The sequence below is a fragment of the Acinetobacter tjernbergiae DSM 14971 = CIP 107465 genome (assembly GCF_000374425.1).
Taxonomy (GTDB): domain Bacteria; phylum Pseudomonadota; class Gammaproteobacteria; order Pseudomonadales; family Moraxellaceae; genus Acinetobacter; species Acinetobacter tjernbergiae.
This window is the reverse complement of record NZ_KB894371.1, coordinates 1-57,671: the sequence shown is the minus strand read 5'-3', so window position 1 is coordinate 57,671 and position 57,671 is coordinate 1. Positions and strand designations below refer to the sequence as shown.

Annotated in this window: 52 protein-coding genes and 1 riboswitch (1 of these 53 running past the window's edge); of the genes, 17 read left to right on the top strand and 35 right to left on the bottom strand. The window is 40.0% G+C overall.

The features are described 5' to 3' along the window. Positions 1 to 603, bottom strand: the 5' portion of a protein-coding gene (locus C502_RS0113800; protein ID WP_018679411.1) for a DUF475 domain-containing protein. The gene continues 480 nt to the left of window position 1, outside the view; 603 of the gene's 1,083 nt are visible here — the first part of the coding sequence; its start codon is at positions 601 to 603; its stop codon lies off the left edge, out of view. A 174-nt stretch (positions 604 to 777) separates the two neighbouring features. On the opposite strand from C502_RS0113800, the gene tenA reads away from it, so the two are divergent. Next, positions 778 to 1,452 carry a thiaminase II gene (gene tenA, locus C502_RS0113795; protein WP_018679410.1) on the top strand — a complete coding sequence of 225 codons (675 nt, stop codon included), beginning with the start codon at positions 778 to 780 and terminating at the stop codon, positions 1,450 to 1,452. 155 nt (positions 1,453 to 1,607) lie between these two features. Here the strand turns inward: tenA and C502_RS0113790 are convergent, their stop codons facing one another. The 3 genes from C502_RS0113790 to C502_RS0113780 form a co-directional block, all read right to left on the bottom strand. Further along, positions 1,608 to 1,961, bottom strand: a complete 354-nt coding sequence (locus C502_RS0113790) for a DUF1304 domain-containing protein (RefSeq protein WP_018679409.1) — start codon at positions 1,959 to 1,961, stop codon at positions 1,608 to 1,610. A 71-nt stretch (positions 1,962 to 2,032) separates the two neighbouring features. Beyond that, positions 2,033 to 3,010, bottom strand: a complete 978-nt coding sequence (locus C502_RS0113785; protein ID WP_018679408.1) for a zinc-binding dehydrogenase — start codon at positions 3,008 to 3,010, stop codon at positions 2,033 to 2,035. A 3-nt stretch (positions 3,011 to 3,013) separates the two neighbouring features. Then, entirely contained in the window at positions 3,014 to 3,616 is a 603-nt protein-coding gene (locus tag C502_RS0113780) for a TetR/AcrR family transcriptional regulator (protein WP_018679407.1), read from the bottom strand. Between the two features lie 370 nt (positions 3,617 to 3,986). On the opposite strand from C502_RS0113780, the gene uvrA reads away from it, so the two are divergent. After that, positions 3,987 to 6,818, top strand: a complete 2,832-nt coding sequence (gene uvrA / locus C502_RS0113775; RefSeq protein ID WP_018679406.1) for an excinuclease ABC subunit UvrA — start codon at positions 3,987 to 3,989, stop codon at positions 6,816 to 6,818. On the opposite strand, the gene C502_RS0113770 is transcribed toward uvrA, so the two are convergent. Both C502_RS0113770 and C502_RS0113765 read right to left on the bottom strand, forming a co-directional pair. Next, positions 6,798 to 7,505 carry a hypothetical protein gene (locus tag C502_RS0113770; RefSeq protein ID WP_018679405.1) on the bottom strand — a complete coding sequence of 236 codons (708 nt, stop codon included), beginning with the start codon at positions 7,503 to 7,505 and terminating at the stop codon, positions 6,798 to 6,800. The two genes, uvrA and C502_RS0113770, sit on opposite strands and share 21 nt — an antisense overlap. A gap of 338 nt (positions 7,506 to 7,843) precedes the next feature. After that, positions 7,844 to 9,502, bottom strand: a complete 1,659-nt coding sequence (locus tag C502_RS0113765; protein WP_018679404.1) for a GGDEF domain-containing protein — start codon at positions 9,500 to 9,502, stop codon at positions 7,844 to 7,846. Positions 9,503 to 10,910: 1,408 nt separating this feature from the next. Between C502_RS0113765 and omp33-36 the strand changes: the two genes are divergently transcribed. Further along, positions 10,911 to 11,828: a porin Omp33-36 gene (gene omp33-36, locus C502_RS0113760; RefSeq protein ID WP_018679403.1), complete on the top strand. Its 918-nt coding sequence runs from the start codon at positions 10,911 to 10,913 to the stop codon at positions 11,826 to 11,828. 123 nt (positions 11,829 to 11,951) lie between these two features. On the opposite strand, the gene C502_RS0113755 is transcribed toward omp33-36, so the two are convergent. After that, positions 11,952 to 12,602: a response regulator gene (locus tag C502_RS0113755; RefSeq protein ID WP_018679402.1), complete on the bottom strand. Its 651-nt coding sequence runs from the start codon at positions 12,600 to 12,602 to the stop codon at positions 11,952 to 11,954. Between the two features lie 352 nt (positions 12,603 to 12,954). On the opposite strand from C502_RS0113755, the gene msuE reads away from it, so the two are divergent. Together msuE and sfnG are read left to right on the top strand one after the other, a co-directional pair. Continuing rightward, the gene (gene msuE, locus C502_RS0113750; RefSeq protein WP_018679401.1) at positions 12,955 to 13,695 is read left to right on the top strand and encodes an FMN reductase; all 741 of its coding nucleotides are present in this window, start codon (positions 12,955 to 12,957) and stop codon (positions 13,693 to 13,695) included. A gap of 27 nt (positions 13,696 to 13,722) precedes the next feature. Beyond that, on the top strand, positions 13,723 to 14,829 hold the full coding sequence (gene sfnG / locus C502_RS0113745) for a dimethylsulfone monooxygenase SfnG (protein WP_018679400.1): 1,107 nt from the start codon (positions 13,723 to 13,725) through the stop codon (positions 14,827 to 14,829). Positions 14,830 to 14,905: 76 nt separating this feature from the next. On the opposite strand, the gene C502_RS0113740 is transcribed toward sfnG, so the two are convergent. Beyond that, positions 14,906 to 15,319 carry an Lrp/AsnC family transcriptional regulator gene (locus C502_RS0113740; protein ID WP_018679399.1) on the bottom strand — a complete coding sequence of 138 codons (414 nt, stop codon included), beginning with the start codon at positions 15,317 to 15,319 and terminating at the stop codon, positions 14,906 to 14,908. A 104-nt stretch (positions 15,320 to 15,423) separates the two neighbouring features. Here C502_RS0113740 and C502_RS0113735 point away from each other — a divergent pair, with 104 nt between their 5' ends. After that, complete coding sequence (locus tag C502_RS0113735) at positions 15,424 to 15,966, top strand: cysteine hydrolase family protein (protein ID WP_018679398.1); 543 nt, start codon at positions 15,424 to 15,426, stop codon at positions 15,964 to 15,966. Between the two features lie 59 nt (positions 15,967 to 16,025). Here the strand turns inward: C502_RS0113735 and acs are convergent, their stop codons facing one another. Then, the gene (acs, locus tag C502_RS0113730; RefSeq protein ID WP_018679397.1) at positions 16,026 to 17,969 is read right to left on the bottom strand and encodes an acetate--CoA ligase; all 1,944 of its coding nucleotides are present in this window, start codon (positions 17,967 to 17,969) and stop codon (positions 16,026 to 16,028) included. A gap of 283 nt (positions 17,970 to 18,252) precedes the next feature. Between acs and C502_RS0113720 the strand changes: the two genes are divergently transcribed. Both C502_RS0113720 and C502_RS0113715 read left to right on the top strand, forming a co-directional pair. After that, positions 18,253 to 18,822, top strand: coding sequence for a DUF805 domain-containing protein (locus C502_RS0113720; RefSeq protein WP_018679395.1), 570 nt, complete (start codon positions 18,253 to 18,255; stop codon positions 18,820 to 18,822). A gap of 134 nt (positions 18,823 to 18,956) precedes the next feature. Beyond that, positions 18,957 to 19,925, top strand: coding sequence for a mechanosensitive ion channel family protein (locus C502_RS0113715; RefSeq protein WP_018679394.1), 969 nt, complete (start codon positions 18,957 to 18,959; stop codon positions 19,923 to 19,925). Here C502_RS0113715 and C502_RS0113710 read toward each other — a convergent pair. Together C502_RS0113710 and C502_RS0113705 are read right to left on the bottom strand one after the other, a co-directional pair. Further along, complete coding sequence (locus tag C502_RS0113710) at positions 19,914 to 20,627, bottom strand: 16S rRNA (uracil(1498)-N(3))-methyltransferase (protein ID WP_018679393.1); 714 nt, start codon at positions 20,625 to 20,627, stop codon at positions 19,914 to 19,916. The genes C502_RS0113715 and C502_RS0113710 overlap by 12 nt on opposite strands. Beyond that, positions 20,624 to 21,940 (bottom strand): 3-deoxy-D-manno-octulosonic acid transferase, encoded by a 1,317-nt coding sequence (locus C502_RS0113705; protein ID WP_018679392.1) that lies wholly within the window; start codon positions 21,938 to 21,940, stop codon positions 20,624 to 20,626. Before C502_RS0113705 ends, C502_RS0113710 begins: the two co-directional genes overlap by 4 nt. Before the next feature lie 154 nt (positions 21,941 to 22,094). On the opposite strand from C502_RS0113705, the gene C502_RS0113700 reads away from it, so the two are divergent. Further along, positions 22,095 to 23,111, top strand: coding sequence for an SRPBCC family protein (locus tag C502_RS0113700; RefSeq protein ID WP_018679391.1), 1,017 nt, complete (start codon positions 22,095 to 22,097; stop codon positions 23,109 to 23,111). Positions 23,112 to 23,164: 53 nt separating this feature from the next. On the opposite strand, the gene C502_RS0113695 is transcribed toward C502_RS0113700, so the two are convergent. The 3 genes from C502_RS0113695 to prfB form a co-directional block, all read right to left on the bottom strand. Further along, the gene (locus C502_RS0113695) at positions 23,165 to 24,229 is read right to left on the bottom strand and encodes an alkene reductase (protein WP_018679390.1); all 1,065 of its coding nucleotides are present in this window, start codon (positions 24,227 to 24,229) and stop codon (positions 23,165 to 23,167) included. 46 nt (positions 24,230 to 24,275) lie between these two features. After that, positions 24,276 to 24,578, bottom strand: coding sequence for an ArsR/SmtB family transcription factor (locus C502_RS0113690; protein WP_018679389.1), 303 nt, complete (start codon positions 24,576 to 24,578; stop codon positions 24,276 to 24,278). A 162-nt stretch (positions 24,579 to 24,740) separates the two neighbouring features. Then, positions 24,741 to 25,836 (bottom strand): peptide chain release factor 2 gene (prfB, locus tag C502_RS0113685; RefSeq protein ID WP_154650425.1). Its coding sequence is split into 2 segments (ribosomal slippage): positions 24,741 to 25,763 and positions 25,765 to 25,836, totalling 1,095 coding nucleotides; the frame shifts between segments, so codons are not numbered across the junction. 389 nt (positions 25,837 to 26,225) lie between these two features. On the opposite strand from prfB, the gene C502_RS0113680 reads away from it, so the two are divergent. After that, on the top strand, positions 26,226 to 26,993 hold the full coding sequence (locus C502_RS0113680) for a putative porin (RefSeq protein ID WP_018679387.1): 768 nt from the start codon (positions 26,226 to 26,228) through the stop codon (positions 26,991 to 26,993). 217 nt (positions 26,994 to 27,210) lie between these two features. Beyond that, positions 27,211 to 28,122 (top strand): putative porin, encoded by a 912-nt coding sequence (locus tag C502_RS0113675; protein WP_018679386.1) that lies wholly within the window; start codon positions 27,211 to 27,213, stop codon positions 28,120 to 28,122. Positions 28,123 to 28,169: 47 nt separating this feature from the next. Here C502_RS0113675 and recJ read toward each other — a convergent pair whose 3' ends face one another. The 9 genes from recJ to aceE all read right to left on the bottom strand — a co-directional run bounded on the left by recJ (position 28,170) and on the right by aceE (position 40,669). Next, positions 28,170 to 29,870 carry a single-stranded-DNA-specific exonuclease RecJ gene (gene recJ / locus C502_RS0113670; protein WP_018679385.1) on the bottom strand — a complete coding sequence of 567 codons (1,701 nt, stop codon included), beginning with the start codon at positions 29,868 to 29,870 and terminating at the stop codon, positions 28,170 to 28,172. Beyond that, entirely contained in the window at positions 29,871 to 30,527 is a 657-nt protein-coding gene (gene pdxH / locus C502_RS0113665; RefSeq protein ID WP_018679384.1) for a pyridoxamine 5'-phosphate oxidase, read from the bottom strand. Between the two features lie 12 nt (positions 30,528 to 30,539). Continuing rightward, on the bottom strand, positions 30,540 to 31,877 hold the full coding sequence (gene glmM / locus C502_RS0113660; protein WP_018679383.1) for a phosphoglucosamine mutase: 1,338 nt from the start codon (positions 31,875 to 31,877) through the stop codon (positions 30,540 to 30,542). Positions 31,878 to 32,002: 125 nt separating this feature from the next. Next, complete coding sequence (gene guaB / locus C502_RS0113655; protein WP_018679382.1) at positions 32,003 to 33,469, bottom strand: IMP dehydrogenase; 1,467 nt, start codon at positions 33,467 to 33,469, stop codon at positions 32,003 to 32,005. A 321-nt stretch (positions 33,470 to 33,790) separates the two neighbouring features. Next, positions 33,791 to 34,588 carry an oxygen-binding di-iron domain-containing protein gene (locus tag C502_RS0113650; RefSeq protein WP_018679381.1) on the bottom strand — a complete coding sequence of 266 codons (798 nt, stop codon included), beginning with the start codon at positions 34,586 to 34,588 and terminating at the stop codon, positions 33,791 to 33,793. 166 nt (positions 34,589 to 34,754) lie between these two features. Beyond that, a complete protein-coding gene (locus tag C502_RS0113645; protein WP_018679380.1) occupies positions 34,755 to 35,330 on the bottom strand; it encodes a TMEM165/GDT1 family protein in 576 nt (191 codons plus the stop codon). A gap of 83 nt (positions 35,331 to 35,413) precedes the next feature. Next, positions 35,414 to 35,555: riboswitch (yybP-ykoY riboswitch) on the bottom strand. Positions 35,556 to 35,589: 34 nt separating this feature from the next. Further along, the gene (locus C502_RS0113640) at positions 35,590 to 35,877 is read right to left on the bottom strand and encodes a hypothetical protein (RefSeq protein ID WP_018679379.1); all 288 of its coding nucleotides are present in this window, start codon (positions 35,875 to 35,877) and stop codon (positions 35,590 to 35,592) included. Positions 35,878 to 36,017: 140 nt separating this feature from the next. Next, positions 36,018 to 37,949, bottom strand: coding sequence for a 2-oxo acid dehydrogenase subunit E2 (locus C502_RS0113635; RefSeq protein ID WP_018679378.1), 1,932 nt, complete (start codon positions 37,947 to 37,949; stop codon positions 36,018 to 36,020). A 2-nt stretch (positions 37,950 to 37,951) separates the two neighbouring features. Further along, a complete protein-coding gene (gene aceE, locus C502_RS0113630; protein WP_018679377.1) occupies positions 37,952 to 40,669 on the bottom strand; it encodes a pyruvate dehydrogenase (acetyl-transferring), homodimeric type in 2,718 nt (905 codons plus the stop codon). 246 nt (positions 40,670 to 40,915) lie between these two features. Here aceE and C502_RS18640 point away from each other — a divergent pair, with 246 nt between their 5' ends. Then, entirely contained in the window at positions 40,916 to 41,395 is a 480-nt protein-coding gene (locus tag C502_RS18640; RefSeq protein WP_018679376.1) for an Lcl C-terminal domain-containing protein, read from the top strand. Between the two features lie 79 nt (positions 41,396 to 41,474). On the opposite strand, the gene C502_RS0113615 is transcribed toward C502_RS18640, so the two are convergent. Continuing rightward, positions 41,475 to 42,173, bottom strand: a complete 699-nt coding sequence (locus tag C502_RS0113615; RefSeq protein ID WP_018679375.1) for a M23 family metallopeptidase — start codon at positions 42,171 to 42,173, stop codon at positions 41,475 to 41,477. Positions 42,174 to 42,279: 106 nt separating this feature from the next. Here C502_RS0113615 and C502_RS0113610 point away from each other — a divergent pair, with 106 nt between their 5' ends. Then, positions 42,280 to 42,720: a hypothetical protein gene (locus C502_RS0113610; RefSeq protein WP_018679374.1), complete on the top strand. Its 441-nt coding sequence runs from the start codon at positions 42,280 to 42,282 to the stop codon at positions 42,718 to 42,720. Positions 42,721 to 42,818: 98 nt separating this feature from the next. On the opposite strand, the gene lpxC is transcribed toward C502_RS0113610, so the two are convergent. The 9 genes from lpxC to C502_RS0113565 form a co-directional block, all read right to left on the bottom strand. Beyond that, positions 42,819 to 43,721: a UDP-3-O-acyl-N-acetylglucosamine deacetylase gene (lpxC, locus tag C502_RS0113605; protein WP_018679373.1), complete on the bottom strand. Its 903-nt coding sequence runs from the start codon at positions 43,719 to 43,721 to the stop codon at positions 42,819 to 42,821. A 111-nt stretch (positions 43,722 to 43,832) separates the two neighbouring features. After that, entirely contained in the window at positions 43,833 to 45,011 is a 1,179-nt protein-coding gene (gene ftsZ, locus C502_RS0113600; protein ID WP_018679372.1) for a cell division protein FtsZ, read from the bottom strand. A gap of 167 nt (positions 45,012 to 45,178) precedes the next feature. Then, the gene (gene ftsA / locus C502_RS0113595; protein ID WP_018679371.1) at positions 45,179 to 46,441 is read right to left on the bottom strand and encodes a cell division protein FtsA; all 1,263 of its coding nucleotides are present in this window, start codon (positions 46,439 to 46,441) and stop codon (positions 45,179 to 45,181) included. A 64-nt stretch (positions 46,442 to 46,505) separates the two neighbouring features. Continuing rightward, entirely contained in the window at positions 46,506 to 47,363 is an 858-nt protein-coding gene (locus C502_RS0113590; protein ID WP_018679370.1) for a cell division protein FtsQ/DivIB, read from the bottom strand. A 6-nt stretch (positions 47,364 to 47,369) separates the two neighbouring features. Continuing rightward, entirely contained in the window at positions 47,370 to 48,296 is a 927-nt protein-coding gene (locus C502_RS0113585) for a D-alanine--D-alanine ligase (protein WP_018679369.1), read from the bottom strand. 91 nt (positions 48,297 to 48,387) lie between these two features. After that, on the bottom strand, positions 48,388 to 49,839 hold the full coding sequence (murC, locus tag C502_RS0113580; RefSeq protein WP_018679368.1) for a UDP-N-acetylmuramate--L-alanine ligase: 1,452 nt from the start codon (positions 49,837 to 49,839) through the stop codon (positions 48,388 to 48,390). A 13-nt stretch (positions 49,840 to 49,852) separates the two neighbouring features. Further along, positions 49,853 to 50,950: an undecaprenyldiphospho-muramoylpentapeptide beta-N-acetylglucosaminyltransferase gene (gene murG / locus C502_RS0113575; protein ID WP_018679367.1), complete on the bottom strand. Its 1,098-nt coding sequence runs from the start codon at positions 50,948 to 50,950 to the stop codon at positions 49,853 to 49,855. 224 nt (positions 50,951 to 51,174) lie between these two features. Then, the gene (gshB, locus tag C502_RS0113570) at positions 51,175 to 52,119 is read right to left on the bottom strand and encodes a glutathione synthase (protein WP_018679366.1); all 945 of its coding nucleotides are present in this window, start codon (positions 52,117 to 52,119) and stop codon (positions 51,175 to 51,177) included. A gap of 222 nt (positions 52,120 to 52,341) precedes the next feature. Continuing rightward, a complete protein-coding gene (locus tag C502_RS0113565; protein WP_018679365.1) occupies positions 52,342 to 52,824 on the bottom strand; it encodes a glutathione peroxidase in 483 nt (160 codons plus the stop codon). A gap of 179 nt (positions 52,825 to 53,003) precedes the next feature. On the opposite strand from C502_RS0113565, the gene C502_RS0113560 reads away from it, so the two are divergent. Then, a complete protein-coding gene (locus C502_RS0113560) occupies positions 53,004 to 53,456 on the top strand; it encodes a MarR family winged helix-turn-helix transcriptional regulator (protein ID WP_018679364.1) in 453 nt (150 codons plus the stop codon). Next, positions 53,457 to 53,645: a DUF3565 domain-containing protein gene (locus C502_RS0113555; RefSeq protein WP_018679363.1), complete on the top strand. Its 189-nt coding sequence runs from the start codon at positions 53,457 to 53,459 to the stop codon at positions 53,643 to 53,645. Positions 53,646 to 53,682: 37 nt separating this feature from the next. Here C502_RS0113555 and C502_RS0113550 read toward each other — a convergent pair whose 3' ends face one another. Further along, positions 53,683 to 54,183 (bottom strand): GNAT family N-acetyltransferase, encoded by a 501-nt coding sequence (locus C502_RS0113550; RefSeq protein WP_018679362.1) that lies wholly within the window; start codon positions 54,181 to 54,183, stop codon positions 53,683 to 53,685. A gap of 254 nt (positions 54,184 to 54,437) precedes the next feature. Between C502_RS0113550 and C502_RS0113545 the strand changes: the two genes are divergently transcribed. Then, on the top strand, positions 54,438 to 55,157 hold the full coding sequence (locus C502_RS0113545; RefSeq protein WP_018679361.1) for an SDR family oxidoreductase: 720 nt from the start codon (positions 54,438 to 54,440) through the stop codon (positions 55,155 to 55,157). 331 nt (positions 55,158 to 55,488) lie between these two features. Next, positions 55,489 to 57,426 (top strand): acyltransferase family protein, encoded by a 1,938-nt coding sequence (locus C502_RS0113540; protein ID WP_018679360.1) that lies wholly within the window; start codon positions 55,489 to 55,491, stop codon positions 57,424 to 57,426. On the opposite strand, the gene C502_RS18360 is transcribed toward C502_RS0113540, so the two are convergent. Then, positions 57,407 to 57,671, bottom strand: a 265-nt coding sequence (locus C502_RS18360; protein ID WP_018677050.1) for a transposase, incomplete at its 5' end; no start/stop codon positions are given. The genes C502_RS0113540 and C502_RS18360 overlap by 20 nt on opposite strands.

Sequence of the window (57,671 nt, the reverse complement as noted above, 5' to 3'; positions counted from 1 at the left end):
GCCCCAAATACCTGCCATCGTCACCGCTAAGCGAATAGATTCTTCAACATTAGCTGCCATAATAATCATGGCAATCAAGGCAAGAAAAACTGACATCGCTGGTACACTGGCTAAATTTGCCAATTTTGCTTCTAACCACTTAAACCAATGCGTTTCTTTACCATCATCGAAGAAGAAATTTAAGAACACCAATAATAAGAATGTGCCACCAAATGCTGAAATTTCAGCATGATGTGCCATTAAGCGTTCTGAATAGCTCTTTGGATCGTTCAATGCCATTTTAGCGACTTCGACCATCCCCATATCTGCTGTAACTGCAACGATGACCACAGGAAAAATCAAACGCATACCAAATACGGCAATCAGAATACCCACCGTTAAGAAAATCATTTTCCAGAAATGATCCCAACCACGTAGTACTGATGCGTTGACAACAGCATTATCAAAAGAAAGTGATACCTCCATCACTGCTAAAATCGCAGTAATTGTCAATGCTTTAAGCATCGTCGCTACGCCTGCTTCAGGACCATGCGTATAGCCCCAGTAGGCAGATAGTGCCAAACACACTACCGTAAAAAATATTGAAAAACGAAAATGCTTCATGAACAGCCTTTTATGCGAAATCGTTGGATGATAAAAATGTGCCTATTGTAGGTGAGTTTGCGCTAGAAAATAAAAAAGATTGTTAGACTTATTTTGAGAAAAGGCGATCGAGATAAAGACTCTGCTATAGTTTTATCATTCTTCAATTTATAAGCTGTTCATAGGTTCAAATACATGACTTTTTCCCAAGATGTTTGGCAACGTAATCAAGATTTATATCAAAAAATATTAGCACTGCCATTTAATCAAGAACTGGCTTCTGGCACGTTAAAGCGTGAGGTATTCTGCCATTATGTTATTCAAGATGCGCATTATTTACTGGCTTATGGACGTGCATTGGCTGTGGCTGCTGCAAAAGCTTATGAAGCCGATGATGTGATTCAGTTTTCTGAAGCAGCAAAAATTGCCATTATTGTGGAGCGTAGTTTGCACGCTGACTTTATGCAGGAGTTTGAAATTAGCAAAGCTGAGTTTGAAAATACGCCATTAACACTCGCCTGCCATCATTATACGTCGTTCTTAACTGCTACAGCTTGGTCGGAAAGCTATCCTGTGATCTTGGCAGCATTGCTTCCCTGTTTTTGGATTTATGCTGAGGTTGGTAAAGACATCGTAAACCAATCAGTTCCTAATAATCCATATCAAGCATGGATTGATACCTATGCAGGTGAAGAGTTTAATACAGCAGTTCGAAATGTGATTACAACTGTAGATAAAGTAGCGGCACGTTGTGATGAAGACACTTTAGCAAAAATGCATGCGGCTTATCGCATGGGCGCGAAATTGGAATGGCTCTTTTGGGATAGCGCTTACCAACAACGTCAATGGTTGGGTTTAGACCAAGCTTAATCGCCTATCTAATCGTCATTTACATTTTTCATAGACATAAAAAAGCCCCTCATGGGGGCTTAGTCGTATATCGTATTGTCCGATATACTGTATGAGGCTCATCTCAAACTGGCTGCATTAAAACATAAACTCGCTCAAGTGAATACCTTTATTGCTTAAAAAAAGTGAACCGCGATTAAAGCAATCAATGCAGGTACAGCTTGGATATAAATAATTTTCTTACTGGCAGTCAATCCCCCATAAATTCCTGCAACCAACACACAGCCTAAAAAGAAATTCGCCAAAGCAACCGCATAGGTTTCAGGTGCAATTAATGCCCAAAACAAACCTGCTGCAAGAAAACCATTATACAAACCTTGGTTCTGCGCTAAAACTTTAGTAAGTTGGGCTTTTTCCAAGCTATTACCAAAAGCCTTTAAACCATAAGGTTTGTCCCATAGGAACATTTCCAGCACTAAAATATAAACATGTAATACAGCAATCAATCCTACAAGCAGTTGTCCAATCATATAATTTTCCTTTTTATTTGATAGGCAAATTTAAGTAGACCAGCCTCACGACTGGTCATCTGTTCTCCAAATTAAGGCTTTAACAACACTTTGCCCTGACGCGCACCCTGAGTTGCTTTGAGTGCAGCCGTTTTAATATCATCAAAACTAAAAACACCTTCCACAGGTAAAACTAATTTCTTTTGTTTCGCAAGCGTTAATAACTCAACAAATAATGCCTTTTTACGCTCTGCTGGCATTTCTTTATTGACTACACTTGCCCAAAACCCTTTCACCGTTGCCTGTTTGAAAATCAAATCGCCCGATGAAATCTGCATAGTTTCGCCCGTCATACTGCCAAATGAAACCAATACACTATTCTCACTCAGTAAATTCAGCATTTCACCACTGGCCGTTCCACCAATTGAATCCACGCCTGCAATCAAGGGCTGATCAGCATGAATCGCTTTGACTTGTTGCTTCCAATCCGCTTGATCAGTGGCAACTACATGTTGAATGCCTAAAGCCTGCATTTCGGCAATTGCATCGGTACGACGCACAAGATTAATCACTTGCAAACCACGCGCCTGAGCAATCATCGCTACGGTTTTACCCACAGCACCATTGGCTGTGTTTTGAATCAACCATTGCCCTGCTTGAACATTCACAAAGTCGAGTAACATCAAAGCACTTATCGGCATCCCGATCAATTGAGCTGCTGTTTCATCATCAATCGCATCATTTAAAGGAATAATACTTTGCGCAGGCGCAATAAAATATTCTGCCCAACTACCATGTACACCAGCAACCGCAATACGTTGTCCTAACTTACTTGCATCAACATCCTCACCCACAGCATCGACAATACCTACCGCTTCACTGCCGCCAATTGCAGGTAAAGTTGGCTTATAGCCATAACTACCACGTACTGTCCAAACATCGTGATTATGCATAGGAGACATAATGGTCTTGATACGCACTTCACCCGCTTTAGGCTCAGGTATCGGCATATCACCTAATGCTAAAACATCTACAGGTTCGCCAAATTGGTGGTGGATAATACTTTGCATAATCTATTCCTGTATCGGTTGTAACAGCTGTTTTGTGGTTTCTAAAGCCAAATGTAGCGGAGCTTTGTCTTGTGCTAATTTGGTCATCAAAGCTGCACCCAACCAGAGCTGATACATCACTTGAGCTGTTTTTAAAGGGTCTAAATGGGTTGGAATCGAACCTTGCTGTTGCCCTTCTTTGAGCAATAAAGCCACACTTTGTGTCAGTCGATGTACACCTAAGTTGAGAATCTGACGCATGTCTTCTGATAAATCAGAAACCTCTGCCGCAAGTTTCACAATTAAGCAATTCTCTGCCCAACTGCCATAAATCGGGTCGTCAATCCATGCCTGCCACAAAGCGATTAAACGTGCATAAGCACTTTGTTCACTTTGCTGCCAAAGATGTTCAACACGTACTTTGTAATCCGCCATGTACTGTTCTAATAAGGCACAACCAAATGCCTCTTTAGACGCAAAGTAGTGATAGAACGAACCTTTCGGCACGTCACAGGCTTTTAAAATCTCTTGTAAGCCAACGCCCACAAAACCTTTACGCAATACCAATTCAAAACTGGTATCCAAAATGTGTTGTCGAGTTGCTTCACTCTTTATTGATCGTTTCATAGGCACACTATAAATTAATATTAGACTAGTCGTCTAGTAAAATTATGTATTTCTTCTCATCGAGAGTTTTGCAGTGGAAATCTGCAACAATGAATGATAAAAATACAACTCGGTTAAGTCGAGATAAATACTGATCTTATCGTTGAACCGTCACAATTTGTCGTTTTAAATATTTTTATACCACTTGAACAATTTTAAGACGCTATCATATATAAGACCTGTTCAACAGTAAGATGCTGCCCAGAAATTATTTTAAATTGATGTGTACTGAATCTTTTCACCATTACATTGAAATTAAATAATTGATGATGGATTGCACCCATGTTCAACCTGTTTTGACCTTCTATTTGCATACTACTGAGATGTTTTCATGAGCCAAAGTCATATCCGTATTCGAGGCGCACGTACCCATAATTTAAAAAATGTGTCACTCGATATTCCACGTGACAAATTTGTGGTGATTACAGGGCTTTCAGGTTCAGGAAAATCATCGCTCGCATTTGATACCTTATATGCCGAAGGTCAACGCCGTTATGTCGAATCACTTTCAGCCTACGCACGTCAATTCCTTTCACAAATGGAAAAGCCTGAAGTTGATTCAATCGAAGGTTTATCTCCTGCGATTGCAATTGAGCAAAAATCAACCAGCCACAATCCACGTTCAACCGTCGGTACAATTACCGAAATCTACGACTATTTACGTTTGCTCTATGCTCGTGTTGGTACACCCTATTGCCCTGAACATGATTTACCGATGGTGGCACAAACCATTTCAGAAATGGTTGATGCGGTAAAAGGACTGGAAGAAGGCACTGCACTGATGCTACTTGCACCTGTGGTGCGCGAGCGTAAGGGTGAATACACCCAACTATTTGAACAACTCCAAGGACAAGGTTTTGTCCGCGCCCGTGTCGATGGTGAAATCATTGATATTGATACCCCACCTGAACTGGATAAAAAGAAAAAACACACCATTGAAGTGGTGGTCGATCGCTTTAAAGTGCGTGATGATTTGGGCAATCGTATTGCAGAATCCTTCGAAACCGCATTACGTTTAGGCAGTGATATTGCAGTGTTGTCGTGGATGAATAGCGAACATCCTGAACGTGTGTTCTCTGCAAAACATTCATGTCCTGAATGTGATCGTGCTGTGGCTGAACTTGAACCACGTTTGTTCTCATTCAATAACCCATTCGGTGCTTGCCCTGTCTGTGATGGTTTGGGAACGCGTAGTCATTTCAGCGCAGAAAAGCTGATCCCAAATCCAGAAGTTTCGATCAGCCAAGGGGCGATTCGTGGTTGGGACAGACAACGTCCGTATTACTACACCATGCTGCAAAAAGTAGCGGATCATTTCAGTATTGATCTCGATCAGCCTTGGAATACACTCGATAAAGACACCCAAAAGAAATTTTTACAAGGGACAGGCAAAGAGAAAATCGACCTCAGTTATATTGATGAACGTGGTCGTAAACACAGTCGTGTACAAGCCTTTGAAGGAATCTTGCCGCATTTAGAACGTCGCTACCGCGAAACAGAATCGAATTATGTGCGTGATGATCTAGCACAATATTTGTCTAATGCAGCCTGTGATGCCTGTGACGGTTCACGTCTGAATGAAATTTCACGCCACGTTCGGGTGAAAGACAAGACCATCGCACAAATTACCAAGATGTCGATTGGTGATGCTGAAAACTACTATCAGGACCTCAATCTTGAAGGTGCCAAAGGTGAAATCGCCGATAAAATCTTTAAAGAGATTCGTGAGCGTTTACATTTCTTGGTGAGTGTTGGGCTAAATTATTTAAGTCTCGCTCGTTCAGCCGAAACATTATCAGGTGGTGAAGCACAACGTATTCGCCTTGCATCACAAATTGGCGCAGGCTTAATGGGCGTGATGTATGTACTGGATGAGCCATCCATTGGTCTCCATCAACGTGATAATGATCGCCTATTACAAACCTTGATTCGCTTACGCGATCTCGGCAATACCGTGCTTGTAGTTGAGCATGATGAAGATGCGATTCGTGCCGCGGATCATATTATTGATATCGGTCCTGGTGCAGGGATTCACGGTGGTGCAATTATTGCTGAAGGAACTTATGATGAGTTGGCAAACCATGCTGATTCCCTTACAGGTCAATACCTCTCAGGCAAATTGAAGATTGAAGTACCGAAACAGCGTACTCAATCCCCTCGTCCAGATGAAGTCATTAAATTGTCTGGCGCAAGCGGACACAACTTACAGAATGTCGATTTAACCATTCCTCTCGGCATTATGACCTGTGTGACTGGGGTTTCAGGTTCAGGCAAATCAACGCTGATTAACCGTACCTTATTGCCTTTGGCTGCGACTCAACTGAATGGTGCAACCACACTGACCGCAGAAAAGTTTGATTCGATTGATGGTTTACAGCACTTAGATAAAGTGGTTGATATTGACCAAAGTCCGATTGGTCGTACCCCACGTTCAAATCCTGCCACGTATACAGGCTTATTTACGCCGATTCGTGAATTATTTGCGCAAACGCCTGAAGCCAAAGCGCGTGGTTATAGCGCAGGTCGTTTCTCGTTTAACGTGAAAGGCGGACGTTGTGAAGCTTGTGAAGGCGATGGCATGATCAAGGTCGCGATGCACTTCCTGCCTGATATGTATGTGCCTTGTGATGCTTGTCATGGCAAGCGTTATAATCGTGAAACTTTAGAAGTGGGTTATAAAGGCAAGAACATTTCAGACGTGTTAGAAATGACTGTTGAAGATGCGGCTGAATTCTTTAGTGCCATTCCTGTGATTCACCGCCGTTTAGATACGTTAATGCAAGTGGGGCTGGGTTATATTCGTTTAGGTCAAGCCGCAACGACTCTATCAGGTGGTGAGGCACAACGGGTGAAATTAGCGCGTGAGTTAGCAAAACGAGATACAGGTAAAACCTTATATATCTTAGATGAGCCAACTACAGGCTTACATTTCCATGATATTGCGAAGTTACTCGATATTTTGTATGAGCTACGCAATAAGGGTAATACCATTGTGGTAATTGAGCATAATTTGGATGTGATCAAAACTGCCGATTGGGTAATTGACCTCGGCCCTGAAGGCGGTTCGGGTGGTGGTCAAATTATTGCTGAAGGCACACCTGAACAAGTCGCTGAAGTTGAAATTTCACATACAGGGCGTTTCTTAAAGCCGATGTTGAAATAAATCAAGCTGATTTTCTAATACTGGCGTGAATTTAGACAGTTTTATTTTATCCAATTTAAATTTACGCCAGCTTCCTAAATCTTCAACTCTTGGTAACTCAAGCCTATCAAATAAAGAAGGTTGAATTTTTTGAAGCTTTTCTGCACGTTTTAAACACCGTCTCAGCCATGAGTAAGACATTTTTAAATATGCGGCAATATTCAAATAAGTATACTTCAACAATATAGGTTTTAAGCTTTCAAATAATTGGACATAAGCTAAAATCATGGAAAAACTATTTTCTTTAATTTGCTGTGCTTGTTTCTTTTGTTGTAAGTGTCGATCGACTTGATCAAGCATCCGTTGCAATGGCTCAGTGGATACTGGTGATGATATTCCTAGAAGGATTGGATTAATTGCTTCATCTGGATCATTTCTAGAACTTTGATCAAAACTTGAAGCATATTTAAATATCCGATCAGCACCATGAACAAAGTGATTCCACATTTTATGTTCTAGTTCATTCCAATGCTCTAGACTTGATAAATCAAATTCCCCTACCCATTTCTCTATTACAAATAGAAAAGCTTCTTGAGGAACATCGCTTGCTTCACATTGTTTAGATGCCCTAGCGATCTTTTGCCATTCTTTATAATGATCTAGTGAATAGATAAGCTCAAATAACTTATTTTGGTCTTTTGGCAACACAGACAAGACTCTATTTTAATATGTTTCGTAGGCTAACAATCGCAAATTTAAATTTGATGACTAGATTCTCATCTTAATGAGCAAAATACTTACCAATCTAGCCCTTCAGAGGGTAACAAGTGAACAGAAGGTATTTTGGCTCTTATCGCAAGGAGTATGAATTATTTAATAAAACAGCATCTAAAGAAAAACCTACTCATCGTCAAAGGCGCAAATCACTACGATTTATATAATTAAAGAAGAATATGTGAATCAGGCGTTAAGGGAACTTATTTCTTTCCTAAAAAATATATCTAAACATAGACAAAATAGGGGCTTGTCGATTAAACATCCTATTTCTAACTCTCTACAATATTCTTCCCTTTAGCTTTAGCCCTTAACATTGACTGATCTGCTTTTTCTAGCAGCTCTAACCAACTCTCCGCCCCAATCGCCACCCCAATACTGACTGAAACCTGAATCAACTCACCAACACTAGAAATAATAATATTCTGTTTTAAGATGCCTGAACGAATACTTTCAGCAATTGCTTTTGCGGCATTCATTTCAATACTTTCAATGACCACCAAAAATTCATCACCACCATAACGTACGATCAAATCAGATGCTCTTACATTATGTCTCAGTTGATCAGCAATCATGGTAATCACCTGATCTCCAACAATATGCCCATACTGATCATTTACAAACTTAAAATTATCAATATCAACCACAATCACACAGGTTTCTGATAACCCTTCAGGTTTTGACTCTAACAAATTAATATATTCTTCTAATGCTAACCGATTTGCCACACCTGTGAGTACATCCGAATTCGCAATTTGCTTAAGTTGAGACTCCATCACATCACGTTGTTTAAGCATGCCTTTTAACTTATCGATCGCTTCAAATAACGAAAAAAATTCCTCTTTGGATTGTTTTTCCAAAGATGACTGCTCATCCAAACTTCGCGATAAACGTAAAATCAGATTTCTAGCCCTAATTAATGGACTAAAAACCTTTTTTTTAGCATAAATCATCGTAAAAATAGCTGTGAGCAAAGATACAATTGAAATCCCAAAGGTAAAAATAAATTGTTGCTTTGCTTTTTTATTTTGTTGTTTTATGACTTCAAGACTATAGTCTAAAATATAGTTTTGTAAATCCATCACTGTGGTGAATTTACTAACCATACGCTCCGTCAACTGCGTCCCCGTCAGGAAATAAGATTCACCATTTTTACTTTGATCCAATAGCTTTGAAACTAAAGGCAGTCCCTGATCTAAGAATTCTGTTTTTACACGTTCATGCAAACGAATATATTCAACTGTTTTAGTCTGTTCGGGCTGAATTGTATCGACTAAAGACCAAAGATATTGTGCCTGATGCTGAGTCTGCAGAGAACGTGCACGGTTTTCATCTGCAATCGTCTCATCAAACGTGATCGGTGCCATAATATTTGATGCAATACGCCCTGCTTGATCACGCATATCCGTTAACACTAAAATTGAAATAAAATAATTCGACATCTTACTGTCTTTACTTTTTACTTGTGTCATCAGTAATTTCAAAAAATCTCGATTTTTATCCCAAACAGCAAACATAGATAAAATTGCATGATCAAATTGTTTAGCGGTACGTTGTTGATATGGTAACTGTATATAGATATCAACCTCTGTACGTGCTTGAAGCAACTTTACCTTTAAGTCTCTTTGTAAATATAGTGCAATAGATTCAAAACCATTTCTCTTTAACACCGAAATTGTTTGATCAATCTGCGTATCGACGACATGTCGATGTTCTTCTAATTTCTTTTTATTCTTTAATAAATTACTTGGCTGGCTCGACATTGCCTTATTAGTTGGTGCTCGCTCTTTAGAAATTTGATTTGCAGTTTTGACTAAAGCCCGTAAGCTTATGATCTCAGTCACAGCCTGATTTGTTTTAACATACTCTTGATAACTATGAATAATTAAAGGGATTGAAATATATAAAATCGAAAAAATAATAACGACCATACAAGAAAATAGACGAAGACTAATTTGCTCTGAACGTAATTTCGTATGCTTTAGACTACGCCTATGAACCTCCCTTGTTCTTTTCAAAAGTCATCCTAATTGATTTTTAAATAGTCGATAATTTTACCTGATTTTTTAATTTAATTGTCACGATTAACAGTGGTTTCTAATTTCGATAAAATCTCAATTTATTTTTATTTTCCATATATTTACTTGTTACATATGAAATATATAGAAATAAGCTGAAATATTTTTTAGCACTTAGATGCATTTAGAAATGCAAATTTCATATTTTAAAATTAACTCTAGGATCAACTCATTACCTCTTAGACTTTATAAATTTACAATATAAACAATTGGTTGGATTTATCTAACACATCTACTCTATGATAAAATTCTTCTATAACACTCTACCCTTTTGATCGCCCCATTTTATAACAACTAGATCCAAAAATAGCACAGAGATTTTTTGAAAATATTTTAATTAACAATGAAATAATTCAAATATCATGATCTAATTATTTTAATTTAAGATCCATTCTATTTGACGACCAATAGATCTTGGACTATTCACTCTATTTCAGATCAATATTTCTTAGCTATACGGCATGTTATTAAACCTGTTAACTAAAAAAAGTTTATTTTTCATTTATATATTTTATTTTGATCAGATTAAATGCTTAAAGTTATAAACATATCAGCTAAAACTTAAGCTATCTAAATCATACTAAAATTATATTGCTGTTATTTCATGGTTTTATTAAATCATTCTATCTAAAAGCAATAAAAAATTTAAAAAAAAGCTCAGCCTTGGGGAAAGCCGAGCTAGTAAAACTAAATATAATCAATAAATGTTATGAGACGATAAAATGCAAATTAAATACCTCTCGAGATACATTATGTGAATTACATCTCAAAAAGTAAAGTCGATTAAATAGATCAGATTTATATTTGCAATCGTTTTTACTAATTCATTTAAACAATTACACTTCCTTTTCTACTCTAGATAATGAATTTTTTGCATGAAATTTCAAAAAATATTAACTTTAATCACCAATAATTGAAATTAATGAGGCGTACATCACAAATTAGAGGACGTAATTATTACAATTTCACGACCAATTTGAATGAAAAAACCGATTAAAATGATCGTTTAAAACAATAGAAATTCAGGTATTTTCACTTATATTTTTAAGATTTTTTAGTACAAAAATTGGATCTATCTATCTGTTCATACTATATTTTAATAACAGTTGACAACAAAAAATACACTTGTCTCTTTTTTAAGCACAATATATTTATTGGCTGTTCACTTATCGGAACATATCATTTATTACATTGACTTCATATTTTGTTACAATAGAATGAAATCCAACTTTACTCCTTACTGTAAAAGCTGGAAATTATTATGAAAAAACTCGGTTTAGCCACTGCTTTATTATTAGCCATGACCGGTGCTCACGCTTACCAAGTAGAAGTTCAAGGTCAGTCTGAATTCATCAATGCTACAGATTTGAATGACAAAGACTTTACTGGTGCTGCTCAAGGTACTGTTTACCTTAAAAATGTAGATGCATCTAAAGGTCCTTTAGCTGAAGCTGCTTTCTTGAACCAAGCATCGAATGTTTCTGCTGCGTATAGCTTTGCTAAATTAAGTGGTGATGAATCTGCAACCATTAAAAACAATTCATTTGGTGCAAAAGGTGAAGCATATCTTCCAACACCTTATGTACCAGCTTACGCTAGTGCATCTTATAGCCACTCTCAAACTAAGTTTGAAGATGAGAAAGACAACGGTGACCGCTATTCATTAGAAGTTGGTGCATTAGTAGCACCTAATTTCTTAGTTGCAGTAGGTTATACTCGCGTATCAGATCAAATCGCTTTAGATGCTAACAATGTTCTAGAAAATGGTGTATTTAACACTGTTGCTGATTCATTGATTATTGGCGAAAAACAAGATGTTGTTACTGCGCGTACTAAATATGTAGGTAACATCGACGGTACAAATATGGCTGTTGGTTTTGAGTCTAACCTTGTATATGGTGAAAACAAAGCTTATGGTTTAAAAACTGATCTTTACTTAACGCCTAAGCTAAGCGTTGGTGCTTCATATGCTCAGGCTAACTACAGTTCTGATCAAGCTAGCGACAACTTCTCACCAATCAAATCTGCTTGGGGTGCGAACGTAAATTACTTCATCACTCCAGCAGTTGCTGTAGGTGCTAGCTATGTAAATGCAAATGCAAAAGAAGTAGTTGTAGGCGGTATGGGCATAAATGCGGATATTCAAACGATTGGCGTAAACGCAAAGTTCCGTTTCTAATATTGGATTTGAGTTCGGTCTATCGAACCCAAAATTCATAATAAAAAAACCAGTTCTTTTGAACTGGTTTTTTTATTTACTGATGTTCAATAAAATGAGAACTGACATCCTCATTTCAATGTCTTACATCTTCTTATCTTCAATGTTTAAAGCACTAATCGCCAATACCGCTTGAGTACGATTTTGCACACCTAATTTACGAAAAATAGCGGTGACATGCGCTTTAATCGTTGCTTCAGAGACATCTAGCTCATAAGCAATCTGCTTATTTAGCAAACCCTCAGCAACCATCATCAATACACGGAACTGTTGTGGTGTAAGTGATTGTAGACGTTCTGCCAATGCTGTTTCGTCAGCAGCCCTTGGATCAAATCCAGCATGTTTTGGTAAATTCGGTGGTAACCAAATTTCACCCTCTAACACATGTTTAATCGCTTCACCAATATGACTTGGATGTGACGATTTTGGGATATAGCCCATCGCACCATGTGCAATCGCGCGCTGAATGATTGAAACTTCTTCATGTGCTGATACAACGATGATTGGAATCGCTGGATATTGTGCTCGTACATACACCAAAGCAGAAAAACCAGATGCACCTGGTAGATTTAAATCGAGTAAAACTAAATCAGGCTCAGAACCATGTTCTAACTTTTCATAGAATTCATCGACATCCGCAGTTTCCTGAATCTGTGCTTGAGGAATGCTATAGCGAACCGCTTGAATCAAAGCATGTCTAAATAAAGGATGATCGTCTACAATTAAAATATTCATAAGCGCTTTACGCAATCTGTAAGTACGTCACTGTACGGTGTTTATTCAAAATCAGCCTATCTTAGCCTATTTTTAACTAAACTGTTGGTCAAGCATCAATACATGTTTATTTCCAATAAATGAAAAATAATGCAAATATTGATATAACTCACACAACTCAGGCTAATTAAGCATCACTATACAGAAATATCGAATAGAAACAGAGCATTAAATTCATTTTATTTTTTTAACTTTGGGATAGTTTGAGATATCTATAAAAAAGATAAGCTTGCAGCATTTCCTTATTTTACAGCCTAGACCGTCATGTAGATAAATAGATCCTAATTCGAAATGATCTTTTTAGGTAGTGACCATGTCTCATCATAATACTGTCTCAACTCCCCTTAATATTGTTGCCGTTTCTGGTGGTTTAAATAGTCCGTCAAAAACGGAAAGTTTAGTTCAAGCCATTATTGATGAACTTTCAGAAGCAATTGATATCAAAATACATTTCGTCAAATTAAGTGAAATTGGACCTCTACTTGGCGGAGCGATTTACCGAAATCAGTTACCGCAACGTGTTCAAGATGATCTAGCTGCTGTTGAAGCCGCAGATGCATTGATTGTTGGAACACCTGTTTATCGTGCTTCATTTACAGGCTTATTTAAACATTTCTTCGACTTTGTTGAGCAAACTGCTTTGGTCGATGTCCCTGTTTTGTTGGCTGCATCAGGTGGAAGTGATCGTCATGCTTTGGTTCTCGAACATCAATTACGCCCACTATTTAGCTTCTTCCAAGCACAGACACTACCGATTGGTGTCTATGCGACCGATCGTGATTTCACCCCTGAATATACGGTTAAAAGCGAGCAATTGTCTGATCGCATCACCTTAGCTGTGGCACGTGCTTTACCTATTTTGGAATGGGCACCTGCCAAAGGCCAACGTGCTGCGGCAATCAAAACTAAAACTGAACAAGCGAATCAGAATCTCGGCATTAACAAACAGATTGAACAGGCAGAAGTGCTCCCATCGGCGGCTGTGCCCGATTTAGATGCAGCCGAATCTCGCTTACACCCGAAGTCAGCCAAGAATTTAACCCACGTCGCATAAACCATATCTTTTATGGAGGATACAACGATGACAATAACAACATCAGCAATTAAATTTGCCTACTGGGTTCCCAATGTAAGTGGTGGTCTCGTTGTCAGCGATATCGAACAACGTACCGACTGGAGCTATGACTATAACGTGCGACTGGCACAAGCCGCAGAACGCAGCGGCTTCGAATATGCGCTCACCCAAATCCGTTTTACCGCTGGCTATGGTGCAGAAAACCAACATGAATCGGTCAGTTTTAGTCATGCCCTATTGGCTCAGACTAAAAAACTCAAAGTAATTGCAGCGATTCTACCTGGCCCTTGGAAACCTGTGCTTGCGGCGAAACAGCTAGCAACCATTGACTATCTGACTCAAGGTCGTATTGCGATTAATGTGGTGAGTGGCTGGTTCCGTGGTGAATTTGATGCGATTGGCGAACCTTGGCCTGAACACGATGAACGCTATAGGCGTTCAGAAGAATTTATCCGCACTATCAAAGGCATCTGGACGACCGACAATTACAGCTTTGAGGGCAAATATTACCAATTTCAGAATTACACCCTCAAGCCAAAACCACTGCAAAAACCCTCTATCGAAGTGTTTCAAGGTGGAAGCTCACGTGCGGCACGTGATATGGCTGCACGTGTATCAGATTGGTATTTCACCAATGGCAATAGCGTTGAAGAAATCAAAAAGCAGATCGATGATGTCCGTAACAAAGCTAGACTGGTCAATCGACAGGTCAAGATTGGCGTGAATGCCTTTATCATCGCCCGTGACACTGAAGAAGAAGCCAAAGCGGTACTGAATGAGATTATTGTACAAGCCAATGTCGAAGCGGTGAATGCCTTTGGTGATGCGACCCGTGAAGCAGGTGCAGCCACCCCTGAGCGTGAGGGGAATTGGGCAACATCCACCTTTGATGATTTGGTGCAATATAACGATGGTTTTAAAACCAATCTCATCGGTACACCGCAGCAAATTGTGGAACGGATTGTGGACTTAAAAAATGTAGGGGTTGATCTTGTTTTATCAGGCTTTCTTCACTTTATTGAAGAAGTTGAATATTTTGGCGAAAAAGTTCTACCGCTAGTCCGTCAACTTGAGCAACAACAGGAACAGCGTCTCGCAGCAAAATCAGCTTAGTTTTTAGTACTGAATAAGAAGAAAAATAAAAGAAATGGCAAATCTTCCCCCAAGACTCGGCTTGGGGCTTTTTATTTTAAGTAGTTTCAATTTCTCGTATCACGATCTCTACAGAATAACGACACCACTGTGAAAGCTGCTCAATAAATTCATTCAATTGTGATGGATTAAAGTGACTCACGATCATGTAACAAGCGTTCCCTAGAACTTTAAAGCATTCATCGACCTGTTCGTATTGTTTAACCAAGCGCTCTACCTCAATAAAAGCTTGTTGTTCGTTTAAAAACAATTGAATAAACTGCTTATGTTCATACTTGATCGCAATAGTGTAATTTTTGATGATTCCTGCATCCATCAATTGGGCAATACGCGCTCCAACTGCTTGTCCAGTACGATGCACTCGCTGTCCTATTTCTTTATGACTTAAACGCGAATCTTGTTTCAGCAATTCAATAATTTTTAAGTCGATAGGATCAAGTTCAATATTCATTTTTCATTACGAAAGAAAACCAGCAACAATGCTTTCATCTGACTATAGCCGATCTTGGGTTCGTTCCCTACTCTTGTTTTATCTTAACGCTGGAAGAAAAAGTGATGAAACAAGCCTTACTGATTATTGATGTTCAAAACGATTATTTTAAAAATGGCAAAATGGAATTGGTCAATCCAGACCTCGCTCTGGCGAAAACCAACCAATTAGAAGATCATTTTATTCAAAACAATTTGCCAATTATTTATATTCAGCATATTAATCCTGCCTCAGCCAGTTTTTTTCAGGAAAATACCGTGGGTATTGAATTGCATCCACAACTTAAAGTCACAGATCAATCACTGATTGTCGAAAAGCATTTCCCCAATAGCTTTCTAGAAACCAATCTTCAAGCGTTATTACAGCAGCATCAAGTTGAGCAGCTAGTGATGACTGGCATGATGACCCATATCTGTATTGATTCAGGTACACGTGCAGCGAAAGAACTTGGCTACCAACCAATTGTGATCGCCGATGCGACTGCAACTCGGGATCTTGCACATGATGGCAAAACTGTCAAAGCAGCCGATGTACAAACGGCATTCTTATCTGCACTAGGTTTCTTCGCTACGGTACAAAACACAGCAGATTTTTTAGCACACAGTTAAATAATATAGATAAAAAAAAGAGCGTTCAATCGAACGCTCTTTTCACATTTGAACTAGATTTATCGGTTTGGATAGACTGTCAGAATTAAAGCCTCAACAACCGCAGGTTCAGCCAACGTTGACGTATCGCCTAAGCTATCCAATTCATTAGCCGCAATCTTTCTCAAGATACGGCGCATGATTTTACCTGAACGTGTTTTTGGTAAAGCAGGTGCCCAATGCAAGGCATCAGGTGTTGCCACAGGGCCAAGTACTTTACGTACCCAATTGACCAACTCTTTACGCAGCTCTTCAGATTCCGCGACATCAGCTTGTAAAGTGACAAAAGTACAAATGCCCTGACCTTTAATATCATGTGGCATACCGACAACCGCAGCCTCTGCAACCGCCTCATGTGCGACCAAAGCACTTTCGATCTCGGCTGTGCCTAGACGATGTCCTGAAACGTTCAGTACATCATCAACACGCCCTGTGATCCAATAGTAACCATCAGCATCTCGACGTGCGCCATCGCCAGTAAAATAATAATTTTTAAAGGTGGAAAAATAAGCTTCGATAAAACGCTCTGGATCACCCCAAATGGTTCGCATTTGCCCTGGCCATGAGTCTTTGATTACTAGATTACCTTCGGCAGCACCATCTAATTCATTCCCTTCGCCATCGACTAACGCAGGCTGTACTCCAAAGAATGGACGTGTTGCTGAACCCGGTTTGAGTGCGGTTGCACCTGGAAGAGGCGAAATTAAAATTCCACCAGTTTCAGTTTGCCACCAAGTATCGACAATTGGGCAACGCCCTTCTCCAACAACTTCGTGATACCAATTCCATGCTTCAGGGTTAATCGGCTCACCGACTGAACCCAGTAAACGTAAGCTGCTGCGATCACTTTCACGTACATAAGCATCGCCTTCACGCATCATGGCGCGAATTGCCGTTGGTGCCGTGTATAGAATGGTAATGTTGTGCTTATCAATCACATGACCAATACGTGCCCATGTTGGGTATTGTGGAATACCCTCAAACATCACGGTGGTGGTGGCATTACTGAGTGGACCATACAGTAAATAACTATGTCCTGTAATCCAACCCACATCTGCGGTACACCAATACACATCATCTTCGCGTAAATCAAAGACTTCTCTAAACGTGGTGTTGACGTAGACTAAATAACCACCTGTCGTATGTAATACGCCTTTCGGTTTCCCTGTAGAACCTGAGGTGTACAGAATGAATAACGGGTCTTCTGCTTTCATTGGTTCAGGTGGGCAATGCTCATCCACTTCCATAATCGCAAGGTGATACCAAACATCACGTGGCGCATTAAACTGAATCGGATTCCCTGTACGATGCACCACAATTACGTTTTCAACACTACTGGTTCCCTCAATTTCGAGTGCAGCATCGACATTTTCTTTCAGTGGAATCAGCTTACCACCACGCATGCCCGCATCCGCAGTAATGACTAATTTTGCCTGACTATCATCAATACGGCTGGCCAATGAGTCTGGTGAGAACCCACCAAATACCACACAATGCACCGCACCAATGCGGGCACAAGCCAACATGGCAATCGCTGCTTCTGGCACCATTGGCATGTACAGCACCACACGGTCGCCTTTAGTAAGGCCTTGTTTTTTTAATACATTGGCAAACCGACAGACTTCATCATGCAGTTCAGCAAAAGAAATGATTTTATGGCGTGAAGGGTGATCACCTTCCCAAATAATCGCAGGCTTTAGAGGGTTATCTTTTAAATGACGATCTAAACAGTTTGCAGAGACGTTCAGTTCCCCATCAGCAAACCATTCGATTTTGAAATGATCTTGATTAAAACTGGTATTTTTGACCTGTGTAAATGGCTTAATCCAGTCAATGTTTTGTGCTTCTGCTGCCCAAAATGCTTCAGGCTGCTCGATTGAATCCTGATAACGTTTGAAATAGTCTGCTTCCGAGGTTCTTGCCATTTCTTTGAATTTATCAGGCACTGGGTAGATTTCTTTCATAGCTCACTTCCTTTGTTTTTTATTTCATACCTTAGATATACACATCTATTTTTCGGGTATGTTTTGTTTTCTCTAGCAGTATGATCACCACTTACAAGAGCAAACAATGCGGCTTTGGTCGTAAGAATGTTGTGTTTTGACGACCAAATTGTTTTCAAAAATTTACTCAAAATAATTTAAATTTGAACTGCTTGTCTATGCTTTTTACTCTTAAAATAAGTGATTATTTTGATCATTGCCAAAACCTTAAAAGATTTAATAATCAGAAAAATAGGAATTCATTATGTTCAATCAAGCCCGACCACCACAGATCAGTCCAAAAAACGACCACCCCCTATCCATTAAAGGACGCTTTAACCGTCTCAGCTATCTCGGTTGGTATGGTTTACTCAGCATCAGTTGGTCTGTTCTTTTCACTCTCATTCTTGCAATTTCAGCCAGTTTCAGTGTCAATAATGTCCAAGTTCATGAACCTATTTTATCGGCATTCTCTGGGATCGGTGCAATTGCGCTGACGGCACTGTGGTTTGCAGGCTTTTATTTTCAGATTGTGTTTTTAATCCGCCGACTACACGATCTGAATAAAACGGGATGGCTCTGCCTATTATTATTGGTTCCGATGATTCAGTTCTTTTTTATTCTTTATGTCCTACTTGCCGCAGGTACACCTCATCGCAATGATTATGGCGATATTCGCCCATCCGCAGCATGGGAGAAGCTACTTGCATGGATCATGATTATATTCAGTTTGATTACGATTTTTGCCATGTTTATCTTTAGCTATTATTTTGCTAGCCCTGACTTTTGGGATACACCAACCCAGATCTTGCAAAATACAACGGAATATTTTTAAGGATTCATCCAACAGCTAAAGTTTGCGTAAATCATGCGTGCAAACCGTTACGGAATTTATCATGCATGATCAGGATAAATTCATTATGATGGCTCCCCTAATTTATTCCTTACGTTGCGAAATCGAGATTTCTTGTGGCAAATGAGCAAACGACATTAACTGAAGTCGCTAAAGATACTGGTGAATTGATTCATCAAGCCGGTGCGAAGACCACGCAAACGGTATTGGCACATACTGAAAAATATCATGATGCCTATACCACCATCGATAAAATCATGGACAGCTTTTGGGAGCGTGTGCCCTATATCTGTATTGCGATCACAGTATTTGTCATTTTTTGGCTACTGACTAAGTTATTTAAATTCTTTATTCGCAAAACTTTGGAAAACCGTAGCTACACCCGACAAAATTTAGTATTGGTTCTCAACCGTGTCGGAAGCACTTTTATTCTATTCTTTGGTTTTTTAATTGCATTGGTCATCGCTATTCCAGGCTTTACCCCAAGTCAACTCATCGGAGCTTTAGGAATCGGTTCAGTTGCGATCGGTTTTGCTTTTAAAGATATTTTTCAGAATCTACTTTCAGGGATTTTGATTTTACTCAGTGAACCTTTCCGCATTGGCGATGATATTGTTGTGAATGGTTTGGAAGGTAATGTTGAAGATATCCAAATTCGCGCAACCTTTTTACGCTCACCTGATGGTCGCCGTATCGTGATTCCAAACGCCACAGTATATACCAGTGCCGTTATCGTCAACAATGCCTATCAGCGTCGTCGTTGTGAGTTTATGGTCGGGATTGGTTATGAAGATGATATGCAAAAAGCCAAGAAAATTATTCTCGATATTCTTGATCGTAATCTTAATGTACTGAGTCAACCCGGTTTCTCGGTCAATGTCACCGCACTTGCAGATTTCTCAATTAATTTAACCGTGCGTTGGTGGGTGAATACCACAGAAACCACCACATCTGCATCAATTAGTGAAATTCAAGAACTTGTCGTGACCGCCTTCGATGAAAAAGGAATTTCGATTCCTTATCCAGTACAGGAAGTTAAAGTCTATCGTGGTGATCAATCAGAGCCAATCAACCTAGATAAATAATCGCCCTAAAATATGCGATACCGCCGTTTCAGTTCGTAAAATTCGGTTGCCTAAGCTCATTGCTTGGCAGCCATTTTTTTTGAGCAGATCAACCTCATACGGAATAAATCCCCCTTCTGGACCAACAATCAGACTACATGAATGCTGAATCGCATGTGGCATCTGCTGTTCTGCATAAGGGTGTGCGACATAAGCAGGTTTTTGATCCGAAATAAATGTAGGCAAGACATCTTCAACAAACGGTTTAAAGCGTTTATACAACTGAATTTCTGGTGCAATCGTGTCGCCTGCTTGCTCTAAACCTAAGGTCACATAATCATTCAGTTGCTGTAAAAACGGTGTTTGCCAATAGCTCTTATCCACTCGGTAACTGTGAATCAGACTGATCCGTTCCACGCCTAAAGTCACCGCATCCATGATGATACGGCGCAATACTTTAGGACGTGGTAAAGCCAGAATTAAATGTACAGGCAGCTTTTCAGGAATGGCTTCCAGCTGAATCGGTCTTATGCGAATCTGTTGTTCAGAAACAGATATTACTTCCGTAAGATAGCGTTGACCGTTACGCACGCCGACTTTTAAAGTATCTCCACAATTCAACTGAATATGCTGTCGTAAATGTTGTAATTGACGCGGATTTTCAATCTGCCAGACATCATCCGTTGTCGTGATTTGATCAGGCTCAAGTAAAACAATATTCATAACAAAGCTTTGAATTCTAAATAATGGTCAATCAATTGAATATGCTTTTGGAGTGAGCCTTTATTTCGTTGCAGAACCAATTCAGCCTGTTCAATCAATTGCTGAGCCTGTATTCGGTCATCTAAACAACTCAAAAGTTGCTGTACCACTTGTGCAGCATCTGTTCCAATCAAAAGTCCATGTTCAGCCACAAACTCATCCACGATACTTTGGAAATTAAAATAGCGTGGACCAATCACAGTCGGTACATCTAAAACCATCGGTTCTAAAATATTGTGTCCGCCACCCGGCTCATTCAATGAACCACCAACAAAACAAGCTTGGCTCAGCGCATACCACAGCCACATTTCGCCCATACTATCTGCCAGAAAAACCTGTGTATCAGTTTGGATTGGCTGTTTAAGACTACGGCGTTGCGTATTTAAGTTTAAACTTTGGCAGACTTTATACACCTCATCAAAACGCTCAGGATGACGCGGCACGACAATGCAGAGTAAATTGGGATTTGAATTTAAATGTGGCTGTAATTGTTTCAGCAGACTTTCTTCTTCAGGCGCATGTGTACTTGCAAGTACGATGACCTGCCGATCTGCCAATTGCCAATCTTGTTTTAATTGTTCCGCTTGCAGCACGTACTGCTCTGGCGCAGCGATATCAAATTTAATATTACCAACCACCTGACTTTTGCTTTGATCTAACCCTAAATCAACATAACGCTGCTGTGTCGCTATGTCCTGAGCCAACAACCATGTGAGTTGCTGCAACATCGGCTGAGTTAAGCGGCGAACTTTGCCATAACCTTTGGCAGATTTTTCTGACAGACGCGCATTCAATAAGATACATGGGATGTGTTGCTGTTTGGCTTGTGCGATCAAATTTGGCCAAATTTCAGTTTCAACTAGAGCAAGAAGTTTCGGTTGATACAGCTCAAAAAATTGTTTCAGTAATGGCTTTTGATCAACAGGCAAATACACCGCCTGAAAAAGTGCAGGATATTTTTGGGAAAATAAGCTCTTGGCTCTGGCTTGTCCAGTCTTGGTGGTGTTGGTCACTAAAACTGTGTGTCCAAGTTTTAGATAGTGCTCAATCAAAGGTTGAGCAGCATTGGTTTCTCCAACCGATACCACATGAAACCAAATCGTATTTAAATTTTTAGGCGGTTGAAACGGTCCAAAACGTTCTAGACATTCTTGTTGAAATAGCGCATCACTTTCAGCCCGTTGTTTAATTTTCCAACGATATAAAGGCTTGAGACATATCAGTAAAAAGTTATACCAAAATGGTGTTTGCTGTACTGCGTTTTGCTGCGCCATCCTAGACCATAATTTAGAATTTGATTTCAGCTCATTATGCGGAAGTTTCGTATGCATTGACAATTGATTATTGTATGTTGCACTTTGATTAAATATTTCTTTATAAAGAAAAATGATATCTTAGAACAAAGAATAATCCATTTTGAGAAAAACGATGCAACCTGATTGGTTCAAACAAATCAAGCCACCTTCTGAAGAAACGGCACAAGCATATCCACCCCGTCATCCCTTTCAAATTATTCTCCCTTTTTTAATTCTAGCGTTACTGTGCTGCTTATGGGCGCTTCTAGCCAGTCACTTAGGCGCATTAATGAAAGCCAGTTTTTTACTTGTGGTTCCCTTTATTATTGGCGCACTCATTGTATATATCCAGAATTACCGAAAAGCTGTTTCATTTATACATAGTTTTAAAGTGATTATTATTTTTCTCGTTTTTCTCTTATTGTTTTCCATTGTTGTGCTACGTGAAGGTGCCATTTGCGTTGTAATTATGACCCCGATTTTATTGGTCGGTATGCTGACGGGTGCTTTACTCATGAAAGGGCTGTGTTACAAAATATGGAAACCCAATAAGGGCATTTACAGCCTCGTATTATTACCATTTATTCTGCTGCCTCTCCCTGAGAAAACCCAACTGCATTATGATCATGTTGATCAAAGTATTCTCATCAATGCCCCTGCCAAGGTCATTTGGCAACAACTCAATCATGCCGACAATATTCAACCACAAGAATTTAAACCGAGCGTGTTATACAGCATTGGTGTGCCTTATCCTGTTTCTGGGCTGACTCAACCGACGAATGAAGGATTGATCCGTTATTCAACATGGCAAAAAAATATTCATTTTGAAGAAATCATTCAACAATCCAAACCCAATCAATATCTCAGTTGGACCTATCGTTTCTCGCCAACGTCCATTCCTCAAGGTGCGCTAGATGATCATGTCAGTATTGGCGGGAAGTATTTTGACCTTCGATATACTTCATTTGAACTGACACCCATCAATGATCAGCAAACTAAGCTCACGCTAAAAATTGATTATCGAATCAGCACCGAAGTCAATTTTTATGCCAATCAGATTGCACAATTGATGGTGCATGATTTTTCCAATGTGATTTTGGATTTCTACAAAAATAGAAGTGAACAGGCCATCCAGACATCCCAAACTTAAATTGTCAAAAACCTCCTCGCAGATTCAATCTGCTAGGAGGTTTTTTGCTTTACTTAAGCTTCTAACTTTTCCAATACAGGATAATCGGTATAACCCGCTGCACCAGCGCCATATAAAGTATCAAATTGAACCTGATTTAAAGCCAAATCATGTTCTAAACGTTCTAATAAATCAGGATTGGCAATATAAGCCAAACCAAATGCGACTGCATCTGCTTGCTCAGTTTCTAAAATCTGTTTTGCAGAAGCTGGTGTTAATTTCTCATTGGCAATCCACACCCCTTTAAATTTAGGGCGGAGTTGTGGTTGTAAACTATCTGCTGCTGCATATTCACGCGTGAAAATAAAACCAATATTGCGTTGATCTAATTGTTCAACCACATAACCAAAAGTCGCTAATGGATCTGCATCGCCCATATCGTGCGAATCTGCACGTGGTGCAAGGTGGACACCCACACGCCCAGCGCCCCAAACCTCAATAAATGCATCGACCACTTGTAATAATAAACGTGCGCGATTTTCAATCGAACCACCATATTCATCATCACGATGATTGGTCGTACTTTGCAAGAATTGGTCAATCAAATAACCATTGGCTGCATGCAACTCAACACCATCAAAACCCGCCACTTTTGCCAATTCAGCCGCATGCTTATATTGTGCGACGATTTCTTGGATTTCTTCATGCGATAAAGCACGAGGGGTAACGAAAGGACGTTTTGGACGCAGTAAACTCACTTCACCTGCGGGTTGAATCGCACTTGGTGCGACAGGAATATCACCATCCAATAAATCAGGATGTGAAATACGACCAACATGCCAGAGCTGAACCACAATCTTTGAACCCTGAGCATGTACAGCTTCAACAATTTTGTTCCACGCTTGAGCTTGCTCTTGCGACCATAAGCCTGGCGTATTGGCATAACCAACCGCTTTTGGACTAATAACTGTTGCTTCTGTCAGGATTAAACCTGCATTGGCACGTTGTTGATAATATTCCACCATTAAATCGTTCGGAACGCGCGCTGCACCACTACGTGCTCGCGTTAATGGTGCCAAAACCAAGCGATTTTTAATTGTAAAATCACCTACTTGTAACGCAGAATTTAGTTCAGCCATGATCGCCTCAACTTACACTTGTTACAGGGTTATCAAAATGAGCCCTTTAAAGTGCTTGTTTTAAATGTTCGATGTATTGCTGAATCAAAGCTTCATTGCGGGTAAAATATGACCATTGACCATATTTTTCAACCTTAATCAAACCTGCCTGTTGTAATACAGACAAATGATTTGACATGGTCGACTGCGCAACTTTGCCTAAACGTTCGATATGACCTGCGCATACGCCTCGTTCAAAACTGCCACCACATTCCTGTATCGGTAAAAATTGCTCAGGCTCTTTCAGCCATTGCAAAATTTCTCGACGTAATGGATTGGCTAAGGCCTTGCTTATAACATCAATATCCATAGACTCACCATGTTTCTCAACAGGCAAAGCTTTGTTCAGCATCTGAATTTAGTATATCGAATTTTATAAATATTAATATCCGTATTTTTCGATATTAATATCATGTTTTTTCGATTAACATTCAAATGCTGAACGAGATTGCCGTTTTAAGTGGATTAAAACTTATAGACCTTGTTTCAAACTTGCTTCAATAAACCGATCCAAATCACCATCTAAGACTGCTTTGGTATTTGAATTCTCTACACCAGTCCGCAAATCTTTGATACGTGAGTCATCTAACACATAAGAGCGAATTTGACTGCCCCAACCAATATCTGACTTCGAATCTTCCAAAGCCTGCGCCGCTTCATTTCGTTTACTCATCTCTAATTCATAGAGCTTGGCACGTAATTGCTTCCACGCATGGTCACGGTTGGCATGCTGTGAACGCTGGTTCTGACAAGCCACCACGATCCCTGTTGGTGCGTGTGTTAAGCGAACCGCAGAATCGGTTTTGTTAATGTGCTGACCACCCGCACCCGAAGCACGATAAGTATCAGTACGTACATCCGACGGATTAATATCAATTTCGATATTGTCATCAATCTCAGGTGAGATAAACACCGCAGAAAATGAAGTATGACGGTTGTTATTACTGTCAAATGGTGACTTACGTACTAAACGATGCACGCCACTTTCGGTACGCAACCAGCCATAAGCAAACTCACCATCAACACGGATGGTTGCAGATTTAATACCCGCAACATCACCGTCTGATACTTCCATTAACTCACCTTTAAAACCATGGCGCTCGATCCAGCGTAAATACATGCGCAATAACATCGATGCCCAATCTTGTGCTTCTGTCCCACCTGAACCCGATTGAATTTCAAGGAAGCATGGATTTGGATCCATTGGGTTGCTAAACATACGGCGGAATTCAAGATCGCCTAATGCCTTTTCAGCACTATCTAACTCCGCTTGTACATCTTCAAGCAAACTTTCATCATCGGCTTCAACCGCTAGATCAAGCATGGCTTTGGCATCATCTAACTGTTCAGCAAGACGGTCAAATACGCCAATGGTATTTTCTAAACTGCCCTTTTCTTTCGCAATCGCTTGCGCACGATTTTGATCATTCCAAATCGTCGGGTCTTCGAGTTCTCTTAAAACTTCTTCTAAACGCTCAGCCTTTAGATCGTAGTCAAAGATACCCCCGTAGTGTTTGACTACGATCAGATAAATCTTTCAATTGAATTAAATACGGATTAATTTCCACGCGTGTTTTCCCACAATATTTTTCACTCAATTTATTATTTTAACATAACTGCTTTACACGACACAGCCATGTATTTTTTAACGCATACCTGCCAAATGACAGACCGATGATGGTCACGTCTATCGTTTTATTTTCACGCTCAAATTAGCTGCCAATTACAGTAAAAATACGAATCAACACAATCTATCCTAAGTTTTAATAAATCAAAACACTAATATTAATATTTAAAAATCAATAATATACAAGATTTAACTTACATATTTCTTACATTTGTACAGTCCGATTACTTTCTGAAGATTGACGGCTGAGAAATTTATACTAGACTTAAAGTTGTAACAAAACATGTAATTAATATTCTTTTGGTTCATTATCTCAACAGGGGCATAACCATGAAAAAATTAGCAATAGCATCAGCACTTCTATCTGCACTTGCAGTAACAGGTACTGCTCATGCGTATCAAGCTGAGGTTGGTGGTTCATATACTTATACAGATCAGGATCATTTTGATAGTACTCATAGTTTTGGTGTAGATGGTACTTATTATTTCAATCCAGTCCAAACACGTAACGCACCACTTGCTGAAGCAGCCTTCTTAAATCGTGCGAGTAATGTAAAAGCAAAAGTTGATTATGCCAATAATAATGGCGTAAAAGACTCACAATATGGTGCAGGCGTAGAATATTTTGTACCCAATAGTGATTTTTACTTAAGTGGTAATTTAGGTCGTAGCGAGTTTGAAGTAGACAAAGCTGCCATCGATCAAAAAGTAACAACCTACGGTGCAGAAGTCGGTTATTTACCAGCACCAGGCTTATTACTTGCACTAGGTGTAAAAGGCTATGATGAGAAAAATGGTAAAGATGGTGCAGACCCAACTGTCCGCGCTAAATATGTAACTCAAGTCGGCGGAAAAGATATTAACTTAGAAGCTTACGGTGCATTTGGTGATCTTGATGAATACCGTGTAAAAGGCGACTACTATCTAGATAAAACGCTAAGTGTTGGTGCAGACTACTACAACAATGACTTAACGAAACGCGATGAGTGGGGTATTTCTGCGAAGAAATTCCTCAATCAACAAGTAAGTTTAGAAGGTCGTGTTGGTTTTGGTGATGACTATAATACTTATGGTATTCGTGGTGCATATCGCTTCTAATCAATAGACTATTTATAGAAAAGATATACGAGAAAATACCCTGTAAATATTTTACAGGGTATTTTTTTATTCATAAAAATAATCTTATATTCTCATTTATATTAAAAAATTATTTATTTTTTCTAGTCATTTATAATTTTACGTTTTAATTTTTTTCATTAAACTACCCATGTAATAAAATATTAATAAATGATTTAATTTTAATAAGGGGTCTTCAATGAATAAACTCAGCTTAATTACAGCAATTCTATCTTCTTTTATTGGTTTTAATGCAAATGCATATCAAACCGAAGTCAATGGATCATATGAACATACAGAGATTGAAGAAGGAAAAATCAATACTGTTACTGTCAGTGGTCAATATTACTTCAACCCAGTTGAAACACGTAATGCCCCTTTAGCTGAGGCTGCATTTTTAGATAAAGCATCAAATCTTGGTTTAGGTTATGCTTATGCTAAACAGTCAGGTCAAATGGGTTTTTCTGAAAATGAGTTATTTTGGAATAGCCCTGCCATAACTGCTAACTACAAACAAGAGTTCAATATAATCGGGCTTAATGGTGAATTTTATATTCCAGATTCACAGTTTTACATTTCTGGTAGCCTGAACAAAACAGATGTAAAAAATACCGCAGAAGTTTTTGGCTATTCAGAAAGTGAAAGTACAGATGGTACAGATTATTCTGTTGAAGCAGGCTTCTTACCAATTAATGGTTTATTATTAGCAGTTGGCATTACCGATTTATCTGAAAGTGTCGACCCAACACAAGTCACTAAACATGGTTTTATTACAACTTTAGCAAATGCTGCGGTTGTAACTGGCGAAGATGAGGATACAGCAGTGTCTCTTCGTGCAAAATATGTTTCTGAAATTGGTGGCTATTACACTAATTTTGAAGCACAAACATATATTGGTGATGAAACAACTTATCGTTTAGGTGCTGATCTTTATCTTGATCCAACACTAAGTATCGGTCTCTCATTTGCTGACTCAACAGCAGATGATTCAGATAGTATCTTTAACATTCGTGCACAGAAATTCATCACGTCTCAATTTGCTTTAGGTGTAGGTTATACAACCGTTGAGGATGTTGATTCTTATGGCATCAATGGTACGTTCCGTTTCTAATTTATCCTTTGTTATATAAAAAAATCCGCTCTTGTGAGCGGATTTTTTTATTGCTTTAAATGCACAATATGCAGTTGTAAACTGGTGTTTCCATTAAAAACATTACGCTCTAAGGTATAAACTAAATCAACATAACCAAGAGCAGAGTCAAACTTAAAACGATCAATTGCATTAAAAGCAATCGCATCAATCGACTGTTGTCCAGATGCCAGTTTTAATTTTAAATGTTGGTCTTTGAGCCAACGAGAATCAATAACGTTAAATCGCCCTTCAAATTGGGGGAATGGAAACTTCTGTCCCCAAGGTCCAAGCTGTTCAATACAATCCAGAGTTGATAAATGCAGATCTGAATGCTCTAGCTGCCCATCTGTCCATAAGACTGCTTGAAATAAATCTTCATCCATTTCAGCAATACATTGTGTAAAAACAGTTTTGAATTCATCAAAGTTTTCTTTTCTGAGCGTTAAACCTGCTGCTGCTGCATGTCCACCAAAATGACTCACTAAATGTGGGTATCGTTCTGCGACCTGTTCAATAAGATCGCGAATGTGAATTCCCTCAATTGAACGTGCAGAGCCTTTGATATGAATCCCATCCTCATCTGGTGCAAACACCAAACTTGGACGATGAAACTGTTCTTTTAAACGTCCAGCCACAATCCCAATCACCCCCTGATGCCATTGTTCATCAAACATGACCAAGGCTACGGGCAGATGTTCTGTTTCCAATTGAATATGCTGCAAGGCATTGAGGGCTTGCTGCTTCATTTCCGTCTCAACTTGACGACGTTCAATATTCAACTGATTGAGCTGTTGTGCAATTGGATAGGCCTCTGCCATATTCGCTGCGAGTAAGCACTCAATCCCAATCCGCATACTTTCCATTCGACCAGCCGCATTGATACGTGGTCCAACAACAAAGCCTAGATCCTGAGCACGTAAAGTCGCAGCATCACGTTTCGCAATATCCAATAATGCGAGGATTCCTGCACGACATTGATATTGTTGGATTCGCTTTAGACCTGTATCAATCAAAATACGATTGTTATAGTCCAAACTTGCAACATCAGCATAGGTTCCCAAAGCAACCAGATCTAAATATTGGGTCACTTTAGTGCTGCTTTTGCCTTGTTGGGTACGGTAACTTGCCAACTTCGCCAAAACATAGAAAGCAACTCCAACGCCTGCAAGGGCTTTACTTGGAAAATCACAACCGAGTTGATTCGGATTCACCACTGCTTCAGCATTAGGGGTGGGTTTTGTGGTTAAGTGATGATCCGTAATGATCACTTGCATTCCCAATGCCTGTGCAGTTTCTACACCTGCATGACTAGAAATACCATTATCAACGGTAATCAATACATCAGGTTGATAGCTTTGCTTTGCAAGCTCAGCAATTTTAGGGGTTAAGCCATAACCATACTTAAAGCGATCAGGTACTAAATATTCAACTTTCGCCCCCATTTCTTTAAGCACTAAGATCATAAGTGCTGTACTGGTCGCACCATCCGCATCATAGTCGCCAATGATGACGATTTGTTGCTGTCGATCTATAGCCTGATCAATCAATTCAACAGCCGCATCCAGTCCTTTTAAATGGGGTGGCATGATATGTTTGAGTTTTAGCTCAAGTTCTTGCTCAGACTGAACACCACGTCTTGCCAATATTTCTGCCATAAAAGGCGGCACGCCCTGAAATTGTTCAGGGCGTGTCAAAAATGGTCTTTGTTGAATTTGAATCTGTGTCATTTATGGCATCAAGCGTTGGAGAATCCAAAGTCCATTGTGTTTTTCATAGCTTAAACGATCGTGCAGACGATTCGGTCGCCCTTGCCAGAACTCGTAATAATCCGCCTCTAGGCGATAGCCGCCCCAAAATTCTGGTTTCGCAAGTTGCGCTTGCTCACCCACTTGGTCTTGCAAATCTTGAAAGCGCTGTTGTAATAACTCACGGCTTTCAATCGTGCCACTTTGTGGCGTACTAATATGCGCTGCGATCTGACTGTCACGTGGGCGCTTATGATAATAATCGGTCGACTCTTGTTCAGAAATCTTCACAACCTTACCACCAATACGTACCTGACGCTCTATACTCGGCCAGTAAAATAGCAATTCAGCATAAGGGTTTTCCGCAAGGTCTAATCCTTTCTGACTATCATAATTAGTATAGAAGTCATAACCTGCTTCGGTCGCACCCCGTAACAAGACTGTACGTACATGCGGACGACCTTGAGCATTTGCAGTTGCCAAAGACATCGCATACGGTTCATGTAAATTCGCAGCCAGTGCATGATTAAACCAGCTCAAAAATTGCAAATGAGGGTTATCACTAATCTGCGCTTCATGTAACTCGTCTTGTTCATAACTTAAACGAAGCTCACTGAGATCTTTAATGACATCATTCATTATTGCGCTCCCTTAGGCAGCCTGAGCATGAGCACGTACTGCATCTGCTAAATGTTGGGCTAAAGTTTCCACTTCCTGTTGCTGATCTCCCTCAACCATCACACGAATCATCGGCTCAGTCCCTGATTTACGAATCAGAATACGCCCACGGCCTTTCAACTGTTGTTCCGCTTTTTCAAATTCTGCAACTAAAGCAGGGACAGCATACGGGTCGATCATCTGCTGTAAACGAACATTGATTAATACTTGTGGGAATAACTCCAAACCTGCCACAAGTTCATGTAATGCTTTACCTTGTTCAACCATCACCGTTAAAACTTGTAGTGCAGCAATAATCGCATCACCTGTTGTACTCTTATCCAAAGTCAAAATATGACCTGAAGGCTCACCACCAATTGACCAGTTATTTTCTTCAAGTGACTGTAATACATAACGATCGCCAACTTTAGCACGAACAAAACCAACGTCCGCCTTTGCTAATGCCAACTCAAGCGCCATATTGCTCATCACTGTTCCAACCACACCTGCTGGCTTATGATTTGCCTGTGTCGCTAGAATATAAAGAATATGATCACCGTCAATTAGTTGACCATGCTTATCCACCATTACCACACGATCTGCATCGCCATCAAAAGCAATCCCGATATCCGCTTGGTGTTCAATCACGGCTTTTTGTAACTGTTCTGGATGCGTTGATCCACAGTTTTCATTAATATTTAAACCATCAGGATCGTTATAAAGCGGAATCACTTTCGCGCCTAATTCACGGAAGACGGATGGCCCTACGCTATAAGCTGCACCATTGGCACAATCCACCACAATTTTCAGATTACGAAGATCAAAGTGATAAGGGAATGTCGACTTACAGAACTCGATATAACGACCATTGGCATCTTTGACACGCACACTCTTTCCTAAGTTAGCGGTGTCATCAATGACTAAATCTTTTTCAAGCTCTTGATTAATTTCATCTTGTAAAGTATCTGGAAGTTTCTTGCCTTCACCAGAGAAAAACTTAATCCCATTATCAAAATAAGGGTTATGCGATGCGGAAATCACAATGCCTGCATGAGCATGTAAAGCACGAGTTAAATGTGCAATGGCTGGCGTAGGTAATGGCCCCAATAAATGAACATAAACACCCGCAGCATTGAGACCTGCTTGTAATGCAGCCTCTAGAATATAACCCGACAAACGTGTGTCTTTACCTAATACAACAATCGGTTTATTTTGGGGACTATTTCGTTTTAATACTTTCCCTGCGGCAAAGCCTAATTTTAATGCAAATTCAGGGGTGATCGGCATCTGTCCAAATTTGCCACGAATTCCATCAGTTCCAAAATAGCTCATTCTTTACTCACTTTCTTATCTTTATATGACGTGTCGTCATATCATTTTTGATCTGTTTTACTTTACACCAAAACCAAAAAACCGTCAGCGAACTGACGGTCTTTTATTATCTAAATTACGAAAGATCAACCGACACGGTAGTTTGGTGCTTCTTTAGTAATTGTCACATCATGAACATGCGACTCAGACATACCTGCTGAAGTAATTTTCACAAATTTCGCATTTTGACGTAGATCTTCAATCACAGATGAACCCGTATAACCCATAGAAGAACGTAAACCGCCCATCATTTGGTGTACGATATTACCCATTGGACCTTTGTATGGCACACGACCTTCAATGCCTTCTGGTACTAACTTTTCAGCGCCTGCTTTAGAGTCTTGGAAATAACGATCAGCGGAACCTGTTGCCCCTGCCATCGCACCCAATGAACCCATGCCACGATATGCTTTATAGTAACGACCTTGGAAAAATTCAACTTCACCTGGCGCTTCTTCAGTCCCTGCAAGGAGTGAACCGACCATGATCGTGCTCGCACCTGCGCCAATTGCTTTCGCCATATCGCCAGAGAAACGAATACCACCATCTGCGATCAATGGAATTTGATCTTTTAGTGCATTCGCAACGCTATCAATTGCCGAAATCTGCGGCATACCGATACCTGCCACAATACGTGTGGTACAAATCGAACCAGGACCGATACCCACTTTAACGGCATCTGCACCTGCATCTAACAATGCTAAGGCTGCATCACCTGTTGCAATGTTTCCACCAATTACTTGAACTTGTGGATAGTTTGCTTTTACCCAACGTACACGTTCAATCACACCTGCTGAGTGACCGTGTGCCGTATCCACGACAATCGCATCGACACCCGCATCGACCAATGCTTCCACACGGCTTGGTGTTTCTACACCTGTACCGACTGCAGCACCCACACGTAAACGACCGAGGTCATCTTTACAGCTGCTTGGATAGCTTTCCGCTTTACGGAAGTCAGTGACTGTAATTAAACCTTTGAGTTCGTTGTGTTCACCAACGACTAAAACTTTTTCAATACGATGCTTTTGCAGCAATGCTTGAATATTTTCTTTCGACTCACCTTCACGAACAGTCACCAAACGGTCTTGACCCGTCATGATGTTGCTTACAGGTTGTTCAAGATTGGTTTCAAAGCGTGTATCACGACCTGTGACAATACCCACCACTTTGCCATCTTTTACAACAGGCACACCGCTAATATTATTGGCTTGGGTAATCGCAATCAGCTCACGCACTGTGGTTTCAGGGCTAACTGTAATTGGATCTTTTACCATCCCAGCTTCAAATTTTTTCACACGGCGAACTTCGGCAGCTTGTGCAGCAATATCCATGTTCTTGTGCAAAATACCAATACCACCGTTTTGCGCCATTGCAATCGCCATACGTGACTCAGTCACTGTATCCATTGCGGCTGAAACGAGAGGGATATTCAAATTAATACCGCGTGTGAATCGTGTCTTTAAAGAGACATCTTTTGGGAGAACAGTTGAGTAGGCAGGAAGTAATAAGACATCATCGAAGGTTAACGCTTCTTGAACGATGGTCAGCATAACAATCTCACTGGTAATTTCCGTGAGCTATTATATACAAATTTCGATGTGATTTTCATTTTCTATGATGAAAATAATTTTATAAGTCGCTAGAGTATGTTTTACACAACATCGGTTCTATGTACGTCGGTAAAATTACTCTAGCTGACCCGATCCGAATAATGATGACTGCTTTTGATTGGATACCATGACAAGCCATCAGATGATTTATATACTTGGTTTGCTGTGCTGATATCGCGCAATATCATCACTTTTCAAAAGCGAAGTCCCTTCACTAATTCACTCATCAGGGTTTATCCAACTGATTGCCTACGAATTCATTTAAGCAGGGCAACTAAAAACATATTCATTCATTAAATCTACGCCGCACTCTAGCTGCTCAATCCAATCCAAAAATTGCTTGATCATTTCTTTACCGACAAATGCTGTACCGTGCTGAGGCACAATCATATCAAGATCCATTTGGCGAACCATATTGACCCACAAGCGAATCACTTTATTGGAACACATATAACGCTGATGGAAGCCCTTCATTTTTTTGATGTGCGCTTCAAAATCAGTAATTGGTTGACTCGCATCATCAACGATCGAAGCCCCCATATCGCCTGAGAACAAAATCTTTGCCGTTGGGTCGTAAAACTGAAAATTACCGACTGAATGTAGAAAATGCGCGGGTACAGCAACAATCGAGGATTCACCGAGTGGAATAATCTGCCCAGTATCTGACAGTTCAATTAAACGCTCTTCCCAATTGCCCTTCATACGGTCACTCATAAATGCCGAATTCAAATGCGGTAAAAAGCGTGCCCACAATTTAGAAGCCACCACTTTGGCATCGGTATACACCAACCAACGTGGCATTGAGGTAATAATGTCGGGGTCTTGATGTGATGCCATCACATAATCCAAATTTTTCAACTTAGTATAACGACTCAGTTCCATTGTCAAGGGCACATAGGTGAGATCACCACCTGGATCTAAGACTGCTGCGCGCTCATGATCAATAATTAGAAATTGATTGGCTTGAATGCCTTCACCTTTGACTAAACTGGTAAAACTAATGCATTTATGCGTACCATTATCAAATAGTATTTGCGATGTAGTCCGCTCGAAACTCATGTCAACCCCATAAAAATTCTTTAAATATGAAATATTTTAATTCCTTAATAAAATAATGGGATTTTATTATTGTTTCAATCATATATTGGACTTTTATCGTAATTTATAAGAAAAGACCCATCACTTTTGGATGGGTCGATTTTTTATTTCAGATAATGTAGCGGTATCAAAAGAAATAATGCTGTACCAGTGCCGAAAGACCCACAACCAAGAAAATCGCAGCACCAATTTTATGAATCAACGAGATGGGTAATTTATCTGCCAATTTGTCGCCAATAAACACCGCAGGAGCATTAGCAAGCATCATTCCCACCGTCGTACCACACATCACCCAAAAAATACTGTCAAAACGTGCAGCTAAAGCAACCGTAGCAATTTGCGTCTTATCGCCAATTTCCGCCAAGAAAAATAAGATAAAGGTCGCACCGAACACGCCAAATTTTTGCCATTTATTAATACTTTCGGTTTCATCCCCTAATTCATCAGGAATGAGCATCCAGATCGCCATCCCAATAAAGCCAAGCGCAAGTATCCATAATAAAATTTCAGGGCTGAGTACAGTGGTAATCCATTGTCCTAAAACAGCGGAAATACCATGATTGATGGTGGTGGCTAACAAGATAGCGATCAGAATTGGAACAGGTTTACGGAAACGGGCTGCAAGTAAAAGCGCAAGTAATTGTGTTTTATCACCCATTTCTGCAAGGGCAACAATTGAAGTGGAAATGAGGAATTCATACATAGTTGAATGCTCTGGCTAGCAAAATATACCGATGACCTACCCCTCCTGCTAGCCAAAATCAAATAGATTGATGCAGAGTGGTAAATCAAAGGTCTTGCCAACAAAAGCACAGCTAAACAGCTGTTTTTGGTTCTTTGCTATGATGACCATGTTCTGTGGAACAATTATGTTGATCATCACCTCTTTACTTTGCGTAAAGAGCGGCTACTCCCCAATGAAGTGAGTGCATTTTACCAGACAATCAGGACTTTTTAAATCGTTATGTCCAAAACTTTTGGTAACCCCAAATCAGCAAGCGAGCAATACCGAGCAAAAAAGCTAAATTCACACTCAATCCAAAAAAACCAAAAATCCCCCAACCACTTGCACCACCAACATTTTGAGCTTGATATTCCATGCTAACCACAATTGTTGCAGCTAACACTTCCAAACCCATGACAATGTACATAACCCAATCTGATGCAAAATGTAGAAAATTGACCCACAAGCCCATTAATACAAAAATAATAAGTAATATCGGTAATACAACTCGATAAATGATTAACATCCTTACCCCCTTCTTTCAAATAAAAACGCGATCAATCTACATTACTTTTAGAGAAAAGCTTAAACAAATAAAGCCACATTTTGATCCTGAAAAAAATAGAAAACCCCGCTTGAGCGAGGTTTTCCAAATTTAAAAATATATTAGAGCAACAAGTTACGAATATCTTTTAAAAGCTTGGTCAACTTATTGGTAAAACGTGCAGCATCCGCACCATTAATAACACGGTGGTCATAAGACAATGACAATGGCAACATTAGACGAGGGTCAAAGTCTTTACCATTCCATACAGGTTGCATGGTTGCAGGCGAGATCCCTAAAATTGCCACTTGAGGCCAATTCACCAATGGCGTAAATGCAGTTCCACCAATACTACCTAAGCTGGTAATGGTGAAGTTAGCGCCTTGTAAATCTTTCGGCGACAATTTACGATCACGTGCTTTTTGACTCAATTCAGCCAATTCAGCTGCAATTTGCTTAATCGACTTTTGATCAGGATTACGCAATACAGGAACGGTTAAGCCATCTGGTGTTGCCACCGCGATTCCCATATGGATTTCGTTACGTAACAATACCGACTTTTGATCATCCGCTAAATGCCCAGCAAAATAAGGCTCTTCTTTCAGCAAATGAGCAACAGCTTTCGCAATAAAAGCCAAGATAGTCAGGCTCAAACCTTGCTTTTTAAACCCATCTTTCAGTTCTCCACGCCACGCTTCAAGCTCAGTAATATCAGCCAAATCAAACTGTGTCACTTGTGGAATGAAGTTGTTCAATGACAACTGCGGCACAGACACTTGCTGTAAACGCGTCATCGCTTTCACCTCACCACCACCAAATGCGGTGAAATCTGGTAATGATGGCAGACCTGAAGCGACTGGAGCAGCTTGAACTGTTGGCGCTGCCTGCGGTGCTGTTAGGCGTGTTTTCACATGTGCGAACACATCTTCTTTTATTACACGACCATGCTCACCTGAAGCTTTAACCTGTCCAAGCACGACACCTAACTCACGTGCTAATTTACGTACCGCAGGCCCTGCATACACCTTCGCATTCGCAATTTCTTGCTCTTTGCTCAACTTTTCGGGTTGCGCTGAGGCTGTTTGTGAAGCAACTGCTGGCTGTGGCTTTGCTACTGTCGTCGTCGCTGTTGCGGCAACTGTAGGCTGAGCTTTTGGCACTGCCTGTGCAGCAGCCAAACCACTCACTTCAATCGTTGCCAAAGCGATACCTTGACGAACTTCTTGATTGAGTGAGACATGAATGGCTTTGACAATTCCAGCAGATGCGCTAGGGACTTCAACCGAAGCTTTGTCTGACTCGACCACACATAAGCTTTGTTGCGCTTCAACATAATCGCCAACGCTGACCAAGATTTCTGAAACCAAGGCTTTTTCCACACCGAGATCAGGCACTGTAATCTCGATTTCACCAGTTGTAGCCGATACAGGAACTGCTGCTTCTACTGGAGTTGGTTGTACTTCTGAAGCGACAGGAGCGGCGACTGTCGTTTTGACTTGAATCAACACCACGCCTTCTTTAACACTGTCACCTTCTTTAATCTGAATCGTTTCAACCACACCAGCAATCGAGCTTGGCACTTCTACGGTGGCTTTATCCGATTCAACCACCACGATGCTTTGCTCAGCCTCAATCTCATCACCGACTTTGACCAAGACTTCAGCAACCAATGCTTTTTCCACCCCAATATCTGGGACTTTTACATCAATCACTTGGCTTGCTGTCGCGGCAGGAGCGACTTGAGCTTGAATTGCAACTTCTACAGTTTGAGCCTCTGCTTTTGGTACTTCCGATTTCAGTGCTTCTTTCGCAGGTGCTTCAACAGCCGACTCAGATTCTAATTCAATTAACGCGACGCCTTCGGTGACTTCATCACCTTGTTGCACCAGAATACTTTTGACAATCCCAGCTGCGGTACTTGGTACTTCAACTGCCGCCTTATCTGATTCTAAAACCAAGAGACTATCTTCGACTGCAACATGATCGCCCACTTTTACCAAGATTTCGGCAACGATTGCCTTATCCACGCCAATATCAGGTGCTTGGATTTGCATAATTAGTTCCCCTCACCTGTTTGGCTTTCATGGTATGCCGCCACAGCTTGAACTTCAGGATGTGCCTGAGGTGCCCATGCCACGGGACGATCGGTATCTAGTTCAAAAGATGAGATTGCATCTTTGACTAAGCGATTTTCAACCTCGCCTTCATCTGCGAGTTTTTTCAAGGTTGCAACCACAATATGTGCGGCATCCACACCGAAATAGCTACGTAAATTAGCACGCGTATCTGAACGACCATAACCATCTGTACCTAATGTGACATATGGGCGATTGTCTGGTAGATAGGCACGGATTTGTTCGCTATAGGCACGCATATGATCGGTTGCAGACACCACAATTCCATCGGTATGACGTAATTGTTGTGACACCCAAGATTCTTGTGCTGTTTCAGCCAACGGATGTAAACGGTTATATTCATCACATGCCATACCATCACGTGCTAACTCGTTAAAGCTGGTCACGCTCCATACATTTGAATGGATTTGATATTCATCACGAAGAATTTTCGCTGCTTTAATGACTTCACGCAGAATGACACCAGACCCAAGCAGTTGAACACTTGCTTGCTCATCTTTCTGCAATAAGTACATACCGCGCTTAATGCCCTCTTCAACACCTTCTGGCATTTCAGGATGTTCATAGTTTTCATTCATCACAGTGAGGTAATAGAACACGCGTTCTTGATTTTGATACATGCGTTTTAAACCATCATGCACAATCACTGCGAGTTCATAACCAAAACAAGGATCGTAGGACACACAGTTTGGAATCGTGCCTGCCAAGATATGCGAATGACCATCTTGATGCTGTAAACCTTCTCCATTGAGTGTGGTACGACCTGCGGTTGCACCCAACAAGAAACCTTGTGCTTGAGCATCACCTGCCGCCCATGCAATATCACCAATGCGCTGGAAACCAAACATTGAGTAATACATATACATCGGAATCATTGGCAAGTTATTGGTTGAATAACTTGTGCCTAACGCAGCCCATGCGCTCATCGCACCTGCTTCGTTAATCCCTTCTTGTAACATGTGACCATCTTTTGCCTCACGATAATTCATGAGCTGTTCATTGTCTTCAGGTGTATATTTTTGTCCGTGAGCCGCGTAAATACCGAGCTGACGGAACATCCCTTCTAAACCAAAGGTACGTGCTTCATCAGGAACGATTGGCACCACATGATCTTTAATCGCTTTTTCTTTCAATAACGCGGCGATCAAACGCACCATTAACATGGTGGTTGATTGTTCTTTACCACCGCTGCCTTTGAGTACACCATCAAACACTGAAAGTTCAGGGATCGGTAAAGCTGCACTTTCTTTACGTCGAGCAGGCAAATAACCACCTAAAGCTTCGCGACGCGCTTTCATATATTTTAATTCTGGCGAGTTTTCTGCTGGACGATAGAATGGTAACTCTTCAAGTTGCTCATCATTAAATGGCAAATTAAAACGATCACGGACATACTTTAATGAATCAATCTGCATTTTTTTGATTTGGTGCGTTTTATTCACCGCTTCAATTTCTTCAGACAAACCGTAACCTTTAACCGTTTTTGCAAGGATAACAGTAGGTTGACCCTTGGCTTTCATTGCTTCTGCATAAGCAGCAAAAACTTTGTACGGGTCGTGACCACCACGGTTAAGATTATCGATGTCTTCATCGCTTAAATCTTTTACCAGTTCCGCAGCTTCTGGGTACTTGCCAAAGAATTTCTCACGGGTATATGCACCACCTTTCACTTGATAGCGCTGGTACTCACCATCCACTGTTTCTTCCATGACCGCTTTTAAAGCGCCTGAAGCATCTTGCGCCAGTAGTGGATCCCAATGACGACCCCACACCACTTTAATGACACGCCATCCCGCACCACGGAATAAAGATTCTAATTCTTGAATAATTTTACCGTTACCACGTACAGGACCATCTAGGCGCTGTAAGTTACAGTTCACGACCCAAATCAGGTTATCCAGCTTTTCACGACCGGCAAGCGAAATTGCACCCGTACTTTCTGGCTCATCCATCTCACCATCGCCAAGATATGCCCAGACTTTACGATTTTCTTCTTTAATCAAACCACGATTCATCAAGTACTTTTGAATGTGTGCTTGGTAAATCGACATAATTGGACCCAAACCCATAGATACAGTTGGGAACTGCCAATAGTCAGGCATTAAATAAGGATGTGGATAGCTTGGTAGACCATTCCCCCCCACCTCCCGGCGGAAATTATTGAGTTGATCTTCAGTTAAACGCCCTTCTAAAAAAGAACGCGCATAAATCCCTGGGGCACAATGACCTTGATAATAGATCATGTCGCCGCCAAAGTTATCTGAGCCTGCACGGAAGAAATGGTTAAAACCAACATCATACAATGTTGCAGATGATGCAAAACTCGCAAGATGACCACCCAGATCATCGCCTGTCTTATTTGCACGTAATACCGTCGCCAAAGCGTTCCAGCGAATCAAAGCACGAATACGGCGCTCCATATCTTGATCGCCCGGCATCGCAGGTTGCTCTTCAACTGAAATGGTATTGAGATAAGGTGTATTTAAGCGTTGGATTGGAACGTGTTTCGCAATTGCCCGTTGATAAAGTTTTTCTAGTAAGAAGGCAGCACGCTCCGTGCCCATATGTTGTAATACTGAATCAAATGCTTCTTGCCATTCTTGGGTTTCTTGCGCGTCAGAGTCGCCATAAAACGCCATACAATTCACCTTTTCCCTTAAGTTATTTTGTCGGTACTATTTTTATCATGTTTTGCTTGAGTAGAGATATTGCCCCAAATGAATACAAAATCTCTTAATATTTTTTCGCTAAATAGTCATTGACCCAAATGAAACAAAAAATAGCAGAATAGATCAATAAATCAAATAATTTAACCATTGTAAATTACTTTAATTAAAAACATCGGCTCCATAAAATTAAATCACAAAAATAGGGCGTAATACAAAATGTCAAATCAAGAAAATATTGATATAACACAACTGTATAAAGATGGAGTATGGATTGATGAAAGAACTGGATTAATGTGGTCAAGACCGAGTCTAGGACAACAATGGCAAAAAGGCAAAGCAATAGGGAGTGCAGAAGAATTTGATTTCTTCCAAGCACAGCAAACTGCAACAACATTTACTTTAGCAGGCTTTAATGATTGGCAAGTACCCACATTAGATGAACTAAAAACCTTACTCCGAGACAAGAAAAAAGCAGGCTATGATTGTCCTAAAGGGGCTTTATTCCGCCCGATAGAAGGCTCAACATGGTGGGGATGGTTTTGGTCTTCAACTGGTGGGGGGACCTATTCCCAAATAGTTGCATTTACTGATGGCACAGCAAATTTTACCTTTAGCGAAAACAAAAATTATGTTCGTCTAGTTCGTCATTGCCCAGATACACTCAAGACTCAGTTTATCCATGCCAGTGAAAATTAGGAATAGTCACCTATTAATACAAAAAATCGCCCACAAAGGCGATTTTTTGTATTAATAGACAACTGTTAACAAATCATTCTTAAGGTAACATTGCCAAGTAGGTTGATGGATTTTTACGCTGACCATCTTTTACCACTTCAAAGTGCAAATGTGGCCCTGTACAACGACCTGTACACCCTACATTAGCGATATGTTCACCTGCATCCACGCGATCACCCGCATTAACCATTAAGCGTGATGCATGTGCATAACGTGTGATATAGCCATTGCCATGGTCAATCTCAACATATTGACCGTAACCTGAGCCCCAACCTGATTTGGTCACCACACCAGAACCTGTTGAATAAATCGGTGTACCTGATGGTGCTGCTAAATCAACGCCTGAATGATGACGAGTTGTTCCCAATAAAGTGCGATTACCCCAAGTCGAACTAACACGCCCTTCTTGTAAAGGATGGCTTACTAACCAAGAATAACCTGTATTTGTCGAAAATGAAGGTGCATTATCTGAAGTAGAAATCGCTGAACGGCCATATTTCTTTTCAATTGTTGCATTATTTAGTTCAATGCTTTTTTCACGAAGTTTAACCGATACATTCGATACAGCAGGTAAGTCGATATCATCAGGATGACTGTACGAACCTTGAGCCAAAGTTTTAGATAACTGTTCTAGGCGGTCACCGTCTGCTGCCTGACCAATATTCTGGTAATCTGCAAAAGCAACTGAAGCAGCTGAAGCAGCCAATGAAAATGCAAGTAAAATACGACGCGGATGCATAAAAAACCTCTTGAAACCGTCCTTAAATAGTTCCTTTATCATCTCTTCCTTGATAATAGTTAAAATGAACGCTTAAGATGAGCAGATAACCTCGAAGGAAGTTAACATGTCTGAACCTAGCAACGTTTTTCAACAGAAAGGACAACACATAAAAACTGGAAACTTAACGTTTCTGACTACGCAAGTGACTCAATGGAAACAACTTACGAAAATTATTCAACCCTTACTGCCCCAACCAGAGCAATGGCAGGTTGTTTGTTATCAACATGGTGTTTTGATTATAACTGGTGAAAATCAAGCGATGATTAGTCAACTCAGCTATTTACAAAGCCACTATGTTGCGCAGTTAGCTCAATTAGAAGGACTCAAAGACTTACGAAAAATCCAAGTTCGCCTAAGAAACAAAATGAATGTTCCTCGTGAACCTTCTCCCCCATCTAAAACACTTACTTCAGAGACCCAAGAACAATTACGTAGTGCCGCTGAATATGTGAGCGACCCCAAGCTTAGCCAAGCTTTGCTACGTTTGGCAAGCAATAAAAAGTAAACTACTTATATTAAGGAAGGGAATCCCGATCTATTTTATGTGACAGAAATCTCAATCTGTATTGTTACAACATAACACAACCAATAAAAGACAAGGACTTATGTCACACTTACATAAGGAATTGGACAATCATTCTCGTTATTAAATGTTACAATTTCATAACTGCTTGGATCATTTTTAACATTGCGCAATAACTGGTTATTGAGCGCATGTCCTGATTTATAACCATCAAACTTGGCAATAATTTGATGTCCAAGCAAATATAAGTCACCAACAGCATCTAAAATCTTGTGACGCACAAACTCATCCGCAAAGCGCAAACCTTCTTCGTTGACTACACCTGTATCATCCACACCAATCGCATTGTCCAGACTTGCACCCAAAGCAAGGTTATTCGCCTTTAGATAATCAAGATCTTTCATAAAACCAAAGGTTCGCGCTTCACTCACCTCATACACAAAGGTTTCTGTTGAGAAATCAATGGACACAGATTGATATTCTTTGGCAAAAGCTGGATGATCAAAGTCGATGGTAAAATTGAGCTGAAAACCTGAATGAGGGGTAAAAATAGCATGCTTATCGTCGATTAGTGCTTCAACAGGTTTTAAAATTTTTATAAATTTCTTTGGGGCATTTTGCTCCGCCAACTCACCTTGCATGAGTAAATAGATAAATGGTCCTGCACTACCATCCATAATTGGAACTTCTGAAGCAGAAACCTCCACAATTAAGTTATCAATACCTAGCCCCGCAATTGCGCTCATGACATGCTCAATCGTTCCCACTTTAATATCTTCACGGACAAGGTTGGAACACATAAAGGCTTCTTGGATCAACATTGCATTGGCTTGGATCTCGACAGGCGGGTTTAAGTCGATACGGCGAAAGACAATACCTCCATCAATATGGTGTGGAACAAAATTAATCAGCACCTTTTGACCGCTGTGCAGACCAATACCGCTCGCTTTTACCACACGTTTGAGAGTACGTTGTTTCACCATGCCATGCCAACTTCATTTGCAAAAACCGATATAAGTTAGCATATTTTGCCATTTTAAAAAAATAAAAAAGGGAGCAATTACTTACTCCCTTCGTGTAAATATATGATTTTATTATTTGCGCTGCTGATTTTTCAAATAATCTTGAATGCTCATTGGCGATGAACGCGGTGTAGAACTTGGTGCAGCAGTTGCGGGAACTTCTACATTTGCACGTTTACTAATCGCTGGAACATCATCCTCATCAACAGATTGTGGTGCAACTTGAACAGGCTTATGAGCAACAACACTGCGTTTTTTATGCTCAACTTCACTCGCGTTACGGGTTAAACCTGTTGCGATTACAGTAACACGAAGTTCATCACGTGCATCTGGATCAAATACCGTACCGTAGAAAATTTCACCTTCATCCAAATCAACAATTTGGTTCACGACATCGGTAATGATTTCTGTTTCACGTAAAGTAATATCATCACCACCTGTGATGTTAATCAATACGCCTTTCGCATTGATAATATTTACATTATCAAGTAATGGACTGCGGATTGCTTGCTCAGCAGCTTGGCGAGCACGATCTTCACCACGACCCAAACCAGCACCCATCATCGCATAACCACGGGTACTCATGGCTGTTTTCAAATCAGCAAAGTCGAGGTTAATATGACCACGATTGACAACTAAATCAAAAATACTGCGCACCGCATTTAACAATACATCATCTGCCTTTTTATAGGCATCTTTCATTGAAATATCACCATAAACGCTGAGTAAACGTTGGTTCGGAATAATAATTAATGAGTCAACATGTGCTTCTAACGCATCAATCCCTTTTTCAGCAGACTTTTGACGGCGACGACCTTCAAAGTTAAACGGTGTTGTCACCACACCTACAGTCAAAATACCCATTTCTTTGGCCACTTCAGCCACCACTGGTGCTGCTCCAGTACCTGTACCACCGCCCATACCTGCGGTTACAAATACCATATCCGTGCCTTCTAAGTGTTGACGAATCACTTCACGGCTTTCTTCAGCAGCAATTTGACCCACCTCAGGATTCGCACCTGCACCTAAACCACGGGTACTTTGTTCGCCAAGTTGGATTTTAAATGGGGCGTTCATACTATCAAGAGCTTGCTTGTCCGTATTGGCACAAACAAATTTTACACCTTGAATATCAGATTGCACCATATGTTGGACAGCATTACCGCCACCACCACCCACACCAAATACTGTGAAACGGGCTTGACCGTTGCCATCGTCTAGTTCATCTTCTATAAATTCAAATGAGGCCATGACCTTTAGATTTCCTAATATATTAAGTGGCAGTCACTTCAGCCCGTTACTGCCCTGATTTTTAAAACAACCGATGTTTAGGATGCTGTTCAATAATACCTAGCTTGTCAAGTACAGCGACTCACTATTACAACTTCCTAACAATTTTTCCCCAAAATAAGTACAACTTAAAATATGGCTTTTAATTTGCTATTTAATGCATTCCAACCATTTGCAACACGATCCATAAAACTACGATCATTGGCTTCTTCTGGCTCTTCGACTGCATCCTGCAAGTCACTTTGGCTAAACATCAACAACCCAGAAGCCGTCGCATACATTGATCGACGTAATGCAGCTAAATGTTGATCATCGGCATATACTTGCAAAGGTGGATTACCTAAATGGGCTGATACACCAAGCATACGACGTGCCAAATTGACCATACCTTCAATTTGACAGGCATCGCCTGTGAGTACAACCCCATGATATAAACCATGTATTGCACCACTATGCTCCAACTCTTCACGAATTAATGTAAAGATCTCTTCATAGCGCGCAATAATAATTTCTGCAAGTTCAATACGACTAATGGTTTGTGGTCCATCAATCGCTTGTACTTGAATCATATGATCTGGCTTTACCACACTCAGATCGACACAGCCATGTAAAATTTTAATGCGCTCTGCTTCTTCCGTTGTGGTTTGTAAAACCGCCGCAATATCACGAGTGACATTTTCACCACCACGCTGCAAAGTGCGTACTAATGCTAAACGTCCATCTAAATACACAGCAGTATTGGTAATTCCTGCACCAATATCGACTAGACAAACACCATACTCTTTTTCATCTTTGAGTAGACTTGCTTCGGCTGTTGCCAAGCAAGACACCACCATTTTTTCCACCCCGATATTGGCCCCTTTCATAGCTCGATCAAGGTTTTGCATAGTGCTAATCGGCATCATCATTAATTGATAATGACCTGTCATACTATGTGCAGCCATGTTCACTGGGTTCTGTACCCATTCAGCTGAATCACCTAGCTCAAAGCCTAATGGCACAGCACTCGCAAGATAATAATCTGGTGAGACATGACTGGCTTTTGCCAACTCCAGTGCTCTAACCACTTCATTTGTCGTAATAATATGATCATGATTGGCAACAGGAGTTCGACCTGAAGCATAAAAACTTTGCAACTCAGTACTTGGAATAGACACCCATGCACTATGAATACGGCACTCCGCCATATCTTCGGCTTCAGAAACCGCATTTTTGATTGCCGCAATCACCTTATCTAAGCTGACAATTTTGCCTTTAACCATGCCTCGATTGCGAGCAGTTGCCATGCCAATCACTTGGATCTTATCCGGTGCATGGACCTTACCAATTAAAACTGAGACTTTATGTGTCCCAATATCAATCGCAACAACTGAGGAAACAGCTTCACTCATTACTTCATTACCATATCTTTTGTTGTTTAGTACGGGCAAACTGCCGTTATTTTCAAGCCACATATTATGGCTTTGCCTGAATTGCCCCTGCAAGGCTTGTGTCATCAATCGTTACAACTAACTGACCATTAACAATCTTTGGCGGAATTGCGTTTTTCCATTGAATGGCAAGACCATTCCGATAACGCAAATCAATGGCTGAGATTTTAGACCATACAGGTTTTAAGTCCGTTTGTGCCAAATGGCTTAAGCGCTGGAGCTTATTCATGGTTTGATCTTGATCCACAATAATCCGCAGACCCGAATCAAACTGCATAAACCAAGTCATTCGCTCAGTTAAATACAATTCTTTTAATCTTAAATTCGCAGGATGAAACAATTGATTAATTTCATTATAGCGACGCATCATCATTTTGGATTGGCTGACTGGACCATGTAGCAGTGGCAAGTTTGGATGTACTTTTAACACAGCCTCACTAAACACATCGCCATTATCACTGAGCAAACGCCCTGTTCCCCAACGTGCAATTGCATGACGCGGCATCACCCGCACGCGAATTGCATTAGGCCAAGCTCGTGATACCACGACACGGTCTACCCAAGAAACTTTTAACGCTTGATCTCGAATTTGCTCGAGATCAGAAGTGAAATAGTTATCTTTTATTATTGGGCTCAGATATTGCACTAACTGTTGACTTTCAACATCTGAACTGGTTCCAACCACCTGCAATTGTGCGACTTTCGCATCAGTCATCACTTTATATAAGCCATACAGACCAATTGCCAATACAGCAAAAGCAATGATCAACAACGCCCAACCACCCGCATTCACCATCTTTTGTTTAGGCGAAGGCGGTTTCTCATGAATCGAGCTAATGGCTGGTCGTGTTTTACGACGCATAGAAGCAGGGAGTTGAGCCATATATAATTAAGCCGACTTTGTTAAAGTTTGCTCTAAAATCGCAACACAGAGCTGATCAAAACTATAACCTACCGCTTGAGCTGCTTTAGGTACTAAAGAATGACTGGTCATTCCCGGTACGGTATTGACTTCGAGCAACCAGAAATTGCCTTGCTCATCTTGCATGGCATCAATACGTCCCCAACCTTCTGCACCAACTGCTTGAAAAGCGCGTAGACAAAGTGCTTGTAAGTTTTGCTCTTCCGACTCTGTTAGGCCGCAAGGAATGCCATACTGCACATCATCACGTTGGTATTTTGCTTCATAGTCATAAAAAGCAACATCTGCTGGCGGTTGTAAACGAATCACAGGCAGAGGTTGTCCATTCAAGAATGAAATGGTGAACTCACGACCTGTAATCCACTTTTCTGCCATCACTACAGCATCATGTTGTGTTGCTTTCTCAATCGCAGCCGCAAAATCTTCTGCTTTTTCAACCTTACTCATGCCAACACTTGAACCCTCATGTACTGGCTTGATAATGACAGGTAATCCTAAGTCTGCCACGACAGCATCTAGGTCAGAATCTTTGGTAATAATGCGATATGGTGCGGTCGGTAAATCGCTCCCTTGCCAAACTTGCTTAGTTTTGACTTTATCCATCCCAATCGCAGAACCCTGCACACCCGTGCCTGTATATGGGAGGTTTAACCATTCCAATACACCTTGGATCTGACCATCTTCACCACCACGACCATGCAATACGATAAAAGCACGATCATAACCCACTAACTCAGTCACGCTACGCGCTTGTGGATCAAATGCTTCTGCTTGCACACCTGAGCGCAATAGCGCTTCTAAAACGGCTTGACCACTATCCAATGACACAGCACGTTCAGCTGACTTCCCACCAAACAACACAGCAACTTTGCCGAATTTTGCAGCATTTGACACGTTTATATCCTTAAAAAAACTTCATATATTCTATTAAATCCCTCCCCACCTCCCTTTTCAAAGGGAGGAGTTCCCCCTTTAACAAAGGGGGTTAGGGGGATTTGGCATACAAGCGATGCTGAGCCAATTCTACTGAAATTGCACCAACGTTACCCGCGCCTTGTGTTAATAACAGGTCATCCGCTTGTAACACTTTTTGTAAAACATTCGGTAAATTACCATCAACAGGGTCAACCAAGATCGGCTCGACCTCACCACGTAAACGAATACTACGTGCTAAAGCACGACTATCTGCACCCACGATTGGCTTTTCACCTGCTGGATAAACTTCCAACAATAACAATTGATCAACTTGTGATAGCACGTCCACAAAGTCATCAAAACAATCACGGGTACGGCTAAAACGATGCGGTTGGAATAACATGACTAAACGACGATTTGGATGGCTAGCACGTGCCGCTTTAATGGTTGCCTCAACTTCTTTTGGATGATGACCATAATCATCGACCAATTTCACTAAGCCTTCGCCGACTTCAAATTCACCTTGAACTTGGAAGCGACGTCCCACACCACTAAAGCTCTCTAAAGCACGACAAATCGCACCATCAGAAACACCTTCATCCGTTGCTACGCCAATCGCTGCCAATGCATTTAAAACATTATGCAAACCTGGTTGGTTAATCGTGACACGTAAAGGTTCACGGTCTTTACGCAACACCGTGAAATGCGATTGCATACCTTCTTGTAACACATCCACAGCACGAATATCGTTATCTTCATCAAAACCATAGGTCAACGTTGGGCGACCAATACGAGGAAGAATCTCACGAATATTGGCATCATCCCCACAAACCACAGCCAAGCCATAGAATGGTAAATTATGTAAGAACTGAATAAAGGTATCTTTTAATTTATCAAAGCTACCTTCATAGGTATCCATATGGTCTGCATCGATATTGGTAACAATCGCTGCCATGGGTTGCAAATACAAGAATGATGCATCTGATTCATCCGCTTCTGCCACGATAAAACGGCTTTCACCCAACGCAGCATTCACACCTGTACTATTCAGCAAACCACCAATCACATAAGTCGGATCAAGGTTTTCTTCTGCCAACATCGTCGTTAACAAACTCGTTGTCGTGGTTTTACCATGTGTTCCAGCCACTGCAATCCCATGACGGTAGCGCATTAACTCACCGAGCATTTCTGCACGACGTACAATTGGCGTACGTTGTTCAATCGCAGCTTTAATCTCAGGGTTCTCAGGATCAATCGCTGTTGAAACCACCAATACATTGGCATTTTTAATATTATCAGCCGAGTGCCCAATATAAACTTTAATACCATTGCTTTCGAGTTGCGCTGTGGTCTTAGAGGCTTTAATGTCTGAGCCTGAAATTTTATAGCCTTGGTTCGCCAATACTTCGGCGATACCACACATCCCCGCACCACCAATACCAACAAAGTGGATATGTTTAATACGGCGCATTTCTGGCACTTTAATCAGCTTTTTGGCTTGGTTTGGATTTGTTGGAGACATAAATAAACTCGAATTACAATTTTTTAATCAGATCAACCACATGCTGCGTCGCATTCGGTTGTGCTTGTTGACGTGCTTTAATTGCCATTTCAGAGAGTAACTGGCGATTCAGTAAAGTCGCTAACAGTTCATCCAAAACAGCAGGTGTCATTTCCGCTTGCTGGCAAATCTTCGCAGCACCTACATTTGCCAAAAATCTAGCATTTGCGGTTTGATGATCATCCACTGCGATCGGTAACGGTACAAAAACGGCAGCTAAACCTGCTGTCGCGACCTCAGTTACTGTTAATGCACCTGCACGGCAAATAATTAAATCTGCATCACTATAGGCTTTTGCCATATCGTGAATAAATGGCTCAACTTGAATATTCAAACTTGCAGGCGCACCCTGATAACGCTCACGCGTTGTATCTTGCTGATTTTGACCACATTGATGAAACACATTTAACGCGACATTGACCTTTATCAAAGCTTCAGGCAAACGTTCATTCAGCGCTTGCGCCCCCAACGATCCACCCACAATCAAAACATTGATTGGAGCTTGTTCTTGTTCACGGGTTTGATAACGCCATGATGGATTCAAAATCGCCGTAATTTCAGCACGCACAGGATTGCCTGTGGTCACCACTTTATCACTAGTTGGAAAGGTATTTGGAAAAGCCTGACAAACTGTTTTGGCAATACGCGCCAATTGGGTATTGGTAAATCCTGCAATCGCATTCTGCTCATGGATCAACACAGGAATACCCAACAAACGTGCAGCCAAGCCCCCTGGCCCAGCGACATAACCACCAAAGCCTGCAACCGCATCAATGTTTAATTGCTTCATATAGCGCATCGCGCTTAAAGTCGCTTTTAAAATTTTAAACGGTGCGCTGAGCTTACGTAAAATACCATTCCCACGTACGCCTTGAATATCAATTTGATAAATCGGAATATTTTGATCTTTGAGTAACCGATTTTCCATTCCTGTAGGCGTCGCTAACCAAGAAACTTGGCAGCCTTCTTGTTGCAGTTGTTTGGCAACGGCAAGCGCAGGGAAAACATGCCCACCTGTACCAGCGGCCATCATCATGACATGTTTAGCTTTGTTCTGTGGTGAATTGGTCACGGTCTAATTCTTCAACTCAAAAGAAGGTTATCGTCTATTGTTTTCGGAAGTTATTCTAATCCTAAAGCTTCGTTCACGAAAAGCGAATTTCACCTGTTTACAACAGAAAGCTTGGCTTTTTTCAATTCTTTGCTGAAAACAAGGTTCTGTCGATATCCAAATGCCCATTTGCTCACAAATTTAAGCGAAATACAAACGGGCAGTTTGGTCAAAAAATAGTTTTTTTAGTTTTTACGACTGGCTTCTAAAACATCGAAAAGATCATCTGCAATCGAGGTTCCAAATTGTGCATCAATCTCACGGATACAGGTCGGACTGGTCACATTAATTTCAGTCACATAATTACCAATCACATCAAGACCGACAAAAACCAAACCTTTTTCACGGAGGAAAGGCCCTACTTTTGCCGCAATCATTTTGTCATTTTCAGTGAGTGGACGTGCCTGACCTAGACCACCTGCCGCCAAATTACCACGCACCTCACCGTTTTGAGGAATACGTGCCAAGCAATAGGGAATCGGCTCACCATTCACCATCAAGATACGCTTATCCCCTTCAACAATTTCAGGAATATAGCGTTGTGCCATGATTGGACATGTTCCCATTTCGGTGAGCATTTCCAGAGTTGAACCAATATTTACCCCATCTTGGTATAAACGGAAAATCCCCATCCCCCCCATACCATCGAGTGGTTTTACAATCACATCACCATGTTCTTTAATAAATTCACGAATTAGGCTTTGTTGAGACGTCACCAAAGTCGGTACTTGTAACTCTGGGAATTGAGTTGCGAACAGCTTTTCATTACAGTCACGTAGCGATTGTGGTTTGTTAATAATCCACGCACCTTCACGTTCAGCTTGTTCCAAAATATAAGTGGTATAGACAAAATTCATGTCAAACGGTGGGTCTTTACGCATCAGCACCACGTCATATGCAGCGAGCGATTCTTTTTGTTTTTCACCTAACTCATAATAATGATCATAATCTTCAAAAACTTGGAGTGGTGAAATCAAGCCAAAAGCTTTGCCTTGATCGATATATAAATCTTGCTGTAATGCATAACCCAATTCATGACCGCGACGGCTTGCCGCCCATAACATTGCCATCGTGGAATCTTTCTTAAGATTCACCGTTTCGATTGGGTCCATCACCACAAGTACACGCATAGTTTGACGCTCATATTTTTAATCTTGGCAAAAAGTATAGCGAAGTTTAATGGTGATGTTTAAACAAGTTATGTAATTATTAAATCTAAAAAATTCTAATTTATTCAAATCACTAGATTCGATTTATTTAAATAGACGATTTTCTGATGATAAAAATTAAAAAATTACTGGTAGATGATTTCAATACCAGTAATTTGTAAAGCATTCAATTTTATATTCAACTTATGCCAACAGTTTTTGAATATCTTTGCTAATTTTTTCAGGTTTGGTGGTTGGTGAATAGCGTTTGATGACTTCACCATTTTGGTTAATCAAAAACTTGGTGAAATTCCATTTGATGCTTTCACTACCTAAGATGCATTTGGCTTCTGAAGTGAGATATTTATAAATCGGATGCGCATTTGAACCATTCACATCGACTTTGGCAAACATTGGAAATGATACGCCATAGTTACGCTGACAGAAGCTGCCAATTTCTTCATTACTTGATGGGTCTTGGTTGGCAAACTGGTTACATGGAAAGCCTAAAATCACCAAACCTTGTTGTTGATAGTCCTGATATAGCTTCTCAAGTCCTTCGAATTGTGGGGTTAAGCCACATTGGCTTGCAGTGTTCACTACCAACAAAACTTTGCCTTGATAGTCCGAAAAGTTCTTTTGCTCGCCTTCTAAAAGTTCAGCCTGAAAATCATAAATTGTGGTCATACAACATCTCGCTCTGATTCAATCAATCTTATTTGCTTAATAGCTTTGTATATTTGTTCAGCTATGTTAATTAATATTGCACACAAATATCTTGTATGCAAGTTAATTATGCACAATATACTTTTTGCATTAATCAAACTATACTGTGAGTTCGCAAAGATGACGTTGAGGAGCAAAGCATGACTGAATTTTCTTACTTGGATAATCAAGTGTGTTTTGCAATGTATTCCGCGACCAATGCGATGATTCGTCAATATCGTCCCTTGCTTCAGGAATACGACCTGACCTATCCGCAATTTATTGTGCTGCTGGCTTTATATGAAAAGGACAATGTAACGTTGTCTGAAATTGGTCAAAAAACCTTTTTTGATTCGGGAACGCTGACACCAATTATTAAAAAACTTGAAGAAAAACAATTTTTAAAGCGCGTTGCGGTGAAAGAAGATGAGCGTATGAAAAAGGTCATCTTGCTGGAAAAAGCACTGTCAGCAAAAGATGAAATTACGTTAATTCCGTTTAAACTCGCCTGCTCTTTGGGTGTTGATCCAAATGATTTGGTGGCAATTCATAATCTATGCCATCGTTTTTTAAAGGGTTTGGAAGATTCTAAACTCGAAAGTCTGAGTGAATAAATGCAACAAGCCATTGTTGGTTTTCACTTGGACGCCGAAGGACATTTTGTTGCTGATCTCGCTTGTGGTCACACCCAGCATGTGCGCCATGACCCACCGTGGCAAAATCGCCCTTGGGTTTTGACTGAGCAAGGGCGTAATGAAACGTTAGGTATGAAGTTGGAATGTAAAAAGTGTGAGGACAAGTAATTCGCATAACGCCCACCATGTTAAATGTATGATTTATTTATAGATCCTTACTGAAGAAGATCACATCCATATTTAAAAAATTAGAAGTAAAGGTTTTAATAAATCCTAACTTCTTTAAAAGGTTATGAGCTGGTACATTTTGTTCTTCAGAAAATGCTATTACCTTTTTAAAATTTCTATTTTTCATGTCTTCTAGCAATCTTGAAGTAGCTTCAATGACATATCCTTGTCCTCGTTCGCTTTTGACCAATCTAAAACCCAATTCTGCTTCATCTGTCCCATCCACAGTACACATTTCAAAACCGCAGTAACCAACAATCTTATGGGTGTTTTTAGAGATAATGGCTAATTTTCCAAATCCATATCTTTCATAATGTTCTAAGATTTCATAAAAACGATTTGTTGCATCTTCAACATTCAATGTTCCGTTAGGTGAAAAAACCATGAAGTCTTTATCTTGAAATAGGGTGATAGCTTCATTTAAGTTTTCTTCAGCAAATGGTTTTAATAATAAGTTTTTTGTTTCAAATACAGCCATTTTTCAATCTACCTAAAATCAACATAAGCCTTATGTGAAACACCTAAACTTTTTCTTTCCACATCAAAATCTTAAATTAAGACGTTCTAGGGTTCAGCGCACTGGCACGGTTTTTTTTAATTTTTCATGTTTCATGCTTATTTTTCAACAATTAATGAGTTAATTATTTCTCTTAACAACTAAACTCAATCCTTGACCTCAAGTTAAGTTGAGATTTTATAGTTGTCTTTTAAACTAAAAACATGGACAGATGAATGGATAACTCGAATAAAACTTTTCTCATATACGGCGTCAGTAAGGGACTAGGAAAAGCGATTGTTCAAACTATTCCAAAGCCAACAGATACCATCTATGGCGTATCTCGCACCCAACCACAAGAAATTCTAGACTTAAACTGGATCTGTACTGATCTCTCCAATTCTGAACAAGCTGTAAGTGATGTAAAGACTATGATTGGACAGCAAAAACTTGATGTGCTGATTTACAACGTGGGCATTTGGGAACAACGAGCTTTTAGCGACAACTATAATTTTGAAGATGTTTCTGCTACTGAAATAAACCAAATCATTAATACCAATATCACTACTTGTATCCAATCCATTCAATCTCTCATTGAAAATCTAAAACTATCTGATAACGCTAAAATCATTCTGATCGGTTCCACTTGGGGTGTTGAGAATCATAACGGTAAAGAACTTGTTTTCTCCGCAACTAAATTTGCCTTAAGGGGTATTGCACAATCACTACGAGAAATCTTACGTGAGCATTTAATTGGAGTAAGCGTGCTTAATCTAGGCTACCTTGCCAGTGAATATGAAATTGAAAAACCTGTTGAAGAAATTTTAGAAGAAACTAAATCTGCGTTAATTCCTTTGATAGATGTTATTCAGGCAATTCATTTTATTATTTCAACCAGTAAGGCAAGTTGTGTCAAAGAAATCTTGATGCCTGCGATGCTGGATAAGAATGTTTAGTTTTCCCTCTTAAATTGTGTTCATATCATTGAGGTTTGAACAAATAAAGGGTTTTGAAGAGCTAAACTTGATGTTGAAATATAAGAAGTATAGGAATGTAAAATTCAGCTAAGGTAAGTGTATTTAGGCAACTAAACATGCGTAAAAAATAAAAAAACATACCATAAGTGATTGTATTTTATTTATTAATTTAAATAACATACATATTTACTTTTTAGCTATTACTTATATTATGCGAGTTTTACTAAAAGTTTAAATGAATCATTAACCCTGATTTAAATTTCATTAAGTTATAGAATGTACAAACTTTTGACTTTATCACCTGTTTCACATGCAATTTAGATACGATATAAATGGCCTTAGAGCAATAGCGGTTCTTGCAGTTATTATTTTTCATTTTAATCCACAATGGTTACCCGGCGGATTTGCAGGTGTAGATGTCTTTTTTGTTATTTCTGGCTTTTTAATGACAGCTATTATTTTTAATAGCGTAGAAAAAAACTCTTTTAATTTATTCAAATTCTACAATGCTCGAGCTAACCGAATTATTCCTGTATTAGCAGCAATGTCTGCTGCACTGTTCGTATTTGGTTGGTTTTATTTAATACCAAATGATTATCGTGGTTTAGGTCAACAAGTTGAGAAAAGTTCCTTATTTATTTCAAACCTTCTTTTTGCAAAAGGAGGAGGATACTTTGATACGGCGGAGCATACGAAATGGCTACTCCATACGTGGTCACTCTCTGTTGAATGGCAATTCTATATTTTCTTTCCAATTATAATTATTGCTCTAAAAAAATACTTGAGTTTCAAAAATCTAAAACGTGTAGTGTTCGGATTATTTTTAGCGAGCTTTATTTATTGTATTTTCGCTACATACAAAGATAGTAAAACGGCTTATTTTTTACTCACAAGCCGAGCATGGGAGATGTTACTCGGTGGTTTAGCTTTCCTGTATCCTTGGTCACTTCAAAACAAATTTAAACAGATTACAGTTCAATCTTTAGGTCTAATCCTTATTGCAACTGCTTATGTTTTCATGTCAAAGGAGACATTATGGCCTGGTTATATGGCTCTAATCCCTGTCTTTGGTGCATATTTAATTCTTGTAAGTCATTATCAAAATAATTTCGTCATAACTAATCCTGCTTTTAGCTATATCGGAAAATGGTCGTATTCCATTTATGTCTGGCATTGGCCTTTAGTAGTTATTGGATTCTACTTTTCATTTGATAACTGGTGGATATACGGAATTCCACTTTCAATTTTACTTGGATTTTTAAGTTATCAATTTATTGAAAAGATCAATTTTCCACGATATTCATCTTGGAAAGATATATACAAAATTAAACCTTTTTATATATTTTTAATCATTTTATCTTGTGCTTACTATATTAAAAAAACGGATGGCGTTCCTTCACGACTGCCGGAAATCGCGAAAATTGCTGAGCAAGAAAGTAGCAACTCAAATCCTTATCAATGCGATTCAAGTTTAAGAAATCGTGCTGTAGAAGAATGTGAAATTGGTAATCAGAACAATATAAAAGCTGTAATTATTGGGGATAGTCATGCCGACTCTTTGACTACTGCTGTTGCTTCAGCGTTTGATTTAAAAAATGAAGGTATCATTTCTATCGTAACTGCAAGTTGCCCATTTTTATTGAATGCAAACATTCAAGACAAAATAAACCATGATGATTGTTATAACATTAATCAGAAACGCCTTAAAGTCATTAAGTCTAAAAAATATAAAAATCTGCCTATTATTTTAATCTCTAGGTTGCCAGTCTATCTTGAAGGCCAAAATGATATTGAACGCGTAAAAACTGAAGGCAATCAATCTTCTCTATATTTTCCAGATGATAAAATAGTTTCAAAAGATAAACTTTATACATTGGTTTCTAAAGACTTAACAGAAACGCTATGTCAACTATCTAAAAGCAATCCAACCTTTATCACTTATCCTGTTCCTGAATTTCCAATGAACATCCCTAAGACGATTGCTAAAAATTTATTCTTTAATCAACCTACTCCGATCACAATGTCTTATGAAAATTATTTAAATCGCTCATCTAAAGTAAGAAATATTATTCAGAATAGTGCTAAAGCGTGCGGAGTAACGACTATAGATCCAGCCAAAACATTATGTCCTGCTCAAGCATGTATATCTACTTATAAAAGCAGACCTATTTATCGTGATGGAGATCATTTAAGTGAATATGGAAATAAACTATTAACCCGAATCCTGTTTAAGCCACTGATTCCATAATTTGAATTTTTGGCTTATTTCGTTGGGTTAATTGATATGCACATAACGATGCATAAATCCCACTTAGAAATCCATGAATACTACGTGCCTTACTCGTCACTAAATTGTATTGTCCTTTCAATAAGCTAAATAACGTTTCTATCTTATTACGTTGTTTTAAGTGATATTCATCTTGTGCACAGAGTTGAACAGTCCGCATGTTCTTTCGATGATACGTAATTAAATCAATACCTTGATTCTTTAAC

What these genes read in the sequence shown, in the direction of transcription:
- tenA (WP_018679410.1), top strand. Translation starts at nt 778, where the DNA reads ATGACTTTTTCCCAAGATGTTTGGCAACGTAATCAAGATTTATATCAA.
- C502_RS0113790 (WP_018679409.1), bottom strand. Translation starts at nt 1,961, where the DNA reads ATGATTGGACAACTGCTTGTAGGATTGATTGCTGTATTACATGTTTAT.
- C502_RS0113785 (WP_018679408.1), bottom strand. Translation starts at nt 3,010, where the DNA reads ATGCAAAGTATTATCCACCACCAATTTGGCGAACCTGTAGATGTTTTA.
- C502_RS0113780 (WP_018679407.1), bottom strand. Translation starts at nt 3,616, where the DNA reads ATGAAACGATCAATAAAGAGTGAAGCAACTCGACAACACATTTTGGAT.
- uvrA (WP_018679406.1), top strand. Translation starts at nt 3,987, where the DNA reads ATGAGCCAAAGTCATATCCGTATTCGAGGCGCACGTACCCATAATTTA.
- C502_RS0113765 (WP_018679404.1), bottom strand. Translation starts at nt 9,502, where the DNA reads ATGGTCGTTATTATTTTTTCGATTTTATATATTTCAATCCCTTTAATT.
- omp33-36 (WP_018679403.1), top strand. Translation starts at nt 10,911, where the DNA reads ATGAAAAAACTCGGTTTAGCCACTGCTTTATTATTAGCCATGACCGGT.
- C502_RS0113755 (WP_018679402.1), bottom strand. Translation starts at nt 12,602, where the DNA reads ATGAATATTTTAATTGTAGACGATCATCCTTTATTTAGACATGCTTTG.
- msuE (WP_018679401.1), top strand. Translation starts at nt 12,955, where the DNA reads ATGTCTCATCATAATACTGTCTCAACTCCCCTTAATATTGTTGCCGTT.
- sfnG (WP_018679400.1), top strand. Translation starts at nt 13,723, where the DNA reads ATGACAATAACAACATCAGCAATTAAATTTGCCTACTGGGTTCCCAAT.
- C502_RS0113740 (WP_018679399.1), bottom strand. Translation starts at nt 15,319, where the DNA reads ATGAATATTGAACTTGATCCTATCGACTTAAAAATTATTGAATTGCTG.
- C502_RS0113735 (WP_018679398.1), top strand. Translation starts at nt 15,424, where the DNA reads ATGAAACAAGCCTTACTGATTATTGATGTTCAAAACGATTATTTTAAA.
- acs (WP_018679397.1), bottom strand. Translation starts at nt 17,969, where the DNA reads ATGAAAGAAATCTACCCAGTGCCTGATAAATTCAAAGAAATGGCAAGA.
- C502_RS0113720 (WP_018679395.1), top strand. Translation starts at nt 18,253, where the DNA reads ATGTTCAATCAAGCCCGACCACCACAGATCAGTCCAAAAAACGACCAC.
- C502_RS0113710 (WP_018679393.1), bottom strand. Translation starts at nt 20,627, where the DNA reads ATGAATATTGTTTTACTTGAGCCTGATCAAATCACGACAACGGATGAT.
- C502_RS0113705 (WP_018679392.1), bottom strand. Translation starts at nt 21,940, where the DNA reads ATGGCGCAGCAAAACGCAGTACAGCAAACACCATTTTGGTATAACTTT.
- C502_RS0113700 (WP_018679391.1), top strand. Translation starts at nt 22,095, where the DNA reads ATGCAACCTGATTGGTTCAAACAAATCAAGCCACCTTCTGAAGAAACG.
- C502_RS0113695 (WP_018679390.1), bottom strand. Translation starts at nt 24,229, where the DNA reads ATGGCTGAACTAAATTCTGCGTTACAAGTAGGTGATTTTACAATTAAA.
- C502_RS0113690 (WP_018679389.1), bottom strand. Translation starts at nt 24,578, where the DNA reads ATGGATATTGATGTTATAAGCAAGGCCTTAGCCAATCCATTACGTCGA.
- C502_RS0113680 (WP_018679387.1), top strand. Translation starts at nt 26,226, where the DNA reads ATGAAAAAATTAGCAATAGCATCAGCACTTCTATCTGCACTTGCAGTA.
- C502_RS0113675 (WP_018679386.1), top strand. Translation starts at nt 27,211, where the DNA reads ATGAATAAACTCAGCTTAATTACAGCAATTCTATCTTCTTTTATTGGT.
- recJ (WP_018679385.1), bottom strand. Translation starts at nt 29,870, where the DNA reads ATGACACAGATTCAAATTCAACAAAGACCATTTTTGACACGCCCTGAA.
- pdxH (WP_018679384.1), bottom strand. Translation starts at nt 30,527, where the DNA reads ATGAATGATGTCATTAAAGATCTCAGTGAGCTTCGTTTAAGTTATGAA.
- glmM (WP_018679383.1), bottom strand. Translation starts at nt 31,877, where the DNA reads ATGAGCTATTTTGGAACTGATGGAATTCGTGGCAAATTTGGACAGATG.
- guaB (WP_018679382.1), bottom strand. Translation starts at nt 33,469, where the DNA reads ATGCTGACCATCGTTCAAGAAGCGTTAACCTTCGATGATGTCTTATTA.
- C502_RS0113650 (WP_018679381.1), bottom strand. Translation starts at nt 34,588, where the DNA reads ATGAGTTTCGAGCGGACTACATCGCAAATACTATTTGATAATGGTACG.
- C502_RS0113645 (WP_018679380.1), bottom strand. Translation starts at nt 35,330, where the DNA reads ATGTATGAATTCCTCATTTCCACTTCAATTGTTGCCCTTGCAGAAATG.
- C502_RS0113640 (WP_018679379.1), bottom strand. Translation starts at nt 35,877, where the DNA reads ATGTTAATCATTTATCGAGTTGTATTACCGATATTACTTATTATTTTT.
- C502_RS0113635 (WP_018679378.1), bottom strand. Translation starts at nt 37,949, where the DNA reads ATGCAAATCCAAGCACCTGATATTGGCGTGGATAAGGCAATCGTTGCC.
- aceE (WP_018679377.1), bottom strand. Translation starts at nt 40,669, where the DNA reads ATGGCGTTTTATGGCGACTCTGACGCGCAAGAAACCCAAGAATGGCAA.
- C502_RS18640 (WP_018679376.1), top strand. Translation starts at nt 40,916, where the DNA reads ATGTCAAATCAAGAAAATATTGATATAACACAACTGTATAAAGATGGA.
- C502_RS0113615 (WP_018679375.1), bottom strand. Translation starts at nt 42,173, where the DNA reads ATGCATCCGCGTCGTATTTTACTTGCATTTTCATTGGCTGCTTCAGCT.
- C502_RS0113610 (WP_018679374.1), top strand. Translation starts at nt 42,280, where the DNA reads ATGTCTGAACCTAGCAACGTTTTTCAACAGAAAGGACAACACATAAAA.
- lpxC (WP_018679373.1), bottom strand. Translation starts at nt 43,721, where the DNA reads ATGGTGAAACAACGTACTCTCAAACGTGTGGTAAAAGCGAGCGGTATT.
- ftsZ (WP_018679372.1), bottom strand. Translation starts at nt 45,011, where the DNA reads ATGGCCTCATTTGAATTTATAGAAGATGAACTAGACGATGGCAACGGT.
- ftsA (WP_018679371.1), bottom strand. Translation starts at nt 46,441, where the DNA reads ATGAGTGAAGCTGTTTCCTCAGTTGTTGCGATTGATATTGGGACACAT.
- C502_RS0113590 (WP_018679370.1), bottom strand. Translation starts at nt 47,363, where the DNA reads ATGGCTCAACTCCCTGCTTCTATGCGTCGTAAAACACGACCAGCCATT.
- murC (WP_018679368.1), bottom strand. Translation starts at nt 49,839, where the DNA reads ATGTCTCCAACAAATCCAAACCAAGCCAAAAAGCTGATTAAAGTGCCA.
- gshB (WP_018679366.1), bottom strand. Translation starts at nt 52,119, where the DNA reads ATGCGTGTACTTGTGGTGATGGACCCAATCGAAACGGTGAATCTTAAG.
- C502_RS0113565 (WP_018679365.1), bottom strand. Translation starts at nt 52,824, where the DNA reads ATGACCACAATTTATGATTTTCAGGCTGAACTTTTAGAAGGCGAGCAA.
- C502_RS0113560 (WP_018679364.1), top strand. Translation starts at nt 53,004, where the DNA reads ATGACTGAATTTTCTTACTTGGATAATCAAGTGTGTTTTGCAATGTAT.
- C502_RS0113555 (WP_018679363.1), top strand. Translation starts at nt 53,457, where the DNA reads ATGCAACAAGCCATTGTTGGTTTTCACTTGGACGCCGAAGGACATTTT.
- C502_RS0113550 (WP_018679362.1), bottom strand. Translation starts at nt 54,183, where the DNA reads ATGGCTGTATTTGAAACAAAAAACTTATTATTAAAACCATTTGCTGAA.
- C502_RS0113545 (WP_018679361.1), top strand. Translation starts at nt 54,438, where the DNA reads ATGGATAACTCGAATAAAACTTTTCTCATATACGGCGTCAGTAAGGGA.
- C502_RS0113540 (WP_018679360.1), top strand. Translation starts at nt 55,489, where the DNA reads ATGCAATTTAGATACGATATAAATGGCCTTAGAGCAATAGCGGTTCTT.